Source organism: Nonomuraea sp. B12E4, from assembly GCF_039871825.1.
GTDB lineage: Bacteria > Actinomycetota > Actinomycetes > Streptosporangiales > Streptosporangiaceae > Nonomuraea.
Map to the genome: position 1 here is coordinate 1 of NZ_JBDPME010000040.1, position 57,671 is coordinate 57,671.

Sequence of the window (57,671 nt, forward strand, 5' to 3'; positions counted from 1 at the left end):
GTGAGCACGGATGGTCGCACATCCGCTTCTATCGAGGGCTCCATGCTCTTGTCAGGCGATCGACGACACCTCCACATCCATGGTCATCCGATCGCTATCACCCGGTTTGCCTGCTGAGAAAACTTCACTATGCGCCAACCATGCTCCGCATGCCATGCGAAATTCCAGGCCGGGCCATCCGCATGTCGGCGTTACTTCGTGTGGCGGTGATCGGACCGCGCTCCAGGCGCTAATGATGCCGGGCCTGACCGGCCGGGAATCACCATTCCCGAATGGGTGCCACCAATTTGGCTCCCGCGATTCGGGGAATTCCATGGTGGCCGCACCTGGTGCTGATTCTATTCGGCGTGCGCACGGGCGCGCTCCGCCTGGATTCCCTGGGAGTGGCCCACCGGTGCTCGGGCGGTCCCTGGCTCCTCCGGGCGGCGCACCCCTGTCCTGGCATGGGTGTCGTGCCCGGCGATGCGCGCCGACTGCAGCGGAGAACTGAAGCGTCCCGACGGATCGACACATGCTGGGTATTATGTCTCATTTCACTCTACTGCTATGCCGCCAAATGGGGCGAACTGCTCTGAAAAGTATCAAGAGGAGTCGAACTCTCCAAGATCATGAAAGTTCCGGATTAAGCGATCGCCGCTTTTATATAGGCATAGCATCTATTTGCCTTTATTGAATATAGTGGAACGTGTCTGCGTTTGCCGGATTGGGTATCTTCGAAAATGCATCGCTCATGGCGCGATGACCAGAAATCCAATCCTCATCATTGGAGGGAAATCAATTGATTTCTCGAAGGAGCGACGCGACATCAGATCTGGGTGTCCGCGGTCGCCTGCGGGTATTGGCCATCGCGACAGCGGTGGCCTGCGGCACGGTCGTATCGGGCGGTTCCGCGGCCATGGCCAGTGCCACCAACGCCACGGAGGCCGCTCTCGCCGGATACAAGGCGAACGTGGCAGAACCGACGGTTAAAAAGCCGCGGAAGCCCTGGCTCGACTCCGTCGGCATCACACTCACGGACGACACCGCGCCGACGGTCTTCCGCGTCTCGGCCAACGGCGGTGTGCCGTGGGTCTACGACCCGCGCAATGCGGCCGGATCCCGATGGCAGAGCCTCCGGCAGGTGCCGGGCAGCCAAGGAGGGTTCGTCACCAACATCACCGTGGCTCAGGGCGATCCCGCTGCGAGTCCTGTCGTCGGCGCCACCTTCGCCCTGGCGATCACTGCGCGGACCGGCGCCGGTATTTATCAGACGACATGCGCTGTCGAAGATGCTGGGGGCGACGTCACGTTCACTCCCGTGGGTGGGGTGCTGACCAACTGCAGCGCCTGGGCACTGCTCCCTGCCTGATGCGGCAGATGGCAGGGTGACGAGCAGGTCGGACATCTCCGGGTGCTGGACCGCGCCTGAGAGGTGTTCGGCCCTGCTCGGCGCTCGATCGGCCGCTCGCCGTCGCGGCCTTCACCGCCGGTCACCCCGGGCAGGCGTCGCCGATGGCGTGGTAGTCGCCGCCGGCGGCCCCCCATACGGTTTTTGCGTTCCCCCGCACCCCGCTCCGCCACCCCCGAAGCCGGTCGCCCAGACGCCGCGCGACATGTGCTCAGTGCCTCTCCGTGGCGTTGACCAGCAAACGCTCCGGCACCACAACATGCGCGGAATACCCAGCTCCGGGCGGCGCTCAAAGCGTGAGTCGTGCCGGACGGCGTTCCGGGTGTTGACCGGATTCATGCGGACCAACGTGCCGTCCCGCTCAGATAGTGCGGTCCGTCTCGCCCGGCCCCGCGCAACGCCGCCGGCGTGGGGGACTGTGCCGACACCAGCGCCCCCTCTCCTCCACATACCCGACCGCGCGGTCGTGGCCGACACTTCGCACCCGGCACCGAGTTCGGCGAACGTCTCGCCTTCACACAGATGGACCAGGACAAGCAGGGCCTGCTGGCCGGGGTTCGGCAGCACCAGGTCGCCTGGAGCCCTCTCGCGGTGCCGCCGGATGGTCCCGGCGACGTGGTTCAAGGCCTGACCCGACAGATCGACGGCGGCGCGGTGGGACAGCACCCGGAGTTCCTGGCGATGAGGGCACCGCACGTACGGCCGGAGCGGGCTGAAATGGATTCACGGAAGATGAAGGACAGGTGGTCCTTCAGCCTCTCCCTGGAGGCGGGTGTCGAACCGCCATGCTTCGGCTGCCGCAGGGCCAGCAGGGCTGCTCGCCATGCGGGGATTGTCCTCTCTGGTTCGATCGCGCCGACCTCCCCGATCGAATGGGAACGTTGGCCGGCCGCCACGCGCTAGGCGATCACGAAACACGTGATCGCCGCTGCTGAGGGTGACACCCCGGGCAATCCTCAAACCCGTGTCATGGACGCTTACCGCCGGCCGGCTCGAACCAGGCCGGCAGCGTGATTCCCAGACGGACGGAGAGGCGGTCCGCACCGGACGCGTGCGCCGGTCTGGGCTGGACCTGAAACGCCTGTGGGACCCCGTGCCGGCGCCCCACAGGCGTTCAGGCCGAAGAGATCCGGTCAGCGGGAGCGCCTCTTTTTGCTTGGCCTGTCCTGGAACAGGATTTCGGCGTCGATGTGTGAACCGCTGTACCCCGTGTACGAGTTGTTGCCTCCGCGGTGCCGCGTGTGTCTGTCGTGCCTCGCGGACATGCGGGGTTCTCGGTCTTGCCGCGTGAACTCGTCGGGGCGTCTGCTGGGGCTCCGATCGGTCGTGTTCTGGTCGGACCTGCGCTTTCCACGGCCACCCGGAACCGGGGCTTGTCCCTCGAACTGCCCGAAGGCCACGTCGAAGGGAGTGTCACCGACAGTGATCGTGTTGGTGACGGCGTTGGTCGCGGTGCTGATCACAGACACGTTGTCGTTCACCTGGTTGGCCACGTAGACGCGGGTGCCGTCCCGTGAGACCGCCACCCCGACGGGACTCCCCCCTACCTGGATGGTGTTGATGACGGTGTTGGTGGCTGTGTCGATGACGAACACCGCATTCGACAACGAACAGGTCACATAAGCACGGGTGCCGTCCAGTGAGACCGCCACCCCGACAGGATTCAGCCCCACCAGGATGGTGGCGATGGCGGTGTTCGTGGCGGTGTTGATCACGGACACGCTGTCGGAATTCAGATTCGTCGCGTAGACGAAGGCGCCGGAAGGTGTGATGTCCAGCCCGGCGGGGTTGCTCTGGACTGTGACGGAGTCGATGACGGTGCTTGACGCGACGTTGATCACTGACACTGTGGTGCCCCCCGAATTGGCCACGTAGGCGCGTGTGCCATCCGGCGTGAACACCACCCCGACAGGATTCTGCTCCACCTGGATGGTGTTGATGACGGTGTTGGAGGCGGCGTCGATCACCGACACGTCGTTCGTGAGGTAATTGGTCACGTAAACCCGGGTGCCGTCAGGGGAGACCGCCACCCCGAAGGGGAAGTCCCCAACGCCAACGGTGGCGATGACGGTGCCGGTGGCGGTGTCGATCACCGACACGTTGTCGTCCCCCCCGTTGACCACGTAGGCGCGGGTGCTGTCGGGACTGATCGCGACCCCCTGGGGATTGTCACCGACGGTGATCGTGTTGGTGACGGTGTTGGTGGCGACGTCGATCACCGACACGGTGTCGGAGTCGGAATTGGTCACGTAAGCGAACTGCCGGTCTTGTGCCAGGGCCGGTGTCGGGACGGAGAGGGCCGTCGGCACCGCCAACCCGACTATGGCCACCGCTATCAGCGATGCCCGGATTCGGGACCACCATGCCCAGTCATCGCGTTGACCCAGAAGCCCCGAAGAGCGACTCTCGATCACGCTTCTCAGGCGAAGCCGCAGCAACATCGGAACCTCCATGTCGACGATCGATGCTTCTGTTCTACGTATGCGTGAGGTCGTGCCAAGAGCGACGGCGCACCGGTTTGCCTGTTTCCGCGATGCGAATTGGCGCATTCATGGATCTTTGGCCGGTAAGGCGCTGCTTCTGTGGTCAATCAGGATCGGCCGCCCATGAGATTTGGATATTTTGCCTGAATTGTCCGGTTTTAGTATATGTAATCAACGGATCTCATCGGGCTCAGCGGTCATTCGTATCGTGATCGGATATTGTGCAGCATATTTGGTAGATCTATTTGAGTGGCTCTTTACATGTATCCATGGGAGGTATTTAATGAAGCTGCCATCAACGCCATTGATCGAAGCAATCGCATTGGATCCAGCTCATCCTGGGCAGAGCTTCGATCGATCGAAAATCGCATGAGCGATATGGCGCAGGAGCGTGCTGCGCTCATGCTCGGACCACGCTGGCGCTCACTTCTGGGGGTGAGGCAGAAATCTCCGCATTATCACGTGGTCGTCCATCTACTCATGCGCTGGCTCCGGCGAGACTTCATTGGACTCGCGCTCGGCGTTCATCCGATCGCGCGCATCGGCATTCATTGACTGTCTGATCCACGAGATTCGTGTTGGCGCACCCCATGCGTCGGTCCCGTCCCCGACCGCTTGAGCCACGCCCACTCTCCTTGAGGGAGAACTCCCGTATCCACCTTCCCCTAAGCTCTCCCGTTCGCGAGAAAGAACAGTCAAATGGCACCAGTCATCACGTCGATCAGCGTCGCGCCGCAGAACACAAATCAGGGCAGCTATGGTCAGACCCTCACGGTCAACGGCACCGGTCTCGGTACGACCGTGACAGGCACGATCAGAATCGGAGCCAAGAGCGTCACCCCCGCCACGAACACCGGCACCGTGGCCACGTGCGTGCTGCCTTCCGGCTGCGGCCAGGTCAGCGTCAGCGTCGTCGTCAGCGGCGCCGGCGGTGGCACGAGCAACGGACTGCCGCTGTACTTCATCGGATCCCCGTTCGTCGCCGAGATCACGCCGACCGAAGGCTCGGCCACCGCCCCCTCCGCCGTCACGCTCGCCGGCGAGGCGCTGCTCACGACGAACCAGGTCCAGTTTCAGGGCGTGACAGGCACTCTCGTCCCTCCCACCAGCGACACCCAGGTCACGGCGACCCCCGCGCCGATAGCGGAGCTCGATGCCGCACCGTGGTTCCAGGTGAGGAGTGCCTCGGTGCGTACGGCGGGCGGGACGTTCACCGTCCCCAGCGCCTTGGCCCTCTTCGACACTCCCGCGATCACGGATCTCGATCCCGACACCGGCCCGGCCGGCACTGAGGTCGTCATCACGGGCACCGGATTCGTCGGCTCTTCCATCAGCGTCACCTTCGGCGGAGTCGACGCCGACTTCACCTCCATGTCCGACACGCAAATCCTGGCCACCGCCCCAACCGGTCCCGTTGCCGGCGCCCAGGATGTCGTCGTGAGCACACCAGGTGGGGACAGCGTCGCCGCCACCTTCACCTACGTCTGAGCTTCGGCAAGGACATCCGACCGTCGGGGCGGCGCGATCAGGCGTTGCCCCGACGCCGTCAACGTCGGCGCTCAACCGGACGCCACAGCGCACGCCGATCTCGAGCCGTCGGCGCCGGCGCGCCGACGTGATGGGGAATGGGTCTGGACCGGCCGGCCGCCAGGCTCTGGACCTCCGGCCAACCGAGAGGACGTGACCGTATGGCCCCTGTCGTCCAGAGCGTGACTCCCAATCAGGGCTCGTCAGCGGGTGGCACCAGCGTCACCATCGCCGGGACCGGGTTCACCGGGTCCAGCGCCGCGAGATTCGGTGGAATAGCGGGCGCCGGCTTCGTGCTGGTCTCCAGCACCCAGATCACCGTCATTACCCCGCCGGGTACGGGGACGGTCAATGTGACGGTCACCGGCGCCGGCGGCGCCAGCTCCCAGAACGTCCCGTTCACCTACGTGAACGCACCCGCCCCCGTCATCACCGCCCTGATGCCGAACACGGGACAGGAGACAGGCGGAACCATCGTCACGATCACCGGCAGTGGTTTCACCGGTGCCACCCAGGTGCGGTTCGGCACGCTGTCATCCGTCTTCACCGTGAACTCCGGCAGCAACATCACCGCCACGGCCCCTGCTGCCGGTGCGGGCCCCGTTCTTGTCACGGTCACCACCCCGGCAGGCACAAGCTACCCCGCGCCGTTCTGCTATTCCGCCGTGGCCACTCCCGTCGTCACGGACATAGATCCCGGCCAGGGCCCACTCGCCGGAGGCACCATCGTCACGATCACCGGCAGTGGTTTCACCGGTGCCACCCAGGTGGGGTTCGGCGTGTTGCCATCCGCCTTCACGGTGATCTCGGACAGCCAGGTGAACGCCACGGCGCCCGCGGGTTCCGGCACTGTCCCGGTCACCGTTGTGACACCAGGGGGATCGAGTGCGGGTGACGTCTTCTACGACTACCTCGCCGCCCCGGCGATCGTGAGCCTGAATCCGGGTGCGGGGCCGTCTTTCGGCGGCAACTCCGTCACCATCGCTGGGATCGGTTTCACGTACGCATCGGATGTGTTCTTCGGCGCCTCCCCTGCCCCGTTCTCCATCGTCTCCGACTCCCAGATCGTGGCCACCCCACCCGCGGGCACCGGCACGGTCGTGGTCACGGTCGTGTCAGCCGGTGGCTCCAGCTCTCCCGGCGCGCCCTACACCTACTTGTGAAGCCTCAGAGAGATCATGTAATGAGGCATTGGCTATGCGCATAATCAGACCCATATGTCCGAATTGATAGCGACGGGATCTCACGCGTGCCGAGCTTCGGGCGGTGAGGTCCCGCCATCGCGCTCGCGATCATCCGCTCTCGGTGCCGGCCACGCGACCCCGCAGGTGCCGCACCCCCTGTACGCCCCGAGGTATGTGAGGCCAGATGTCTAAAACTGCAAGATAAAACCACTATGTAGGGATGCGGGGCCCGCCCGGACGCGATGCTTATGGTGGAGGGAAGGAGAAGGAGGAAGCAGCATGGCAGGAGAGCCGATCCCGCACTGGCCGGGACGCATGATCGGCTCGGTGCACGTCCGGTCCACCGGTCCGATCCCGCACGAGCCGGCAGGCCCGCAGGGGCCCGGCGAACACGCCGGTCCCCAGGAGCAGGCCGTCTTCGTACACGGCCTGACCGGTTCGGCCACCAACTGGACCGACCTCATGGGCGAGCTCAAGGACACCGTCACCGGCCACGCCCTCGACCTGCCCGGCGCCGGTTTCTCCCCCGCACCCAAGGACGGCGACTACTCGGTCTCCGGCGGCGCCAGGGCAGTGACGGAGCTGATGGAGCACACGGGCCCGGCCCACCTGTTCGGCAACTCGCTCGGCGGCGCCATCGCCGTCAAAGTGGCCGCCGCCCGCCCGGACCTGGTCCGCTCCCTCACCCTCATCTCCCCGGCCCTGCCCGACCTGCGCCCTAGATATGGCCCCGTCCGCGTGGCCGCCGCCGCGGTGCCCGTGCTCGGCGAATGGGTGGCGAGCAGGCTCCGCCTGGTCCCGGCCGAGCACCGCATCACCGCCTCATACGCGATGGTCTGGGCCAACGCGAGCGGCGTGCACCCACTGCGCCTGAGGGAGGCCATCGAGGAGCTCCGCAGGCGGGACGACCTGCCCTACTCCGGCGAGGCCATGGTCGGTTCGGCCCGCGGCATCGTGGCCGAGTATTTCCGCCGCGGGCGGGACAGCCTGTGGCGCCAGGCGGCCCAGGTGCGGGCGCCGACGCTCATCGTCCACGGCAGGCACGACCGCCTCGTCCGCCCCGCCATGGCGGCCAAGGCAGGGCGTACGTTCCGGCAGGTCAGGCTGGTGCTGCTGCCCACGGCGGGACACGTGGCGATGATGGAGATGCCGCGGGTCGTGGCGGCGGAGGCCCGCCGGCTGATCGGTGAGACCGGCTCTGGGAATGCCCCACTGACCTACTAGGTTTCACTGATAGACAAGACCCCTGGAACGGGAGCGTAGAAAGTGTCGTTGCCACCGCTGGTCGAGCCGGCCGCCGAGCTGACCGTCGACGAAGTGCGCCGCTACTCGCGCCACCTGATCATCCCCGACGTGGGAATGTCGGGGCAGAAGCGGCTGAAGAACGCCAAGGTGCTGTGTGTGGGCGCCGGGGGGCTGGGCTCGCCCGCGCTGATGTACCTCGCGGCGGCGGGCGTCGGCACCCTCGGCATCATCGACTTCGACGTCGTCGATGAGTCCAACCTGCAGCGCCAGATCATCCACGGCCAGTCCGACGTGGGCCGGCCGAAGGCGGAGAGCGCCGCCGCCACCGTGCGCGAGATCAACCCGCTGGTCCAGGTGATCCTCCACAACGAGGCCCTGACCACCGAAAACGTCATGGAGATCTTCTCCGGCTACGACCTCATCGTCGACGGCACCGACAACTTCGCCACGCGTTACATGGTGAACGACGCCGCTGTGCTGCTCGGCAAGCCGTACGTCTGGGGTTCGATCTACCGCTTCGACGGCCAGGCGAGCGTGTTCTGGGCCGAACATGGGCCCTGCTACCGCTGCCTCTACCCGGAGCCCCCGCCTCCCGGCATGGTGCCGTCGTGCGCCGAGGGCGGCGTGCTCGGCGTGCTGTGCGCGTCGATCGGCTCCATCCAGGTCAACGAGGCCATCAAGCTGCTGACCGGCATCGGCGACCCGCTGGTCGGGCGGCTGATGATCTATGACGCCCTGGAGATGAAGTACCGCGACGTCAAGGTCCGCAAGGACCCCGAGTGCGTGCTGTGCGGTAAGAACCCGACGGTCACCGAGCTACTCGAGGACTATGAGGCGTTCTGCGGCGCGATCTCCGACGAGGCCGCGGAGGCCGCCAGCGGCTCCACGATCACCGCGCTCGAGCTCAAGGCCATGCAGGACAACGGCGAGAACATCTTCCTCGTCGACGTCCGTGAGCCCAACGAGTACGAGATCGTCTCCATCCCCGGCGCCAAGCTGATCCCCAAGGGCGAGTTCCTCAACGGCTCGGCCCTGGAGCAGCTTCCGCAGGACAAGCGCATCGTGCTCCACTGCAAGTCCGGCGCGCGCTCGGCCGAGGCACTGGCGATCGTCAAGAGCGCCGGGTTCTCCGACGCCGTGCACGTGGGTGGCGGCGTGCTGAGCTGGATCAAGACCGTCGACCCGAGCCTGCCCAGCTACTAGAGGTTTCCGGGGAAGCTCCCAGGACGCCCCTATTAAGGTCGATGGCGTGAACCCATCCCGTCCTTGGCCCACGCTCGTGGTGGCCTCCGCGCTGACCCTGGTCTGCGCGGTCGCCGCCGGAGTGGCGGGCAGCACGGCGGGCACGGAGCTCACCCGCGGCCCGAGCACCGCGGAGCTGCGCACGGCGGCCAGGCACGAGGTCGCCGAGCGCTGGCGCACCTGGCCCACCGGCCGTATCTTCCCCGCCACATTGCCGTACTCCGCCGAGCAGGGCGGGCGGGAGCAGGCCAGCAGGATCGGCATCTCGCCGCGGACCGCCTGCGACGCCGTGGACGACCCGGCGGCCAAGGCGCTGCGCCGGGCGGGGTGCAAGGGCGTGCTGCGGGCGACGTACATCGACGCGTTGCGCGGCGTGCTCGTCACGATCGGCGTCGTGGCGCTGCCCGACGAGCTCGATGCCGTACGCGCCAAATCCGCCTTCTCCGACTCGGGCAAGCCCGTGCCCGGACTGCGCCCGCTGGCGTTCCGGAACACGGTCTCCGACCGGTTCACCCCCGGCGTGCGCCAGGCGGGATCGGTCCGCCAGGCGGGGCCGTACCTGGTGCTGACCACGGCCGGGCAGGTGGACGGCAGACCCGGGGACGCGGCGGGCGAGACGCGGCCGGCCATCTTCGCCTTCGCCGCCGAGATGTCCGAGCGCGTGCTGCACGATCTGAGCACGCCCAGGGAGCCCGACTGCACGGCCGCGGAGTGGCAGTGCTGAGCCGGCGCCGGGCGGTCGCGGCGGCGCTGTCCACGGTGTCGCTGTCCACGGCGTTGTTCCTCGCGGGGCCGGGGGCGGCGGCGCCCGCGCGGGCCGACGACGTGCGCGTCGGGCAGCAGCCGGTGATCAGGACGCTGCAGCTCACCCAGGCCTGGCGGATCACGAGGGGCTCGGGGGTGACGGTGGCCGTGCTCGACTCGGGCGTCGATCCCCGCCACCGCGACCTGGCCGGATCTGTGCGGGTGGGCCGGGACTTCACCGTGGGCGCGAACCCGCTGGGGACCAGGCCGCGCCGGCTGCACGGCACGTACATGGCCTCGTTGATCGCCGGGCACGGTCACGGCCGCCAGGGAAAGCAGGGGATCATCGGCGTCGCGCCCGAAGCGGACGTACTGTCAGTAAGGGTCATCCTTGAGGACGAGGAGCCGGGTTTCCGGGAGTTCAACTCGGCCGAGCGCTTCGAGGACGTGGTGGCCCGCGGCATTCGCTACGCGGTGGACGAGGGGGCTGACGTCATCAACATGTCGATCTCCAAGGAGCTGGCGACCCGGGAGGAGCGGGCGGCCATCCGCTACGCCATCGCCAAGGGCGTCGTGCTGGTCGCCGCCGCGGGAAATGACGGTGACAGGAAATTCCCCGGCGACTACGCGCCCTACTCCTACCCGGCCGCGTTCCCCGGGGTGGTGTCGGTGGGGGCGACGGACCGGCGGCTGCGCCGGGCCGCGTTCTCCAACTCCAACTCCTCCGTGCTGGTGGCCGCGCCCGGCGTCGACATCATGGGCGCCGGTCCCGGCGGCGCGTACTGGGTGGGCCGGGGCACCTCGCAGGCGACCGCGCTGGTGTCCGGAGTCGTAGCCCTTATTAAAGCTAAATTTCCGCAGATGTCGCCGCCGCTCGTGGTGCGTGCCCTGGCCGCCGGCGCCGTCGACCGCCCCCCGGGCGGCTACGACACCGGCACCGGCTTCGGCGTCGTGAACGCCCCCAGGGCCCTGGCCGAGGCCGGCAAGCTCGCCAGGCACACCGAGGCCGCCACGGGTGCCCAGGTCCAGAACCCCGCCGTGCCCGCGGTCGGCGGCCGGACCGGCTCGATCAAGGTCATCACCAGGGACGAGCGGCTCGTCACGGTCTCCGCGGCCGTCGCCGCCGCGGGGGCCGCCGGCGCGATCGGATCCCTGGCCGTCATATTCATCCTGGTCAGACGCGTACGCAGGGAGCCAGACGCACGAGACGCATGATCCGCCCACTTAGGGGGACGAAATAGACACAATACGAACGCGAGGGAGTGCCGCCGCCCAGAAGGGTGGCGGGAGCCGAGCGACCACGGAAGGCGGCGGCCCCCAGCGACCGAGCCGTCTCACGGGTGATGTGACGGAGCCCGGGGCGACAGCGCCTGAGGCGATTGAGCACGGAACGAGGCGGTGGTGAACGCACGTAGGTCGACCTCAGGGCTACCGCGCGCGGGGGGAGAGGCCACCCCGGGCCGGAGAAATCCGCTCGGCGCCACCACCGGCCGCCGATCACGCGTGCGTTCCTGGCCCGCGGCGGACTCCCGCAAACGCACGGCCGCGACGGAACGCGCCGAGCGGCTCCGGATCGAGCAGGGTGTTCGCTACCGGCGTATCTTCGTGACGCTGCTCACCGTCATCGTGATCGCGTCGGCCGTCGTCGTGCTGCTCGGCACCGTCGGCCTGTTCGCCGAGACCCGCTCCCGCCCGCTGACCCCCGACGAACAAAATCAGTACAAGCAGGAGGAGATCGCCCGGCGCTGGCAGGCCTGGCCGGCCACCGGTGTCTTCCCGGAAGAGGTGAAATACCTCGGGCTCGACCGGGCCCAGCAGTACGCCAGGCGCGTCGGCATCGCACCCGAGACCGGGTGCGGCAAGGCCGTGGACGCCTCCGTGGCCGGGGTGCTGGACGAGTACGGTTGCTTGACCATGCTGCGGGCCACCTACGTCGACCAGACGGCCTCGTTCGTCATCACGGTCGGCGTGGCGGTGCTCAAGGACGAGGCGTCCAGGGTCTCGGCGGGCGAGGAGCTCGGCCAGGACGACCGCGTGGGCGTGCTGCCCGTGGCCTTCCCCGGCACGGTGACCGAACGCTTCGGCCCCGACCAGCGCCAGCGCACCGGCTGGGTGGGCGCGGGTCCCTACCTCGTGTTCTCGACGGCGGGATACGCCGACGGCCGGACCAGGGCCGCGATCCCGCCCGAGGAGATCCTGCACAGCGAGTTGTGGCCGGCCGCGAAGTCGATCGGCAGTCAGATCGCCTATTTCCTGGCGGACCCGCCCAAGGTGCCGCCCTGCACCCAGGGGAACGTGTGCTGACCGTCGTACGCACGCTGGCCGCCGCGCTGCTCGTGCTCGCAGGACCCGCCGCCGACCCGGTACGCGACCAGCAGCAGTGGGTGCTCGACGCGCTCAACGTCGAGCAGGCCTGGAACCTCACCAAGGGCGCGGGCATCACCGTCGCCGTCGTGGACAGCGCGGTGGACGGCCAGGTCAAGGAGCTGCGCGGGCGCGTGACCGGGGGTCCCGACATGACCTCGGGCGTGACCACCCAGGCGGTGGCGCCGGGCCGGCACGGCACCGCCATGGCCGGCCTGATCGCCGGCTCCGGCGTGGACGACGGGTTCGTCGGCGTCGCCCCGGAATCCCGCATCCTGTCGCTGCCGCTGGTCGTGGACGGCGAGCCGCAGACCGCCGGCCCGCCGCCGCAGGCCGAGCGGCCCGCCGCGGAAAGCCCGCTCGCCCGCGCGCTGCGCTACGCCGCCAACCACGGCGCCCAGGTCATCAGCATGTCGATCGGCTCGTACGGCCCGCTCAGGGCCGAGCGCGAGGCCGTCTCCTACGCCCTGGGCAAGGGCGTGGTGCTGGTCGCCGCGGTGGGCAACGACGGCCAGACCACCTACGCCAAGGAGCACTCCACCTCCTACTGGAGCTTCCCGGCGGGCTACCCGGGGGTCATCGGCGTGGCGGCCACCGACAGGCAGGGCCGGCGGGCCGCGTTCAGCAGCGACAACCTGTCCGTGCTGGTCTCCGCGCCCGGCGTGGAGGTGCCCGTGGTCAAGCGCGGAAGCGGCTACGAGCTGTCGGAGGGCACCAGCTCGGCCGCGGCGCTCGTGTCGGGCGTGGCCGCGCTCATCAAGTCCCGCTATCCCAACCTGCCGCCCGAGCAGGTGGCCCAGGCCCTGGCCATGAGCGCCCGGGGCAGGCCGGCCGCCGGCTACGACGACCAGACCGGCTACGGCGTGGTGGACGCCGTAGCCGCGCTGAACGCCGCCGACCGGCTGACCGGCGCGCGACGCACCGTCGAACCGGGGATAGAGCACTTCGGGCAGGGTGAGGACTCGCCCGTGCCGAGCCGTCCCGGGGCCGACCCGCTGCGGTTGTGGCTGTACGGGGGCGGCGTGCTGCTGGCGCTCGTCACCTTCTGCGGCGGGATCCTCATCCTCAACCAACGCAAGGAGTGACGAACACCGCCAGCGCGAAGGGTAAAGATCCGCTATGGTCCCGCCTCATGGGATACGAGCTGCGGGTGGTGCGGGAGTCGCCACTCGCCTTCGCGGAGCTCGCGAGGGCCATCGCACCGGCCGGCTTCGAGCTGCGCGGATCTGACGAGATCGCCGCGGCGCACGGGGGCGGCAGGCACGTGGTGGCCCACTGGCGCGGGCAACTGGTCGGCGAGCCAGGCTCCGACTGGCACCTGGCCCAGCTCCTGCGGCTGTCGGCGGTGCTCGGCGCCCGGCTCGTGGGCGAGGACGGCGAGGTCTACGCGGTACGCGACGGCGTCGTGGAGGTCCTGACGGGCGGCAGCGCCGTGGAGATCGGCAAGTTCGAGGAGATCATCGACGCGGGCCCGTCGGCATGGAGCCCCTGAACCCCTTCGCCGAGCGGGTGCTGGACGTCGTCGAGCGCATTCCGCCCGGCAAGGTCATGGCCTACGGCGACATCGCCGAATACCTCGGTGAGGGCGGCCCCCGCCAGGTGGGCAAGGTGATGTCCACCTGGGGCGGCGGCGTGCCCTGGTGGCGGGTGGTGCACGCCGACGGCACCGGCGCGGCCCCTGACCACGTACAACGCTGCCTGGCGCACTGGCGCGAGGAGGGCACTCCGCTGCGCGGCGAGCGCGTGGACATGCGGCTGGCCCGCTGGGACGGGCGTTCAGGGGATTTTCAGTAAGGCATCTGACCTGCGCATTCCCAGAACGGGCGAATCCGTGACATGTGACTCCTATTACCATGGGCAGAACACTGACGGCGGCCCGAAAGGCGGTGCCTTCCCTATGGCCACCGGCGTCACAGCCCCTAGCCAGGGCGTCGATTCACGCGCCGACCGCCTCAAGGCTGTCCAGGATCTTTGTGATCGTGGCGAGCCTCTGGAAGCGGTCATGCGAGCGGTCGGCCCCGGCGGTCGCGACGCGGCCTTCGACGCCGAGGTGCTCAGCGGCCCCCTGGGGGCGCGCATGGACCTCGCGATCAAGCGCGGCGCCGCCCGGCGGCGCGAGCTGCTCGATCTCGTGCGCCCTTACCTGGCGGCGGTCGACGCGGGCGTCAAACGCGACCTGCCGGTCGCGCGGCGGGTCATCTGCCACCTGATCGAGCACCGCCCCGACGAGGAGCTCGTCGAGGGCGAGACCCTCGCCAAGGTCGCCGCCGCGGCGGCCGAGCCCTCCAAGCGCATCCGCAAGGGCCTGCGCTGGTACGCCGACCTGCCCTTCCGCGACGAGCTGCCGCCCGACCTCTACCGCCTGCGCCGCGCCGACCTGGTGCCGGTGACCCACATCGACGACATCGTCTGGGTCAACGGCAGGCTGCGCGTCACCGGCTTCGCCTACCTGGCCGGGCTCTCCGTCCGCAGCCGCAGGTTCAACTGGGCGACCGTGGTGCTGCGCGGGCCGCGCTGGCTGCCGCCCATCCGCATGCGCACCCGCCGCGTCCTGGCGCCCGAGGCCACCCACGGCGCGCGCGAGCCGGGCTGCAACTACGACTGGTCCGGCTTCACCGCCGAGCTGAGCCCGTGGCCGCTGCGCTGGCGCGGCGGCGTGCGCGGCGCGGTGCATGCCGTGCGCCGCCGGATGCGGCACCGGCCCTCGGTGCCCGACGCGACGACGTGGCGGGCCGAGATCGTGTTCTGGAGCCGCGGGGCGCGGGCCACCGGCCTGCTGCGCGGCTCCTCGGTCGGCCGGCCCGAGCGGCCCGCCGGGCTCAAGCTCAAGCCGGGCTGGTGGGCCAGGCCGGTCTGGACGTCCGACCGGGCGCTGCAGGTCGTGCTCCAGCCCAACAGGGCCGAGCTGGCGGGCGTGTCCGTCGACGGCGAGCGCCTCGAACTCAAGATCTTCCTGCCCGGGCGCTCGGTCACCAAGGGCCACGCCAGGCTGGGCGGCCACCGCATCGCCGCCGACTTCACGCCCGTCGAGGGCGGCACGCAGGTCGTGGTGGGGCTGGCCGTGCCCACGCTGCTGCAGGAGAAGGACGGCCGGCGGCTCTGGGTCGAGCCCAAGGGCGACCCGGCGGCCTCCGTCATGCTCGCCGACCTGGTCGAGACGCGCACGCCCGTCGGAGACCGCGAGATCACCGTGCTCGGCGACCGTCGTGACCGCGTCGTCGTCTCGGCCCACCGCATCCGCCCGGTGATCACCTCGGCGGTGTGGGAAGGTTCCACGCTCATCCTGCGCGGCGACTACCCGGACGACCCCGGGCCGCGCACGCTGAGCCTGCGGCATCGCTCGGGGCTGACCTACGTGATTCCGATGGAGCGCTCCGGGGCGGACTTCACCGTACGCGTCGAGCCCGCGGCCATGGACCGCTTCGGCGACCCCGTGCCGCTGGCCTCCGGCACCTGGAACATGTCGCTGCGCCACCCGTCCGGCGAAATCGTGCCGCTGCGCATGGACCACGCCGCCCTGCCCGGGCTCGACGAGGACCCGCGTACGTTCGCCGACCGGACGTACCGCATGATCTCCACGCGTTTCGACGTGCCGGTGATCATCGTCGATGAGGTCAGGCCGGCCGACGAGCGCGGCGTGGCGGGCACCCACGTCCTGCGCCGCGTCTTCTACCCGGCCCAGCGCACGGAGCCGCTGAACGACGCGACGGTCTACGTGGTCAACGACGGCCGCCTCTACGCCGACAGCGTGCGCGCCATCTACGAGGAGCGGCTGCGGCGCGGCGACGACCGCGAGCACATCTGGATCGTCAAGGACGGCGCGTTCGTGCCGCCGGGCAACGCGACCGTCGTACGCGCCGGCAGCCGCGAGCACCACGCCGCCCTGGCCAGGTCCCGCCACATCGTGACCAACTCGTTCCTGCCCGCCTGGTTCCGGGCGCGCGAGGACCAGGTCGTGGTGCAGGCGTGGCACGGCACCCCGATCAAGCGCATCGGCAACGACCAGCCGCACATGGCCCGCGACCCGAAGCCGCCGATCTGGCACCGCCAGGCGGCGGAGGTGCGCGGCTGGGACCTGCTGCTGTCGCAGTCGCCGTGGGCCACGCCGGTGCTGCGGCGCGCCTTCGGCTACAAGGGCGAGATCCTGGAGAGCGGCCTGCCCCGCAACGACGTCCTCAACTCGCCCGACCGGGACGAGCTGGCGGCGGCGGTGCGCGAGCGCCTGGGCCTGGCGAAGGGCAAGCGGGTCGTCCTGTACGCGCCCACGTATCGGGACTACGACCGCAAGAACGCCATGGTCAAGCTGGACCTGGCCAAGGCCAGGCAGGCGCTGGGGGCCGACCACGAGATCCTGGTCCGCGCCCACCCGATGCAGGCCATGCCCGCCGTCCCCGACATCGCCCACGACGTCACGACTTATCCGGATATCGCCGACCTGCTGTTGGTCGCCGACGTCCTGGTGACGGACTACTCGTCGGTCATGTTCGACTTCGCCTGCACCGGCCGCCCGATCGTGCTGTACGGCTACGACCTGCCGAAATACTCCGCGAAGCGGGGCATCTACCTGGACCTCGCCGCGCAGGCCCCCGGCCCGGTGCTCTCGACGTCGGCGGAGGTGATCGAGGCGTTGCGCTCGATCGACAAGGTGGCGACCGAGCACGCCGACCGCTACGACGCCTTCCGTGCCACGTTCGCCCCGCGCGACGACGGCAAGGCCACGGCCAGGGTGGTCGACCACCTCTTCTCGTGATCGCGGCCCGGCCTCGTCTCACGTCGGATGAGGCCGGGCCGGATGAGGTCGGGTCGGATGAGGTCGGGTCAGATGAGGTCGGGCAGGTCGGGCAGCAGGAAACGGCGGCCCGGGTCGTACTCGGTGGCGAGGAAGGAGTCTCCCTCGCCCGGGGCGTCACCGTCGGGAAGGCGCTCGGCCAGGAGGTAGAGCAGGGCCGCCAGGCTCGTCCCGCACACCACGTGGCCGTTGTCGATCAGCTTGCGGATCATGGACACGGGCACCCATTCGACCCGCTCGGCCTCGTGGGGATCCGCGGGCGGTCCGATCCGGGTGGCCGAGTGGGCCCGGTAGATGTGGTGCAGGCCGTCGGAGATGCCGTTCGTCGGCTGGATGGCGAGCAGCGGGCGCAGCGTCCCCGGACGCCACCCCGTCTCCTCCTCGAACTCCCGGGCGGCCGCCGCCCTGGGCATCTCCCCGTCCTCGACGCGCCCGATCGGGATCTCCCAGCCCCAGCTGTCGGTGATGAAGCGGTGCCGCCAGAGCAGCAGCACCCGATCCCGCCCGTCGGTGACCACGGCCCCGGCGCCGGGCGCCGTGCGTATGAGGCGGTGGTCGAGGTGTCTTCCGTCGGGCAACTCCACATCCGCCACCCGGACGTCCAGCCACTGGTCGGCGTACAGGGTCCTCTCGGAGTGGACCAGCCAGCGCATGCGATCAGCCTCTCGCGGTGGGGGGCGTGTGGTGACGCCACGTTACAAGGGCTGAGGTCACGTGAGCGAGTTCACTCGCCGGTTCGCTTCCGGAGTTCGACGTCCAGCGACAGCGGCGACTGCCGGATCTCGCACGTACGGAAGTCGGTACGCGCGACCAGCCCCTCGAACTCGCTCTTCAGGTACGCCCGCCGCGGCAGGAACGACCGCAGCGTGTACCGGATGAACACCCTGGACAGCGCGCCGACCTCCATCTGCGCCACGTCCGCCGCCACGGCCTCCTTGGACACGTCCTTGCGCAGGTCGTTGATGAGCGCGTAGCCGCCGGGCCGTAGCACCCGGTGCATCTCCTGGACGGCCCCCACGGGGTCGGAGAAGTTCTTGAACGCGGCGCAGCAGACTATGAAGTCGAAGCTCTCGTCGTCGAACGGCATCGCGGACGCGTTCCCGTGCCGGAAGTCGACCGCCACGCCTGCCGCGGCGGCCTTCTCCCTGGCGATCCGGACGAAGGTCTCGCTGATGTCGAGCCCCGTGACCGTGTAGTCGCCGGTCCTGGCCATGGCGATGGACAGATATCCGGGGCCGGGGGCCACTTCGAGGACCTTTCCGCCCGTGGGAGCGAGCCGTCGTACGTCGTCGATCTGCTTCTCGAACCGTGCCGGGTCCTTGGCGGTGTTGGTCGCGTACCAGCGGGCGAGCGCGCCCTCCATGCTGATGCCCCGGTAGCCCTTGTCGGTCTTCGCCATCGCCGAGCCCCCTCCGCAGGTCGTTTATCAACACGATATATCGCGTGCCTCTCATGTCAAGATATATCGCGCTAAAAGGGCTGTCGCGGCCACGCTCATGGCGAACACCGCACCCGGCGTGTCGCGAAGAATCCTGATATTTAGCCGGATAACGTAGGCGGATCTCGTGGGGAGACCGGGCAAGTCGGCACGATCTACCCCTGTGGTCTGGTGGAATCTAGTGCTGTGAGTGGTCAGACCTGGCGGTTGGTGCGCCGTGGCAGCGGCGGCCCAGTTGAGCCCTCTGTGCTGGATGAGCACCAACGTGCCGTGGTCGAGCATCGGAGCGGCCCTCTCCTCGTCCTCGCCGGTCCGGGCACCGGCAAGACCACCACGATCGTGGAGAGCGTGGCCGACCGGATCGAGCGCCGCGGCCTCGACCCCGAGCGCGTCCTCATCCTCACCTTCAGCCGCAAGGCGGCGGGCGAGCTGCGCGAGCGCGTCACCGGCCGGCTGCGCCGCACCACCCGCACCCCGCTGGCCCTGACCTTCCACTCCTACGCCTACGCGCTCCTGCGCCGCGAGTCCGTGCTCGACGGCAGGCCCCCGCCCCGGCTGCTCACCGGGCCGGAGCAACTCCTGGAGATCCGCCGGCTGCTGCACGGCGAGCTGGAGAACGGCGCGCTCGACTGGCCGCTGTCGCTGCGCGAGCCGCTCAAGACCCGCGGGTTCGCCGAGGAGCTGCGCGACTTCCTGTCCAGGGCCAACGAGCGCGGGCTCGACGGCGAGCGCCTGGTCGCGCTCGGCAGGCTGCACGGCAGGAGCGACTGGGTGGCGGCCGGCCGCTTCTCCGAGCGCTACCAGGACCGGTTCGACCTCGCCCCGGAGGAGACCTACGACTACGCCGAGCTGGTCGCGGCGGCCTCCGCGCTGCTGGCCAGGCCGGAGGTGCGGGCCAGGGAGCGGGCCGCGCACGACGCGGTGTTCGTGGACGAATACCAGGACACCGACCCGGCGCAGGAGCTGCTGCTGGCCCACCTCGCCGGCGACGGGCGCGACCTGGTCGCGGTGGGCGACCCCGACCAGTCGATCTACGGCTTCCGGGGCGCCGACGTGCAGGGCATCATGAAGTTCCCGGAGCGCTTCCGCACCCGCGACGGCCGCGAGGCCCCCGTGCTCTCGCTGCGGGTGTGCCGCAGGAGCGGTGAAGCCCTGCTGGAGGCCTCCCGCCGGGTGGCCGCCCGGCTGCCGGTCGCGCCCAGGCCCGACCACGTCTACGGGCACGAGCACGGCCACCGCGACCTGGTGGCGCTGCCGGAGACCGAGGCGGGCGAGGTGCGCGTGCTGCTGGCCGACAGCACCAGCCAGGAGGCGGCCATCGTCGCCGACACGTTGCGCCGCGCCCACCTGATCGACGGGGTGCCGTGGCACCGCATGGCGGTGCTGGTCCGCTCGGCCCGGCGGCAGGTGCCGCTGCTGCGGCGGGCGCTGGTCAACGCCGGTGTGCCGACGATGATCGCGGGCGACGAGGTGCCGATCGCCCAGGAGCCCGGTGTGCGGCCGCTGCTCACGATGCTCAAGGTGGCGCTCGATCCCGCCCACCTCGACGAGGGGGTGGCCGAGGAGCTGCTGACGGGCCCGCTCGGCGGCACGGACATGATCGGCGTACGCCGCCTCCGCCGCGCCCTCAAGATCGCCGAGAACGAGGCCGCCGAGTCCCCGGCCGAGGCCCGCTCGTCCGGGGAGCTGCTCGTCGCGGCCGTGCGGGACCCCCGCGAGCTCACCCGCGTCGAGCCGCACGTCGCCCTGCCCGCCGAACGCGTCGCCAGGCTGCTGCAGGCCGCCAGGGAGGCCGTCCAGGAGGACGAGGGCACCGCGGAGGACCTGCTGTGGGCCGTGTGGCACGGCAGCGGCCTGGCCCAGCGCTGGACCGACCTGAGCCTGGCGGGCGGCCCCAGGGGCGCCCAGGCCGACCGCGACCTCGACGCCGTGGTGGCGCTGTTCGACCACGCGGCCAGGTTCGTGGACCGGATGCCCAAGGCGGGGCCGGAGGTGTTCATCGACGACCTCGCGGCCCAGGAGATCCCCGGCGACACGCTGGCCGACCGGGCCCCCGACGGCGACGCCGTACGCGTGCTGACCGCCCACCGCTCCAAGGGCCTCGAATGGGACGTCGTCGTGGTCGCGGGCGTGCAGGAGGGGGTCTGGCCCGACCTGCGCCTGCGCGGGTCGATGCTGGGCGTGGAGGACCTCGTCGAGGTGGTCGAGGGCGCGGAGCCGAGCGCCGCGTCGCTGACCTCCAAACTGCTGGCCGAGGAGCGCAGGCTGTTCTACGTGGCCGCCACCAGGGCCAGGCGCAGGCTTGTGGTGACCGCGGTGGGCGGCGAGGACACCGACGAGCGCCCGTCCCGGTTCCTGACGGAGCTGATGCCGGGCGCGGTGGAATCGGCCACGGTGGACGACCGGGCCCGCTGGCTGAACATGTCCGCCCTGGTCGCTGACCTCCGCAGCGCGGTGACCGACCCCACCAAGCCCGCGAAGGTCCGGCGCACGGCCGCGCGGCAGCTCGCCCGCCTGGCCGCCGCCGGCGTCCAGGGCGCCCACCCCAACGACTGGTACGCCCTGACCCCCATCTCCGACGACCGCCCGCTGAGCTGGCCCGACGACATCGTGAGCATCTCGCCCTCGGCGGTCGAGAGCTTCACCAAGTGCGGCCTGCGCTGGCTCCTGGAGACCGCCGTCGGCGCCGCGGGCACCAGCACCGCGCAGGGCCTGGGCAACATCATCCACGCCCTGGCCGTGCTGGCCGCCACCGACCTGCCCAGCGAGGACCTGCTGGGCGACCGCCTCGACCGGATCTGGGGCGACCTCGACTTCGGCGGCACCTGGTACAACCGCAAGCAGCGCCAGGTCGCCGAGCAGATGATCGGCAAGTTCCTGCGCTGGCAGAAGGAAAACCCGCGCGAGCTGAAGGCCCTGGAGGAGTCGTTCATCGCCATGGTCTCGGAAGGCGTGCAGATCAAGGGCCGGGTCGACCGGGTGGAGCGCGACGAGGAAGGCCGCGCGGTGATCATCGACCTCAAGACGGGCGGTGCCAAACCCCGGGCCGGGGATCTCGACCGCCATCCGCAACTCGGCGTCTACCAGCTCGCCGCGCTGCTCGGGGCCTTCGCCCGGCACGGCATGACCGAGCCGGGCGGCGCCGCGCTGGTGCAGCTCGGCAAGGCGGCGGGCAAGAACGCCGCCCTGGAGCAGACGCAGGGCGCGCTGGCCGACGACAAGGACCCGGGCTGGGCCAAGGACCTGGTCGACACGGTGGCGATCGGCATGTCGGGCCCGTTCTTCCAGGCCAAGGTCAACGACGGCTGCCGCACCTGCGCGGCCCGGGTGAGCTGCCCGGTCAACGACAACGGGGGCCAGGTGTGCTGACCCCGACCGAGCTCGCCGGCAAGCTCGGCATCCTGCCCCCCACCCGCGAGCAGTCCGAGGTCATCGAGTCCCCGATGGAGCCGATGGTCGTCATGGCGGGCGCCGGCTCGGGCAAAAGCGAGACCATGGCCGGGCGCGTGGTCTGGCTGGTGGCCAACGGCCTGGTCAAGCCGGAAAACGTGCTGGGCCTGACGTTCACCCGCAAGGCCGCCGCCGAGCTGGCCACCCGGGTCAGGGAGCGGCTCAACGGCCTGGCGGAGGCGGGCCTGGCCGATCCGGGCGCGCTGGACAACGAGCCGACGGTGTCCACCTACCACGCCTACGCCGCCCGCCTGGTCACCGACCACGCGCTGCGCGAGGGCCTGGAGCCGACCATGCGCCTGGTCACCCCGGCCGTCTCGTGGCAGCTCGCCTCGCGGGTGGTCGCGATGTACGACGGGCCGATGGACAAGATCGAGTTGGGGCCGCCCTCGGTCACGGCCGCCGTGCTGGAGCTGGCCGGCGAGCTGTCCGAGCACCTGCGCGGCGCCGCCGACGTGCGCCGGGTGGGGGAGTGGCTGCGGGAGCGTCACGACCTGCTGCCGGGCCGGCGGGTGGCCGCCCAGGGCCGGCCGCTCAGCGTCCACGCGGCCAGGGAGCAGTTGCTGCCGCTGGTGGAGGCGTACGAGCGGCTCAAGCGCCGCCGCGAGGTCATCGACTACGGCGACCAGATGTCGCTGGCCGCCAGGATCGCCGCGAACCATAAGGAAGTGGGCGAGATGGAACGCTCGCGCTACTCCGTGGTCCTGCTCGACGAATACCAGGACACCAGCCACGCCCAGCTCGTCCTGCTCCGCTCCCTCTACGGCGGCGGCCACCCGGTCACCGCCGTCGGCGACCCGTGCCAGTCGATCTACGGCTGGCGCGGCGCCTCCGCCGGCAACCTGCGGCGCTTCTCGCGAGATTTCCGGACCAGTGCCGGCGATCCGGCGGAGGTCCGCCAGCTCAGCGTCAGCTTCCGCAACGGTGACCGCGTCCTCGACGTCGCCGCCCGCGTGCAGCTCCCGCTCCGCATGGAGGCCCGCGAGGTCCCCGTCCTGGTCCCCGGCCCCAACCGGGTCGAGCGGGGCCGGGTCACCTGCGCCTTCCACGAGACCGCCGCCGACGAGGCCGAGTGGATCGCCGACGGCATAGCGAAGATCCTCGGCCAGGAGGTCGCCCCCGACGGCATGCCGTTGGGCGAGAAGGAGCGCAAGAAGACGCTCGCCGTCCAGCCCCAGGACGTGGCGATCCTGGCCAGGAAGCGCTCGCAGTTCCCGGCGCTGCGCCGGGCGCTCGAAGCGCGGGACATCCCGGTCGAGGTGGTCGGGCTCGGCGGCCTGCTGACGGTGCCCGAGGTCAACGACATCGTGGCCACCCTGCGCGTCCTGTACGACCCGACGGCCGGCGACGCGCTGGCCCGGTTGCTGGCCGGGCCGCGCTGGCGGATCGGCCCGGCCGACCTGCGGGTGCTCGGGGAGCATGCCAGGGAGCTGGCCCGCGAGCTGAGCGACAGCCACCGCGAGCAGGACCCGCTCGACCAGGTGGTGGCCGACATGGCCGGGGAGCGCGGCAGCCTGGTCGACGCCCTGGACGAGCTGCCCGACCGGGAGGAGTGGCTGGCGACGCTCTCGCCGCTGGCCCGCACCAGGCTCGTCGCGCTCGCCCAGGAGCTGCGCCAGCTTCGCGCCCACACCGCGCAGCCGCTGCCCGACCTGATCACCGAGGTGGAGCGGAGGCTCAGCCTCGACGTCGAGGTGGCCGCACGCAGCGGCACGGCGGGCGCGTTCGCCGCGCGGGCCGACCTCGACGCGTTCCTCGACTCCGCCTCCCGGTTCGCGGGCGACGCGGAGGACCCGACGCTCGGGGCGTTCCTGGCCTACCTGCAGGCGGCGGAGACCGAGGAGTTCGGCCTGGAGGCGGGCCGGGTGGGCGAGAGCAACAGCGTCAAGCTGATGACCGTGCACGCCTCCAAGGGCCTGGAGTGGCCGATCGTGGTCGTGCCGGGCCTGTCACAGCTCGTCAGCTCGAAGGGGACGATCGCGACGGGCAGCATGTTCCCCGCCACCCCGGTCATGAACAGCCGCTGGACCGAAAACCCCCGCAAGCTGCCCTACGTCCTGCGCGGCGACGCCGCCGACCTGCCCCGGCTGGGCGGGCTGAGCAAGGAGGAGCTGGCCGCGTTCGACGAGCACTGCCGCGACCGCGACCTGATGGAGGAGCGCAGGCTGGCCTACGTGGCCGTCACCCGCGCCCACTACCACCTGATCGCCTCCGGATACCGCTGGGGCACCGCCACCAAGCCGCTGGAGCCGTCCGACTTCCTGCTGGAGATCCGCGACACCGCCGACCGGGTCGCGTTCTGGGCCGGGGACCTGGCGGAGGGCGCCACCAACCCGCTGCTCGCCGAGCCCGCCGAGGCGAGCTGGCCGGTCACGCCCGAGGGCCTGCGTTACGAGTCCGTGCTCGACGGCGCCCGCCTGGTCGAGGACGCCCTGGCGGGCACGCTCGCGGCGGGTGGCGGCGACGAGGCCCAGGAGCCGCTGCGTGCACACGAGACAGAACGTCTGCGGGCCTGGGAACGCGACACCGAGCTGCTGCTGCGCGAGCGCGAGATGCACCGCCGCAAGCCCGCCACGCTCGTCGAGCTGCCGTCCAAGCTGACCGTGTCGTCACTGGTCACGCTGGCCACCGACCCGCGCGAGCTGGCCCGCAGGATCCGCCGGCCCGTCCCGGTCAAGCCCGCGCCGCTGGCGCGCCGCGGCACGTCGTTCCACAAGTGGCTCGAGACGCGCTGGGACCAGCAGCGGCTGATCGACGACATCGAGCTGTACGACGAGCTCGAAGAGGCCGACGTCCGGCTGGCGGAGCTGCAGGAGCGGTTCGAGGCGAGCGAGTGGGCCGACCGGCGGCCGGTGGATCTCGAGGTGCCGTTCGAGACCATGATCGCCGATCGGCTGGTGCGCGGCCGGATGGACGCCGTGTTCGAGCTGCCCGAGGGCGGCTACGAGGTGGTCGACTGGAAGACCGGGACCCCGCCCAGGGGCAGGGCCGCCAAGGCCGCCACCGTGCAACTGGCGGCCTACCGGCTGGCCTGGTCGCACCTGGCGGACGTGCCGCTGGAGAAGGTCCGGGCGGCCTTCCACTATGTGCGCTCGAATCGGACCGTGCGCCCGGTGGACCTGCTCGACGCCGACGGCCTGGTGGCGCTCATCGAAGGGGTCAGGCTCCTAGATAGTGGAACGCCGGCTTCGGATGCATGAGGAAGTCGTGGTGGGAGATGTTCCAGGCGTAGGCGCCGGCCATCTCGAAGACCACGGTGTCCCCGACACGGGCAGTCGTCACGATATTTCGGGCGAAAACGTCTTTCGGGGTGCACAACTGGCCGACGAACGTGATCGGCTCGTCGGCCAGAGCCTGGCCCCGGCCGGTGGGCAGGACGGTGCAGGGCTGGTCGTGGCCCTTGGTCACGGGCGTCCGCAGGTGATGGGTGCCGCCGAGGAGGACCGCGTACGCCTGCCCGCGCACCCGCTTCACGTCCACGACCTCGGTGACGTAATAGCCGCAGTAGGCGGTCAGCGCCCGGCCCGGCTCGATCCTCAGCCGCCGCCCGCCCCGCAGCGCCGCCAGCCCGGCCCCGTACGCCGCCCAGTCGAACCTCGACTCCGGCACGGCGTACGAGACCGCCATGCCGCCCCCCAGATTGACCTCCTCGTGGTCGTTGTCCAGCAACGCGCCCGCCAGCCCGACCAGGTGGCCCGCGTCCAGCCCGCTGGCCAGGTGGGTGTGCAGCCCGCGCAGCCGCACCCGGTCGGTGAACAGCGGCAGACACTCCGCCACGCCGTCCTCGTCCATGCCGAACGGCCCGCTCATCGTCAGCGCCGCGCCCTCGACGGGCAGATCCGGGTTCAGCCGGAGCAGCACGTCGGCCGGCAGGCCGGTGGCGACCAGGCGGCGCAGCTCGTTCGGGGACTCGACGTGGATGCGGTGGTGCGGCAGGCGCAGCTCGGCGTCGGTCTTGCCGGGCCCGCCCAGCGCCACCGGCGTGCCCGGGAACAAGCTCGTGACGTGCGCGTGCTCGCCCTGCGACGACACCTCCCACCCGTCCACGTGCGCGGCCAGCACCCGTAGCACCTCGGGGTCCGGGTTGGCCTTGACGGCGTAGTACAGCTCGGTCGCCCCCATCGCCCGCCGCACGGCCGCGGCGTGCTCGTCCAGCGCGGGCAGGTCGTAGAGGTAGGCGGGCACCCCGGGCAGGCGCGAGGCGGCGTCCTGGACACGCGGGCTGATCATGCGAGCGGGTTCGCGATCGGCACGTAACCGGCGGCGCGGTCGGCCGCCCTGGCCCAGCGCACGCCCAGGTTGGCCTTGGCCGGCAGCGGCGCCCCGGCCAGCAGGTCCAGCAGCCACGGCGGCCGGCCCAGCGCGTCGGCCTGCCGGGAGATCAGGCCGCGGGCGATCCGCCACAGCTCGCGCAGCAGCTCGTCGTCGGGGCCGGCGAGGGTGGCGGCGATCTCGGTGAGATGGTTGACCAGCAGGCAGTAGACCACCCTGGCCCAGCCGCGCTCGGCGTCGTGGGTGAGGGCCCGGGCCACGTCGGGGTGCAGGCCGTCGAGGTCGTGACGGTCCGCGACGAGCTTGGTGCCCTCCAGGTCGCGGAAGACGGCCCGCGCGGGCAGCCCGGCCGCGTCCAGGCCGACCAGGACGTTCTGCAGATGGCATTCCAGGACGACGCCGTGCTCGAAATACAGCTCCAGGACCGGCAGGGCCACCACGGTGACGTACGCCGACCACCAGGCCAGCGGCTCCGCGGCCGGGGCGTCCAAGGCGAGCGCGGCGGCCAGGACCGGGGTGACGCCGGGCCCGCAGACGGACCAGGGGCTCCGCCTCACGATCACCCCGAGGCCCTCGTGCAGCCTGCGGCCGAGGGCGGCCGTGCGGTAGCCGGGCTCGGGCAGCCAGCGGGTGGCGGGGTGACCGCCCGCCACCTTCTCGAAGATCGGCTCCAGCCGTGCGGTGAGCTCCACCGCCCCGGCCAGCTCGTACCAGGCGTTCTTCCGCAGGCAGTTCGTGATCCGTACGTCCAGGGAGAACTTCAGGCACGCCTCCGCCGCCGGCACGTAGACCGTCCGTACGGACGAGGTCGGCACCGCGACCGGCCCCGGCCCCAGATCGACCAGTTCGGCCCCGAAGGCGGGCCGCAGCAGTTCGAGCTGCCAGGGATGCGCGGGCAGCACCCGATACCCGGCGGGCGCGTCCCCCAGCGCGTCCAGCGCCGACACGTCCCCGCCCGCCGCGACCACGTCGTCCCGCACGCCGAGCAGCCGGACGGGGAATTCGGCGTGCGCCTCGGGCGCGTACCGCAGCCAGCCCTCTCCGCCGCGCGCCTTGGGGCTGGGATGGAACGGATGCCCGAACACGAGCGCCTGCTCGGAGGCCAGCCACGGATCGTCCGGTGGGTCCTGACCGGCGCGGGCTGCCAGGATCGCGGCCACCGCGTCCCTGCTGGCCGCCACCTGCCCGGCGAACTCCGCGTTGTGCCCCGCGGGTTCCCTCAGGCCGGGTTCCCCCAGATCGGACTCGACCAGCCCGATCAGCTCCTCGGTCGTCAGCGGGCGCCAGGCGCCGTCTTCGAGCCGCTCCGGCGGGCCGTCGAAACGCAGTGCCGCGCCGCCGCGCGTACGCGCTCGCAACAGCACCCCCGCCACCCGCAGCAGCAGGTACGGCGGCGCCGGCCAGACCAGCCCGCGCGGCCCGGCCACCTCCCGCACGCAGCAGCGCAGCAGGGCCGCCAGCGTCGCCTCCTCGGCCACGGCGGCGGGCGTGTCGATGGCCAGTCCAGGCATTCAAGCCCTCCTCAGGTAGTTGGGCCCGCTGGTGCCGTAGAACTTGTTGACGTCGCGCGCGCCGGTGCGTTCCTTGGCCACGAGGGTCCCCGCGGTGATCATCGACTTGCCGGTCAGCCTGGCGGCGTCGAGCGTCCTGGCCCGCAGCAGCCGGGCCATGGGGTCGTCGCCGTACTCGTCGAGTGCCTCGGCGAGCGTGTCCCGCAGCAGCGCCGCCGCCCTGGCCGGTGGCAGAGCCCCGAACACGACCGAGGCCGCGGCCAGGTGCAGCGTGATCGTGACGAACACGTCGGCCAGCGCGTGCGGGTCGTCGTTCAGCATCCGCGGGTCGGCGAAGTCCGGCACCGCGACCCCGGCGGCGGCCAGTCGCGACGGGGAGGCCAGCAGCCCGTCGTTGTCCTTGACCAGCAGCCGCATGCGGTCCCCGGCGAAGACCAGGGCGAGGTTCTGCTGGTGCGCCTCCAGCGCCACGCCGTAACGCACGAAGAGCCGTACGTTCCAGCGCAGCAGCAGCCGCAGGTAGCCGGGCAGCACGTCGCCCAGCTCGTCGAGCACCCCGGGGGCGTTGAGCGCGGCGACCGGCACGATCCGCCCCGCGGGCAGCCGCCGGACCATCCAGCCCAGGAACTCGTGCCCGGCCTGCGCGTAGGTCTGCTCGTCGGCGAGCAGCACGTCCGGATCGGCCAGCTCGCGCAGCAGCAACTCGGCCCTGGCCCCGTCGGCCAGCGTCCCCGGTTTGATCGAGCGCCGGTTGCGGGCTCCCAGCGTGCTGATCGGCAGCGGCAGCTTCAGATGGAGGCGGGGCGCGACCTCGACGGTGCGCATGGACAGGGTGGGCCGCACGGCGACCGCGGCCTCTGCCGGCACCCGTACCCCGTCGATCTTCTCGACCTCGGCCACGGCCAGCGGATGCACGGGGAACAGCACCTCGTCGTCCCCGACCGCCCAATCGGCCGGCACGTCGGGCGCCACGCCGGCCGGAAGCGTGGCGGAGCCGGGTGCGAGCGCCCGCCGGGGCACCGCCGCCCAGCGCAACCGGAACGTGGGCGCGAACTCGGGCGCGTAGGCCAGCAAGTCCTCCTCCGACAGTCCGATCCGCGCCCGGGAGGTCGGGTAGACCGGATGGTCCAGGAACGCGGCCAGCGTCTCGAAGGAGGGCCCCCGGCCGAGCACCTCGCCCGCCCGCGAGTCGTGCAGCTCCAGGGCCGTCAGCGCCGCCAGGCACTCCTCGAAGAAGGCGGCCACCCCGGCGGCGTCGGCCGGGTCCGCCACCTCGGCCAGCGTCTCCAGCACCTGCTCCAGCCCGAGCAGCTCGCCCTGCGCGACCACGAAGTCCTGGAACAGCGTCCCCGGCGCGAGCCGTACCCACCGACCGTCCGCCAGCGGCAGTCCCACGCCGTCCCTGGTCCTGGTGATCCGCGCGGCCAGCCCGCCGTAGTCCTCGCGCATCAGGGCGTCCAGCACCCGGGCCGCCAGATAGGTCTCCCGGCCGCTCATTCGACCACCCAGGGCCGGGTGGCGCGGTAGTCCTCGATGGCCGCGTCCACCCGTCCCCGGTCGGGCCCCACGGCCCGTACGACGCCCAGGTAGTCCCGGTTCGTGTGGGTGATCGAGACCACGTCGCCCACGCCGCGCAGCGGCCGGTGCCACAGCCGCACGTCACCGTCGACGACGGTCTCGTGCCCCGGCGCCGCCTTGACCGTGCCCGGCCGGTCCGCGACGAGGCTGACCGCGCTCCCGTGCCCGGACGGTGCCGGGACGGGGGGTATGGAATCTCCGAGATGCGCCCGCAGGATCCACTCGAACAGCGGCACCCCGAGCAGTTCCTGCAGCAGGAAGTCGCAGTGATCCCCGATCACCCGGTAGTTCACCTCGACGACGCGGGGGCCGCCGGCGGTGACCACGTACTCGGTGTGGCAGGCCCCGAACCCCACCCCCAGCGCCCGCAGGGCCCCCAGCACGTGCTCGTGCGGCCCGCCGGGCGCCCAGTCCAGCCGCTCCTCGACGAAGTACGGCAGTGGCCCCAGGGTCGTCTCGAACCCCCCGAGCACCCGCACCCCACCCGCGTCCCCCAGGGTCTCCAGCGTGCGCAGCGCCCCTTCGAGATACTCCTCCACGACCAGCGCCTCGCCCGGCCGCCGCCGCCTGACCTCGGCCACGGCGCCCGCGAGATCCCGCTCGACCAGCATGACGTCCTCGCTGGCCACCCCTTCGCGGGGTTTCAGCACCACCGGGTACGGCACCCGCGCCGGCACCGGATCGCCAGGCCCGAGCCGTACCGTGAAGACCTGTTCCACCCCCGCCAGAAGGAGCCCGCGACGCATCAGGAACTTGTTCTTGGCGGCCGCGCAGGCCCGCCAGTCCTTGCCCGGCAACCCGAAGTACGAGGCCGCCAGTGCGGTCTCCACCTGTAGGTGGTCGGAGTTGGAGAAGATCGCGTCCGGCCGGCCGAGCCCTTCGATCGTGTCGATCAGGGCCCGCGGGTCGCGCACGTCGCACCCCACCGCGTGCGGATGCCGCTCCGGGCGATCGGTCAGGATGGTCACCTCGCACCCCAGCGCGCGAGCCGCCGGCAGGAAGCCGTCCGTCACGGAGTCGGTCGGCTTGAGCGCCGTCAGGTAGAGCCGCACAGCGAAGGCACCCCCCGGAGAAACAATCAGGTAAGGCTAACCTAACTCGTTGATCTTAGCCTCAGAGAGATCACCATGGGGCCCGGATACCGTAATCGGCGGCTAACTGCGAGGTCATAGGATGTCATCGGACTTGAGGAGGGGGCGACCAGTGGAGACCGCCGCTGAAGAGCAACTCATCGGCCCACTGCTGCTGGCGCGCGGCACGATCGACAGATCCTCGGCGCTGCGCACCGACAGCGGGTGGCTGGAGCAGGCATGGTCCGATCCCACGACCAGGGTGTTGGTGATCGACGACGGCCACACGCTGGTGCGCCGGGTGGGCGATGAGGTGCAGGCGGTGCTGTTCACCCCGTCAGACGCGCCGCCGGGCCCCCGCTACCTGCTGGGCGTCGAGGCCGGCGTGGTCTACTTCGCGGTCGCCGCGCCGCTGCCCGACACCCCCAAGGGCGACCTCAACGGCCGAGTGACGGTCCCGATGAGCCTGCGCGACACGCCCGAGGGCGAGCCGGTCGCGGCCGGGCTCCGTCAGGTCGGCGGCCTGCTCGGCGACCGCGACGCGGGGCTGCTGGTCTACGCCGTGGCGCTGGAGGCCTGGCACACGACGCACGAATACTGCCCGCGCTGCGGCAGCCGCACCGAGATCGTGGCCGGCGGCCACGTCCGCGTCTGCCCGCGTGACAACAGTCAGCACTTCCCCCGCGTCGACCCCGCGGTGATCATGCTGATCCGCGACGAGGACGACCGCTGCCTGCTGGCCCGCGGCCCGCACTGGCCGGAGGGGCGGCTGTCGATCCTGGCCGGGTTCGTGGAGCCGGGGGAGTCGCTCGAATACGCCGTGGTGCGCGAGGTTGCGGAGGAGGTCGGCGTCACCGCCGTCAACCCCCGCTATCTCGGCAGCCAGCCCTGGCCGTTTCCGCGCAGCCTGATGCTCGGCTTCTTCGCCGAGGCCACCACGACCACGCTGACGCCCGACGCCGAGGAGATCGCCGAGGCGCGGTGGTATTCCCGGGAGGAGCTCGCCGCGGCGCTGGAGTCGGGCGACCTGCGCCTGCCGCCGCCGGTGTCGATAGCCCGCCGCCTCATCGAGACGTGGTATGGCGGCGAGCTCACCGGCGACTGGTGATCAGGCGGCTTCGAGCAGTTCCTTGACCTCGCGGGCGGACGGGTTCGTACGCACGATCCGCCCGCTGGGGGTCTCGATCACCACGGTCGGCACCACCTGGTTGCCGTTGTTGACGCTCATCACGAATTCGGCGGCCGCGGGGTCCTGCTCGATGTCGATCACATCGAAGCTGATGCCCTCGCGGGTCAGCTGCGACTTGAGCCGCTTGCAGGGACCGCACCACGTGGTGCTGTAGACCGTGAGCGCCATGTTGGAAAATCCCTCCGAGATCAGGCGAACATGCGCCACGTGCAACAACGGCGGCCCCGTGGTTAATCCCTCAAGCCAGGCGCTGGGCGATCCAGGACTGCACCTTCTCGGCCACGCCGGGCTCGCGGTAGAGAGGGTTGCTGTGGTTGGTGCCCGGCTGGGTGAACACCGTCACGGGGACGCCCACCTGGCCCAGCATCTTCTTGAGGAGCAGGCTCTGCGCCGGCGGCACGAACTCGTCCTTCGAGTGCACCGTCAGCATCGGCGCGTCGTTGCGGCTGGCGTGCCAGGCCACCTCCATGCTGGCCCACACCCGCGAGCACTTGCCCTTGGGCGAGCAGCCGCCGGCCAGCTTGATGGCGGCGGCGCGGAGCTTGCGCTTGTCGCGGTCGGAGGAGGTGGCGCCCTCGGTGTACGCCTGCAGCGGCGAAATGATCGGCGACAGCCCCACGACGCCCTTCAGGCCGTTGATCCCGTCGCCGTAGGTGGCCACGGACGCGGCGATGTGCCCCCCGGCGGAGAACCCGACCACCACGTAGTTGTCCGGGTCGAACGCCCACCTGGCGGCGTTCTTGCGGGCCATGGCGATGGCGGCCAGGGCGTCGGTGCGCTGCGCGGGCCAGGCCGCGTCGCCGGACAGGCGGTAGTTGAGGTTGAAGACCGTGTAGCCGAGGTTGGCGTAGCCGCGGGTGATCTCCTTCATGTACTTCTTGTCGCCGCCGGACCACCAGCCGCCGTGGATCAGGAAGACCCCCGGCCGCTCCTGCCCGTCGGGGGTCCACCAGACGTCCATGGCCTGGCGCTTGTTGGTGCCGTACGAGACGGTCTCCATGGAGAACCCGCCGAGCCCGTTGGGGTCGAGCAGATTGTGCACATAGGGAGCCGGTGTGGGCTCCTTGGCCGCCGTCGCCGCAACCGGTGTGAGCACGACGGCGGCGAGCGCCAGCACGCTCGCGGAAACCGCTGTTCGCACGGCTTTCCTTTCCCCCAAGCACGATGGTCGGGCCCCATTGTGGGGGAAGAGACCAGTTCTTCGCATCTCGAACGCCATGAAGATACGCCGGTCCCTGTGTTGCGAGAATAAAGTGCTGGGACGCCAGCGGCTGGGAGGATGTAGCGGTGAACAGTGTGGACGACGTCCTGACCGGGCTCGACCCCGAGCAGCGGGCCGTGGCCGAGTCCGTGCGCGGGCCGGTGTGCGTGCTGGCCGGCGCGGGGACGGGCAAGACCAGGGCGATCACCCACCGCATCGCGTACGCGGTCCGCAGCGGCGTCGTCGACCCGACGAGCGTGCTGGCTGTGACCTTCACCACCCGGGCGGCGGGGGAGCTGCGCCAGCGGCTGCGGGCGCTCGGCGCTCCCGGGGTGCAGGCCCGCACGTTCCACGCGGCGGCGCTGCGCCAGCTCACCTATTTCTGGCCGCGGGTCATCGGCGGGGAGGCGCCGTCGGTCATCGAGTCGAAGCTGCCGGTCCTCGGGGAGGCCAGCCGCCGGCTCCGGAAAAATCACGATCGGTCCGAGTTGCGGGACATCGCGGCCGAGGTGGAATGGGCCAAGGTCACCCAGATCGGCCCGGACGACTACGTGGAGGCGGCCGCGAAATACCACCGCACGCCCCCCGTGGCCCCGGAGGAGGTGGCCCGCCTCTACGACGCGTACGAGCAGCTCCGGCGTGAGCGCCACCTGGTCGACTTCGAGACCATCCTTGAGCTGACCGCGGCCGTGATGACCGAGCACCAGGAGGTGGCGGCGCAGATCCGGCAGCAATACCGCTATTTCGTGGTCGACGAATACCAGGACGTCAACCCGCTGCAGAAGCTCCTGCTCGACACCTGGCTCGGCGGCCGCGACGACATCTGCGTGGTCGGCGATCCCAACCAGACGATCTACTCCTTCACCGGCGCCAGCCCCCGCTACCTGACGAGCTTCGGTGTGGAGCACCCGCAGGCCGCCGTCATCAAGCTCGTCCGCGACTACCGCTCGACCCCCCAGGTGGTCGACCTGGCCAACCTCGTCATCGCCAAGGGCAAGTCCCCGCACCGCCTGGAGCTGGTGGCCCAGCGCCCGGAAGGGCCGAAGCCGGTCTTCACCGACTACGACGACGAGCCCGCCGAGGCCGCCGGGGTGGCCCGCACGATCAGGAAGCTCCTGGACAAGGGCGTCCCGTCCCGCGAGATAGCGATCCTGTTCCGGGTCAACTCCCAGTCGGAGTCCTATGAGGAGGCCCTGTCCAAGGCCGAGATCCCTTACGTGCTGCGCGGCGCCGAGCGCTTCTTCGACCGCCCGGAGGTGCGCCAGGCGGTCGTCCTGCTGCGCGGCGCCGCCCGCTCGTCCGCCGGCGAGCCGCTGGCCTCGGAGGCCCACCACATCCTCGCCGGCCTCGGCCTGACCCCCACCCCACCCGGAGGCGGGGGCAAGGCCAGGGAGAAGTGGGAGTCGCTCAAGGCCCTGGCGGACCTGGCGGAGGACATGGCCGCGGAGGGCGCCGACCTGCCGGCGTACGTGGCCGAGCTCGAACGCCGGGCCACCGAGCAGCACGCCCCGCCGGTGGAGGGCGTCACCCTCGCTTCCCTCCACGCGGCCAAGGGCCTGGAATGGGACGCCGTCTTCCTGGTGGGCCTGACCGACGGCATGCTTCCCATCATCTACGCCGAGACCCCGGACCAGATCGAGGAAGAGCGCCGTCTCCTCTACGTGGGCGTCACCAGGGCGCGGGAGCACCTCTCCCTGTCCTGGGCGCTGGCCCGCGCCCCGGGCGGCCGCAAGTCCCGCCGCCCCTCCCGCTTCCTGGACGGCCTGACCGGCCGGACCTCCGCCCCGCCCCGCCTGGCCCCGGCGGCCCGCGAGCGCCGCCCGGTGGCGGCCCCGGTGAGCTGCCGCGTGTGCGCGAAGACCCTGGTGGCCGCCGCCGAACAGAAGCTCGGCCGCTGCACCACCTGCCCCGCCGACTACGACGAGGCCCTGCTGGAGCGCCTCAGGGCCTGGCGCACGGCGACCGCGAAGGAAGCCAAGATCCCCCCGTATGTCGTCTTCACGGACGTGACCCTGCAGGCGATCGCTGAGCGCGCCCCGGCGACGGAGCAGGAGCTCCTGTCGATCCCCGGCATCGGCCGCATCAAGACCGACCGCTACGGCGAGGCCGTCCTCACCCTCTGCCAGGGCGGCGAGATCTGACGCACGCGCGCACGCGCCGGCACCGCCTCCCCGAACCTCGGGAAGGTCGAACAGCCTCACACCGCCCGGCCACGGCAGCCGCAGAGCACGCGTGCCCAGTCCGGCGGCAAGCAGAACCGCCTGCGAGCAACCGGCACCCACCACGTCGAGCAGGCCGGTCGTCCCCGAGACTCTCGCGCGTCCTCACCATCACCATCCCCAGCGCCGCCTTCGCCACCCTCCGGCGAGCCGAGTGACCCATCTCCGCCTCGTCGCTCAACCCTCGCTCTCGTCGCCAACGATGCTTCTGTGGCGATGTGACCTTTCACCCGCATGGCGGACAGTTGCACCGGCTGGGGAAACGTCGACAACCCGCGACATCGCCCCGATGATCGGCCGCGCCATCGGCGACCCCGGCCAGGCCCGCGGGTCCACCGCACTCCTGGAGGAACTGGCCGACCCACTCCTGTGACCAGCGCCACCCGGGAACCCCGCGGCGCCCGCAACCAACGGCTCTGGCGACAACCCCATTTCGGTGGAGCAACCACCCGTCTTGGTGGGTGTGCGCAAAGCACGTCACACTTGTCCCAGATACCGGACCATACGAGGGGGACAGACACGTGAACGAGGCGCTGAAGGAGTTGCTGGACCTGCTCGACCTGGAGCAGATCGAGCTCGACATCTTCCGTGGCAGGAGCCCGGAAGAGCGCATCCAACGCGTCTTCGGCGGCCAGGTGGCGGCCCAGGCCCTCGTCGCGGCCGGCCGTACGGTGCCCGGCGACCGCAACGTCCACTCCCTGCACGCCTACTTCATCCGCCCGGGCGACCCCTCCGTCCCGATCGTCTACAACGTGGAGCGCCTGCGTGACGGCCGCTCGTTCACCACCCGCCGCATCGTCGCGGTCCAGCACGGCAAGGCGATCTTCACGATGTCCGCGTCGTTCCACGTCGAGGAGGAGGGTGTGGCGCACCAGGCCTCCGTGATGCCCGTCGTGCCGGACCCCGAGACGCTCCCCACGTTCCAGGACAGGATGTACGAGCTCGTCGGTGACAACCCGGACCTGCGGGAGTGGCTGTCACGTCCGCGCCCGGTGGAGGCCCGGTACGCCTCGCCCCTCACCTGGGAGGCGTACCAGAACCCGGAGCTGCGCAGCGCGGAGACGAACGTGTGGTTCCGCTACGACGCCGAACTGCCCGACGACCCGCTGCTGCACGTGGTGCTGGCCGCGTACGCGTCGGACTTCACGCTGGTCGACACGATTCTGCTGGCGCACGGCATGGCCTGGGGCGCCTCGAACATCATGGGCGCCTCCCTGGACCACGCCATGTGGTTCCACCGCCCGTTCAGGGCCGACGACTGGCTGCTGTACGCGCATGAGTCCCCCTGGTCCGGCGGGGCGCGAGGGCTCGCGCGGGGCGAGATGTTCACCGCCTCCGGCGACCTCGTGGTCTCCGTGGTCCAAGAGGCCATGATCCGCGTAACGAAGTAGCCACACCAGCCCCACCCCAACGGCGCCCCCGCAGACCAATCAGCAACCCCAACCCCGCACCCGCAGGCCCCGCCTTCGTAGACTCCGCATCGAGACGCCGAAGGCAGGCCCAACGCTCGGCCCGATGCCCCAGACCCATGCCGCCCCACCCGGCCCGAATCCGGTCCACCGAAGGCTCGGATCCGGCCCTCAGATCGATTTGAAGAACCCTGCCTGCTATAACAAAGTCGCAGGTAGAAAATGTGTTGCCCCTTCCAGAGTTCCCGGTTAGGGTCATGGTCAAGCAAGTCGGACACTCCTGTTCCGACGGTCCAAAGAGTGGAGGTGAGTCCCGGTGATCAGCATCAAGATGACGGCCGCCCAGTGGCTCGCTTCCGCATGCCGTGACTCGGTGAGGCTCGTCGATGGCCCGGCCAAGCCGCGGCAGGAGAAGTCTGCCCGCAGCCAGGCCGCCGCCTATGCACGAGCCCACTTCGGCCCGCAAGGCGCTCCTGTCTTCGGAGGACGTATCGAACTGCCGGCCAACCAGCTCACCAAGGGTGGACTGTGCGGTCCGCAACCCTGGAGGGATGCACCGGTCATAACCTGACCGGCAACAGCCCCCAGGCCGCGGATCCGCAGACAGGATCCGCGGCCTCTTTGTTTGTCCGTGATCCCCGACCACCTCCGAGGTGTCCGACCAAGATCAAAAGATCGATCAAAAGGAGAAAACAGATGGGGGCGAAGACGATCATGGACCTGATCGACGAAGCCAAGATCCCCTGTCGTACCGACCCTGACCTGTGGTTCGCCGAGTCGCCGGAGGACGTCGAGTTCGCCAAGGCACTCTGCGGCGGCTGCCCGATCCAGGAGGCCTGCCTGGCCCGCGCGCTTGAGCGCGAGGAGCCGTGGGGCGTCTGGGGCGGCGAACTGATCCTCAGGGGAACCATCGTTCCCCGCAAGCGTCCGCGCGGGCGTCCCCGCAAGCACCCGGTCGCTGCCTGATCATCCGCACCTACGAGCAAGAAAGCGAAGGCCAATGAGCAACCACCCGACGAGGAGCCTCACGATGCCTACTCTCATCCATGACCTGGTTAATGACCGAATACAAACCCTCCATCGAGAGGCGGAGGAGCAACGCCTCCTCCTGCGCGTCTCACGCGTGGCAAGGGCGCGGCGCCAGGTCAGGCGGGCAACCGATCGCCTCCACCGGGCCCTGATCCACCAGATCTAACCCGGATCCCCGCCACCACCGCAAAAACAACGCAGAGCCGGGCGCACCCAAGCGCCCGGCTCTCCCTTTCCCCCAACACGAACGCCTCCTGCACGCCTGCCCCCTTCCCCCGGCAGAACGAGATCCGCTCAGCCAACGCTTGGTCCTGAGTCGCTCCGCCCGGCGGTGCTGGGCCCTACGTCGCTCCGCTCGGCCACCTGCTCAGCCAGTAGCGCAGCAGCCAGTAGCGCAGCAGTCAGTAGCGGCGGGCCTGCTCAGGCAGCAGCGCGGCATGCATTGGCGGGCCTGCTCAAGCGGCAGCGCGGCACGCAGTGGCGGGCCTGCTCAGGCGGCGGTAGGCCCAACACCCCGCCGAGCCGCCGAAACACCCGCTTCCTGCTCGGCCCCCCAGACCCGCGTCGCCATCCAGAGGACCCCCGCTGCCGCCAGGACCAGCCCGATCAGGTACACCGGCACCGGCACCACGTTCCGCAACGACCCGGGAACCATCCCCACGGCGTAGAGCACGACACCCGCCACGGGCATGACCTTGCTCCGAACCGCAGCGGCGCTGAACGTCAGCACCCCCACCAGCAGAACGACCGACGTGACCAGGAACGCCCGCCCGGTCTCCCCGGCAAGCAGCCCGCTGACGGTGCCCCCACCCAGGTAGGGAAAGACGAAGTGCAGGATGTACTCGATCGCGAAGGCCCCGGCCAGCCCGGCCGAGTTGAGCACGTACCCGATGAGTCCGAGGCTGCCTGCCGTGCCCCGGATGAGCAGGTAGATACCGGTGATCGCGAGCAACCCCGTCAGCGCCCCCAACGGCGCGATGGCGTGCGTGAGGGCGTTCTCCGGCAGAAAGCCGGCGCGACGGGCGGAGTTGACCACGAGCAACGCGGCACAGACGAACCCGGCCGCCGCCGTGACCCGAAAGACGCGCATGTCATGAGCCCCTTCTCTCGACGATTGAGAGTGAGATAACGCTCGTTATGATGCGCGTTATCACCCGATAAAGTGAGGCCGTGCCGAGAGACGTAAGCATCCCGAAAGAACTCGGCGCGCTGCGCCACAACCTCCTCGACGCGGCCCTTCAGGTTCTCCGCGAACAGGGCGCACTCCACCTGACCCTCCGCCGGGTCGCCGACACGGCCGGCACCTCCACCATGGGCATCTACACCTGTTTCGGCAGCCGAGTCGGCCTCCTGGAGGCCGTCTACGAGCACGGCGTCCACATCCTCCATGACTCGATGACCAAGTCACTGGCCGCCCACCCGGACCCTCTCGCCCAGATCATGGCGGTGGCCCACGGCTACCGAGCGTTCGCCCTCTCCGACCCCGCTCTCTACGCCCTGATGTTCGAACGCCCTCTACCCGACTTCGACCCTTCCCCCCAACTCCGCAACGCCGCCCTCGGCCTGACCTTCGACCTTCTCACCCAGGCCGCCGCAGCAGCCGCACAGGCCAACCTGATCCACTCAACCGACCCACCACGCGCCGCCTACCTGATCTGGACCACGATCCACGGCCTGGTCAGCGTCGAACTCACCTGCTCCCTCCGCACCCCCCTCCCCGGCTGGTTCCTGAACTCCCCCGAAGAAGGCGAACGCGTCCTAACTGACGGCGTCCACGCCCTCCTCTCCGGCCTCACCTCAGCGCCCACTGATCGTGGGTGGCTTTGGTGATGTTCCGGCCCAGCGGGACGACGACGCGGCGGTGAGGCCCTGCTTGCGGGCCGCCCACGTGTCGTTGTCGTGGTCGCCTGCGTCCCGGCACCGGGCCGCAAGGTCGCCGGAGGCCAGAGAGCCCAGGTGCTCGCCGACCAGGCGCAACACCTTCTCATCTCCGTCGGTGAGGTGCTTGAGGCGGTCGCGTATCGCCACGCCGGGCGGGCCGAGGGCAACGAACGGGTCGTCGATGGTGCGGAGTTGCTCTTTCTTCGGCTCACTCACCGGCTGCCGCCTCAAGGGCCTTCTCGGCGCGGTGCTTCGCCGAGCGGCGGCCGTACAGGCGGGCGCAGAACGAGGTCAGGACCTCCACCATGTCGCGCACGAGGTCGTCATCGACTTCGCCGTCATCGAGGACGACCAGGCGGCGGCCGGTCGCGGACAGGGCCGCTTGGACGAGTTCGACGTTGATCCGGCCGAGGCGGTCCTTGTGCTCCACCACCACGGTGGTCACCGTCGGGTCGGCCAGCAGCCGACGCGCCTGCGTGCGGGCGCCGTTCATCCCGGAGGCGATCTCGGACTCTGTCCGCACGACCTTGTGACCGGCCTTCGCGGCCCACGCCGACAAGCGTGCGGTCTGCCGCTCCAGATCGTCCTTCTGGTCGGGAGAGGAGACGCGGGCATATAGGCCCACGCCTCCGATCACCGAGGGTGAGGTGTTCGCGTCGATGTTCACCAGGATCGTGCGCGGTCCCACTCGTTCCGCAGGGACCGGCAGCGTGCCCTCGCGGAACCAGCGGTACGCAGTACGCGGGGCGATCCCCTGCGCGCGTGCCCATTCCGTCAGGTTCATACGCGCCGTACAGCACTCGTGACATGTAAGAACACTCATGGATACTTATAGACACTTATTCGAGAACAGGTAAGTACCCCATCAAAGCCGGCCCGCAGAACGCCGGCCAGCGATCACCTCGGCTCTGCGACGTTGCCTCCACTCCGCATCGACCCGTCAGCGGCCGACTCGCTCTCCTGCAGCGGCAATCGATTCATCCGGCATCGAGAACGTTCGATAGGTCAGCCGCCCTGGGCGCGAACGTGGCGTCGCCGGACTCGACGGCCGCCGCAGCCCGAGCACTTCCTCGGCCCGAGCCGAGCCCGGCCCGAGCCGAACCTGAGCACGACTCCGGTCTCGAACGAGGTCCCGAGCTCGAACCGAACACAGCGCTGCTCACCGGCCCTCCCCGACGCCCTGTGCGGGGCGGCGGAGGGGATGGAACTTTAAGGAGGGCCGGCGAGCAGCCCTGTGAGATCACTCGGCCGTGCACGCCTGGTCCGTGCCCACGACCCCGCTGGATGGGAACCCACTCGGCACGAACCCCGGCCGCGACGACCCAGCGCGCTCAATCAGCACGAGCTCAATCGGCACGTGCTCACAGGGGGCGGCGCTCAACGAGCAGGGCCTCAATGCACAGGCGCTCAACGAGCAGGGCCCCAATGCACAGGCGCTCAACGGGCAGGCCGCTCAACGAGCGCGCCGATCAGGGGCAGATCGATCAGGGGGCGAGGCAGTGGAAAGCGGGAAGCTCGGTGGGAATTCCCGGTGCCGACGGGTCTATGAGGTGGGGGACCTCACCGACGCTCGCGGTCAGGCACTCGGCGATGACGGCTGGATCGACGACGGCGTGTGCGGCGGGAGCAGCGGCGAGAAGGCCTCCAGCAGCCAGTACGGCGGCGAGGAAGCTCGCGGATCGATGCATGGGGATCCTCTCAGGAGAGTAACGACTTGCACTCGTATAATTACACAGAGTAGTCGCCAGGTAATGCGCGTTCCCAGATTTGCCATCGTCAAGGAGTCCCGCATCGGGCTTCGGCACGCCTACGCCTGGCCTCGACGGTCCCGAATGTCACATTCCGCGAGAAACAGGCCCGAAGGAGTCGGCTGCCGTCAGCTGATGGCCAGAGGTTCGCCGTTGGTGTCGTCGGCGAAACCCGGAACCCAGCGGATCACCTCATCCCGGAAGCGGGCCGTTGTCCCTAACTGGCAGAGCACGCCGATGCCCGCCGCATGCACCCGGTGGATGAGCACGTACGACGCCGGCAGGTTGAGCTGGCGCACCACATTGGTGGGGCGGAGATCTGCGACGCTGGCCACCTGGGCCTGGAGCCACTCCCGGCTGAACGTGAACTCCTCCACCGCCGTCGGCTCCACATAAGGGGCGAGAAAGGCGCGCAGGGCGTCGGGGTCGATCTCGATGTCGTCGCGGATGAAGCCCTCCCTGCGCAGGCCCGTCATGACGGTCTCCATGTCGCCCTCGTTGAAGATGCGCATCAGTTGCCCGAACGCCTTGGGGTAACCGTCGGGCAGGCGGTTGACGGCGCCGAAGTCGAGGACGCCGAGCTTGCCGTCGGGCAACATGCGGAAGTTGCCGGGATGCGGGTCGGCGTGGAGCATCCCGACCCGTGCGGGCGAGGAGAACAGGAACCGTACGAAGAGGAGCCCGGCTCGGTCGCGCTGCTCTTCGGTGCCTTCGGCGATGATGCGTGACAACGGGGTGCCGTCCATCCACTCCGACACCAGCACCATCTCGTTGGCGGCGACCACGTCAGGGACGTGGAAGTCGGGGTCGCCGTCGAACTCGAGGGCGAAAGCATGCTGCGCCTCGGCCTCACGCAGGTAGTCGAGCTCCTCGGCGATCCGCTCGCGCAGCTCGGACAGCACCGCCTTCATGTCCAGACCCGGCAGCAGCGCGCCGAACAGCTTGCCCAGCCGCGCGAGCTGGGCGAAGTCGCCGAGCAGCGCCTTGCCCGCCCCCGGATACTGGATCTTGACGGCCACTTCCCGGCCGTCGTGCCACACGGCCCGGTGCACCTGGCCGATCGAGGCGGCGGCCGTCGGCTGGTCGTCGAACGACAGGAAGTTTTCCCGCCAGTCGTCACCCAGTTGCTCCATGAGCACCTTGTGCACCGTGGAGACAGGCAGCGGGGGAGCGGCGTCCTGCAGTTTGGTGAGCGTGGCGCGGTAGGGTCCGACGATCTCCTGCGGCAGCGCCGCCTCGAAGATCGACAACGCCTGCCCGACCTTCATCGCGCCGCCCTTGAGTTCGCCGAGCACCTTGAAGATCTGCTGTGCGGTGCGCTCCTGGACCTCCTGCGTCACGATCTCGGCGGACTTGCCGCCGATGCGCTTGCCCAGCCCCAGCGCGGCGCGGCCGGCGAAACCGAGCGGAAGGGTGGCCAGCTTCACCGAGCGTGTGACAGCCCGGCGCGGAAGATCGCTCACACTGATACGCGGTACCTCCACGGAGATGCCGCTTCCCCCCCTCGTGGTAGTCCCTGAGCACGTCAGTCGTGGTTAGGTGCACTAACCATTGTTAGCGAATATGGATTGTTTCGCATACAACGACATTGGGGGTGAACGCTCCAGGATCTCCTTTTCCAGCGCCAATCAGGGGTTACGTCCATTGTGCCGTTGGTCACAATCGACTCTTTGCCGTCCAGGTGAGCCAGCGCATGACCGACCGCCTCGGCCGCGACGAGGGCCGACAGGGTCGCGTCGCAGGCGATCTCGCCGGGCGGGTAGCCGCCCAGCCTGGCCGTGACCATCGGCCAGGCGGGATCGTAGTCCCGTCGGGTCAGGTCGAGGCAGTGCAGGCACGCCGTCTTGCCCGGCAGGACCAGCGGACCGACGATCCCATGGCCCTCGAAGGCGGACGCGAGCAGGTGGGGGATCCCCAACACGGTCAACTCGTTGACCAGCACCCCGTCCAGCGGGCCGACGGGCGCGAGGATGACGAGATCGATCGTCTCCGACCTGTCACCCAGATACGACTCACCCGCCGTCACCGTCACCGACGGTCGCCTCATCAACTCCTCCGTCTCGCTCCCGAGACCGGGATCGAACCCAGGGGCAGACGCCGAATCACGGCCGACCTTGGCACGGGAGGTTGAGCCGGGAGCGGTCCTGGGATTGCCGTGACCCCCCGAACGAGCTTTCCGCCCCCGCTCCCGCCCAGCCTTCAAGCCCTGCTCCATGCCCGGCTCCGTGGGATATGACATCGGATCTCCCCGCCGAACTGCACCGGAAGGACCCGCCGGCTGGCCTGCACCGGAAGGATCCGCCTGCCTGGGTGGACCGGGAGCACGTGCGACGGACACCGGCACGGTGGTCCGGGCGCCCGAGCCCGGAGAAGCCGGCCGCACGGTGGTCGTGACGGAAGCGGATCGAGTGGTGGCGGTCGAGGGGACGGCCCGTCCGGTGGAGACGGGTTGTCCGATGGGGTCAGGTCGTGTGCTGGTAGTTGAGGGATCGGGTTGATCAGTGGGGGCGGGTTGTCCGGAAGGGGTTGAAGAAGTCGTTCGTCGGATTAGGGCAGGTTGTCCAGCGGCGGGGGAGAGGTCGGGTCGCGCGTGAGCGGTCGAGAGATCGGGTTGTGCGGGGGTGGTTGAAGAGGCAGATCGTGTGGTGGACGGCGACGAGGGTGTCTGTGCCGTCCGTGTGCTCGGGGATTGTTGGGTGGCTGTGCTGGTGAGTTGCCCTGTTGGGTTGGGGGTGGGAGCGGCGGGTCGGGAAGGTTCGGCGGATTGGAGACATTTAGCGAAATTGCTGGGGTCGGTTGGTTCGCTCGGTTCGCTGGTGGCCGCGCCGTTGTACGCGAGCCTTCTGGCGGCTGCCGCAGTGCCCGCCTCCCTGGTCAGGCCCATCTCTGCCCAGGTCAGCCCGCCAGGTGTGATGTCGCAGGGGCGAACCTGCCCCGGGTCGATGACCCGGATGTTGCCCACCCCGCAGGCCGCGAGCAGGGTCACGACCTGGGCTCCCACCCGTCCTGCCCCATAAACCCGCACCCGCAGCTTCCTGCGGCGGGCCATGAGCGCGATCCCGCCTTCCGGGGCGGTCGAGGTGAGGTCGAGGGCGTCGAGGTCCGGTCTCAGGCGATCCCGTTCGGCCAAGGGAAGATCGCTGAGGGGCGCGTTGCTGGCGGCGGCGTCGTTGAGGGCGCCTTGCGCGGCGAGTTGATCGAGCAGAGCGCGGGCGCGAGTCTCGTCGAGACCCGCGTCGCTCGCTTCCTGCAGGACGCGGTCCAGGTCGCGGGTCCCGTCCAAGCGCTCGATCCACTGGCGCACGGAACGGGTCAGGCCGCTCAACATGACGGCCCTCAGGGGATGCACGCCGTATTGCAGGGTGTGTTCATCGCGGATGATGTGCCGGAGAGCGGGCTTCACACGTGGCCTCATGGCGGGAAGGTTTCCACGTCAGAGCAAGATCCCGAGTGGGTTCCGGTGTCGCTGTGGATAACTCTGCTCTCGTGGCGCGCTGTTGTGGACGAACAACGGGACAAATCGATACGACCGAGCGCCGGCCGAGCCAAGACCCGAGCACGAAAGCCGAGCGGCGAGGCCAAGCCGTGGGGCCCAGGGGTGAGGCAGACCATGGGGCGCAGCAGTGAAGCCAAGCGATTAGGGCGGGCGACAAGCCGAGCCATGGGGTTCCGGCGGTTACGCTCCCCGCATGAGCGATCTCCTGGTTGACCGCGAAGACGACGGGGTCGTACTCGTCACCCTCAACCGCCCTGACCTGCGCAACGCCATGACCGACGCCATGACCGCACAATGGCGGCAGGCCATGTCCGACCTGGCCGCCGACCGCGACGCCCGCTGTGTGGTCGTCACCGGGGCGGGCACCGCGTTCTCCTCAGGCGGTGACCTGACGTGGATCGGTGAGCGCGGCGCGGAGGCGGTGCCTCAACTGCGTGACCGCATGCTGGCCTTTTACCGAACCTGGCTGGCGATCACCGAGCTCGAGATCCCGACGATCGCCGCCGTCAACGGCCCGGCCGTGGGCGCGGGTCTGTGCCTGGCGCTGGCCTGCGACCTCGTGTACGCCGCCGACGACGCCAAGCTGCTGGCCCCGTTCACGTCGCTGGGCCTGCACCCGGGCATGGCGGCGACCTACCTGCTGCCCAGGAGGGCGGGGGCGGGCCTCGCCCGGGAGATGCTCCTGACGGGCCGAGCCATCACGGGAACGGAAGCCGCAGTTAAAGGTCTGGTAAATCAATCTTTCCCGAAAAATGATCTCATGTCGGAAGTACGGGACATCGCTGGGAGGGTCGCCCACAACGCCCCCATTGCCACAAGGCTCACCAAAGTAGCTCTGAACCAGGATCATCAGGACCTGGAAGCCGCCCTGAGATGGGAATCCTTGGCCCAGCCCGTGACCATGGCGTCATCTGACATGATGGAGGGGCTGGCTGCCCATCGGGAAAGGCCCATGCCCAAATTCACCGGGTCTTAATCATCTGACCAGCAGAAACAACGTCCACCCTCTGTGGAATTTCGTCAGTCTCGGCTAACGTGCATATGTGCCCCCCGAGACAGTCGAGGTTCGTCGCAGTTCTCGTCGCCGGCGTACGGTCTCCGCCTACCGCGACGGCGACAAAACGATCGTGCTCCTGCCCGCCTGGCTAAGTGGTGAAGACGCGGATGAATGGGTGAGCCGGATGCTGGATCGGCTGGCAGCCAAGGAACGCCGGCGACGCCCAACCGACGAGGCCCTGCTGGAGCGGGCCAGGGAGCTCTCGGCGAGATATCTCGACGGTGAGCCGGAGCCCGTGAGCGTCCGCTGGGTCGACAACCAGCAGCACCGCTGGGGCTCGTGCACTCCGGAGAACGGCACGATCAGGATCTCCACCCGGCTCAAGGGCCTGCCCGAATGGGTCATCAACTATGTGATCATCCACGAGCTCGTGCACCTGCTGGTGCCCAGTCACGGGGCCAAGTTCTGGGCGCTGGTAGAACAGTATCCCAAGGCGGAGCGGGCTCGGGGGTTTCTCGAAGGCTTCTCCGCGGCGGCCCACACGGCACCGGAGGAGTGTTGACGCGCATCGCCGCGGTTCTGGTACGACAGCACATGGCGCAGGCCGCACCCCCGGGCGTGGACCCCGGAGAGTTCCTTGAGGCGGTGGCAGAAGACACGTACGAGGTGGTCGCCGGCCTCGAACTCGTCACCCCGGTCCTGATCACCAGCGTCCCCGGCCTGGACGACATCGTCTGGCCCGGCACCGAGGTCATCACGATCGAGGACGACGAACCCCTGAAGGTCACCCTGGCCCGCCTGAAGGCTGACCAGGCCGCCGTCATCGCCGCCGACGCCCCCGACCTGCCCGGCCTGCTGGTGGGCAAGCTGTTCAGGGAGCTGGGCAGGGCCGAGATCACCATCTGCCCGGCCGAGAACGGCGGCGCCGTGGCCATGGCCTGCGCGCTCCCCGCCCCCGCGTGGGCCGACCCCGACCTGGACGACAGGGACGTGGTGGCCACGCTGCGCGCTCAGGCCCCGGGCCCCAGAAGGGTGGCCACCACCCCGGGCTGGCACCGCCTGCGCACCCACGTGGACGTCCAGAGCCTGGATCCCGGCCTGGAAGGCTGGGACAACACCAGAGCCCTGCTCACAGCAGGGTGACCTGAGGCGAAACACCGCGGGCACGGCTCAGTGAGCCGCCGCAGGCGCGGCAACGCCCGGCCAAAGGCTCACGGCACGGTGAGTTCGGCCAGCACGGCCCGATGGTCCGTCCCCGGCACGTCACGCACGCTGACCTCCTGCACCCCCACCCGCCGATCCACCAGCACATGATCAATGGTGATGATCGGCGGCACCCGCTTGTTGGCCGGCCACGTCGGTATGAGCCCGGCCCCCACCTGATCGGCCGCGTCCTTGTACCCGCGCGCCAGCAGCCCGCGCATGGACGCGTGATCCAGGGAGGCGTTGAAGTCGCCCGCGATGATCCGTACCCGATCGGGCGAAGCCGAGGGGAACGCCGCCATTGCCTCGTTCCAGTTGGCCGCCCGCGGGCCCAGCGGCGGATAGGGATGCGCGTCGATGAACTCGATCGGATCCCCGCCGGGCAGCTGGATCGTCGCCCCGGGCATGTGGTGCCCGACCGGCGGCATCACGTTCGCGATCTCCTGCAGCGGGTGCCGGGAGTAGAGCCCGCTCCCGGCGGCGCTCCACTCATCCTGCAGTACGCGGTGTGGCATCAGCTCCTTGAGCCCGGCCGCGTCCAGGTCGGCCACGGCCCGCGGGGTCAGCTCCTGGGTGCTCAGCACGTCCGGGTCGAACTCGTGCACGAGCTTCATGATCGTCGCGGTGTCGGCCTTGCCGAACAGCATGTTGATCGTCATGACCCGGAACGGCCTGCCGGTCGCGGCCTCCGCGCCGCCGAGCGCCCTGGGCAGCACGCTGAACCCGAGCGCGGCCGTGGCCAGCAGCGCGACGACGGTGGCCGCGCGCCGCCGCCCGACCGCGGCGATCAGCAGAGGGACCAGTGACCCGGCCGCCGCGTACGGGGTCGCGGTCATGAGCTGCGTCGGCAGCGACCCCCGCTCCAGCCCGGCCACCCGGGCCACCGCCCAGGCCGCGAACGGGGTCACGGCCAGCCACGTCAACGTGGTGGCGGGAAACTTGCGGCGCTTTCGAACGGGTGTCACGATCGTCCCACCGACGGCGGTCTCCTCCACGCAACCCCCCCATCGTGGAACGAAGCAAAAGGACTTTAGCCGTACGCGTGTGAGCCCGCAATAAGCGCGGTCCGGCCACGTGAGGCCAGGCGCCGCGTCGCGCCGTCGGAGGGTTCGGGAATGTCGTCGACCGGGAACCAGCGCAGGTCCAGCGACTCGTCGCTGATCACCGCCTCGGCCCCCGGGGGAGCCACGGCCGCGTATTCGACGTCGAGATGCCAGCTCTGCGGCGGATGGCACCACACGGCGTGCTTGTCCACCGCGAGCGGTCCGGGCAACAGCTCAAGGCCCGAAATTCCTGACTCCTCCCATGCCTCCCGCAGAGCAACCTCCGCGAGCGACATGTCGGAAATCTCGCAGTGGCCCCCCATCGGGAGCCACATCTTCGCCTTCGGATGCAGCGTGAGCAGCACCCGCGAGCCGTCGTGTGACAACACCGCCGTCGTCGCCGTCAGATGACCCGGCACGCACTGCCGCAACATCGCGTCCTCGTGCGACCGCAAATGGTGCAGGAACTCCGCCCGCAACGCCTCTTCTTCGGACGTGGGCGCGGTCCAGGCGGACAGAACCGCCACCGCGTCGCGGTGCAGGCTCAACTCTCGTCGCCCTCGTCGGGCTTGGCCTCGAGCTGCGAGATGTCCCAGGCGGCCTCACCACGCACGAAGGCGTCGGGGTCGTCGAGATCGTCGGCCGTCGGCATGAGGTCGGGGTGACCCCACAGCGCGTCGCGCCCGTCGATCCCGCGCGCACCCTCCAGCGACCGCCACAGCGCCGCGGCCTCGCGCAACCGCCTCGGCCGCAACTCCAGCCCCACCAGCGTGCCGAACGTCACCTCGGCCGGCCCGCCCGTGGCCCGGCGCCGGCGTACGGTCTCCGCCAGCGCCACGGCGGAGGGCAGCTTGCCATCGGCGGCCTGGTCGACCACCGTGGCCACCCACCCCTCGACCAGCGCGAGCATCGTCTCCAGGCGTGCCAGGGCGGCCTTCTGCCGCTCGGTCTCCTCGGGTTTGAGCAGGTTGCCCCCGCTCAGCACCTCCTGGATCGCCTCCGGATTGTTGATGTCGAGCCCGCGGATCTGCTCTTCGAGCGCGGAGGTGTCGACCGTGATGCCCTTGGCGTATTCCTCGACCGCCCCCAGCAGGTGCGAGCGCAGCCACGGCACGTGCTGGAACAGCCGGTGGTGCGCGGCCTCCCGCAGCGCCAGGTAGAGCCTGATCTCGTCGGACGGGATCTCCAGACCCTGGCTGAACGAGGCGATGCCGCCGGGCAGCAGCGCGGCCGTGTCGGACAACGGCAGGCCGATGTCGGTGGTGCCGACCACCTCGCGCGCCAGCGAGCCGATGGCCTGGCCGATCTGCTGGCCCACCATCATGCCGCCCATCTGCTTGAGCATGCCCATCAGCGGGCCGGCCATCTGCTGCGCCTCAGGAGGCAGGCCGGAGCCACCGAGGGCGCCGCCCATGGTCTCGACCATGCGCGCCGCGATGGGTTCGCAAAGCTTTCGCCAAACCGGGACCGTGTTCTCGATCCACTCGGACCGGCTCCAGGCCTGCGGACTGGACACGCCGCTGGGCAGCGCTGTCGCCTCGTTGAGCCACAGGTCGGCCAGGCTGAGCGCCTCGACGATCTGGCGGCGCTCGCCTTCCATGACACTCGGGTCACCCTGAGCGACCACGGCGTGCCGGGCGATGTTCTTCGCCATGTCCCAGTTGACAGGGCCCGAACCCTGAGGCGCCGACAGCATGTCGGCGAACTGGCGCATCGCCTGAGCCATCTGCTCAGGGTCGCCGAACATGGCGAACGGGTTTTCGTTAGGGTCGTTTTCGCGACCTGGCAGGTCAGTCACCGCTCTACCTCGTGCAGGATGGAGGAGTCCACATCCGCCACGTTAGTCGTCCTACGGCGGATCAGTGCAAAGTGAGGACCTGGTGCCTACCTCGAAACGCCCGCGCCAACCCGTCGTAGCCGTCACGGGGGCGGCCTCAGGAATCGGCCGCGAGCTGGTCGCAAGGCTCGTGTCCGCCGCGGATTTCCGCAGAGTGGTGGCCATTGACGATCAGCGCGGTGACGTTCGGGAAGCCACGTGGAGAGTCATCGACGTACGAGATCCGCTCTTGGCGAACCGCATCTCCGACATCGACGTCCTGGTCCACCTGGCGGGCGACTACGCGGTCGACTCCGACCCGGGGGAGCGCCGGGCGTACAACCTGCGGGCCGCCCAGACCGTGCTGACGGCCAGCGCCGCGGCCCGCGTACGGCGTGTCGTGCTGGTCACCAGCGCGATGGTGTACGGCGCCGCGCCCGACAACGACGTTCCGCTGCCCGAGGACGCCCCGGTGGCGGCCGAGCCCGACACGGGGGTCGTCGGCGACTTCCTGGAGATCGAGTCCCTCGTACGCAGGTCGCTGCGCAGCCACCCGGGCCTGGAGGTCACCGTGCTGCGCCCGGCCGCGGTCGTCGGCCCCGGTGTCGACACGGTGATCACCCGGCACTTCGAGTCCCCCCGGCTCCTGACGGTCAAGGGCTGCAACCCGCACTGGCAGTTCTGCCACGTCGAGGACCTGGTCTCGGCCCTGGACCTGGCCGCGCGCGGCGTCGTCACCGGCGTGGTGGCGGTCGGCTCCGACGGGTGGATGGAGCAGGAGCAGGTCGAGGAGATGTCGGGTCTGCGCAGGTTCGAGCTGCCCGCGGGGCTGACGTTCGGCACGGCGCAGCGGCTTCACCGGCTCGGCATCACCCCCGCTCCCGCCACCGACCTGCACTACGTCGTCTACCCGTGGGTCGTCGACTGCACGGCGCTGCGTGAGGCCGGCTGGAAGCCCGCGTGGACCAACGAGGCCGCGTTCGAGCAGTTGCTGGAGCTGCGCGAGAACAGGACGACCGTGGTCGGCCGGCGGCTGCCCGTCAAGGAGGCCACGCTCACCGCCGCGGGCGCCACCGTGGCCGTCATCGGCACCGCCGCGATCGTCCGCCAGGTGCGCAAGAAACGCCGCCAGTAAGCCCGCCGCGAAACTCCCAGCAGGACTGCAGCCATGCCCTTGACCAGGCACGACGGCACGCGACAAGGTAGCGAACGGGTTTGATATTGGTAGGCTCTTTGCGTGGACGTCATCCGGTTGCTCGGCATTCGTGACACCCCGCTCTCCGTGGACGAGGTGCTGGCCGCCGTGGGCGACCACGCCGCCGGCGGCACCGTGTTCTTCGTGGGCACCGTGCGCGAGCAGGACCATGGCAAGCAGGTCACCAAGCTCTCCTACTCGGCCCATCCCTCGGCGGAGGCCGAGCTGCGGCAGGTGGCGGAAAAGGTGGCCGCCGACTTTCCCGTGACGGCGCTGGCCGCCGTCCACCGCGTGGGCGACCTGGAGCTGGGTGACGCCGCCGTCATCGTCGCGGTCGCCGCGCCGCACCGGGGCGAGGCCTTCCAGGCCGCGCGCAGGCTGATCGACGACCTCAAGGCGCGGGTGCCGATCTGGAAACACCAGCTTTTCGCCGATGGTGAGACCGAGTGGGTCGGTGCCGGCGAATAAGCTCATCACCATGTCACGACGCGCTCTGACCCTCCTGCTGGCGGGGTTTCTCGTGCTCGCGCTCGGCGTCGTGGGCGCGTTCAGGCCGGTTCCGTACGTCGTGCTGAGCCCGGGGCCGACGGAGAACACGATCGGCGAGGTCGACAAGAAGCCCGTGATCTCGATCAAGGGGCGCCAGACCTTTCCCACCGCCGGCGCGCTGAGCCTGGTCACGGTGGCCTACCAGGGCGGGCCCGCCGCCCAGATCGACCTGCTGACGGCGTTGCGCGGCTGGATCGATCCGACCGTCGCGGTGGTCCCGCAGGAGGCGATCTTCGCGCCCGACCGCGACCCCAAGGAGGTCGAGGAGGAAAACTCGGTCGAGATGACCAACTCCCAGGACTCCGCCACGGCCGCCGCGCTCCAGGAGCTCAAGATCCCGTACAACATGGTCGTGTCGGTGGTGGGCGTGGAGAAGGGCAAGCCGGCCGAGGGCAAGCTGCAGAAGGGCGACGTGATCGCCGCCGTCGACGGCAAGCCGGCGAACAACGTCGACGTCGTGAGCGACGCGGTCAAGGCCCATAAAGTGGGCGAAAACGTGGTCTTCACCATCACCAGGGGAAAGGAGAAGCACGACGTCACGCTGCAGACGGTGACCGGCTCAGAAGGGCAGTCACTCGTCGGCGTGACCATGTCGGCGGCCTACAAGTTCCCGTTCGACGTGGACATCAACGTCGGTGACGTGGGCGGGCCCAGCGCGGGACTCATGTTCTCCCTGGGCATTCTCGACAAGCTCACGCCCGGCGAGCTCACCGGCGGCAAGAAGATCGCCGGCACGGGCACGATCGACCCGGCCGGACAGGTCGGACCGATCGGCGGGATCGCCCAGAAGATGGTCGGTGCCAAGGACGCGGGCGCGACGGTCTTCCTGACACCCGCCGACAACTGCGCCGAGGCCATGAAAGCGGTGCCCGACGGGCTCCGCCTGGTCAAGGCCGACACGCTGCACAACGCCGTGCTGGCGCTCGACGCGCTGCGCACGGGGAAGGGAAGTGTGCCACCGTGCACCGCCGGATGAAACTTCTGGCGCCCGCCGTACGTTAGCCGTAGCGCTGGCACAGCAGTGTAGGTTGCCAGACACGGACCGTTTCTTCATTACGACGAGGGGTTGGCCTTGAGCTTCCGGACCCCAGGAGCCGGCAGGGCGATGCGCTTGCCCCGCCGACCTCGACTGCTTTTGCCTGTGGCGATCGCCCTGGTGGCGATCGTGGCGTTGTTCTTTCTGTTCTCCGGCATTTATACGGACTTTCTCTGGTTCGACGCGGCCGATTACACGGCGGTCTTCACCGGTGTGGTGCTGACCCAGATCGTGCTGTTCGTGGCCGGAGCTCTGCTGATGGTCGCCATCGCCGGTGGCAACATGCTGCTGGCGTTCCGGTTGCGGCCGATGTTCGGGCCGGCGACGTTCGGCGGGGGCAGTGGTGCCGACCGCTATCGCATGGCGCTCGACCCCCACCGCAAGTTGATCTTCATTGTCGGCATGGGACTGCTCGCGCTTTTCTCCGGCTCCTCGTTCTCGGGGCAGTGGGGGACATGGCTGCAGTTCGTCAACGGGGCTTCGTTCGGCAAACAGGATGAGCTGTTCAAACTGGATATCTCATTCTTCATGTTCGACTATCCGTTCATCCGGATGGTGCTGAACTTCCTGTTCACCGCCGTGATCATCTCGATCGTGCTGGCGGCGATCACGCACTACCTCTACGGCGGGTTCCGGCTGCAGTCGCCCGGCGTGCACGCCTCCAGGGCGGCACGGACGCACCTGTCGCTGCTGCTGGGCATCTTCGTGCTGCTCAAGGCGGTGGCCTACTGGATCGACCGCTACGGCCTGGTCTTCTCCGACCGGGGCTTCGTGCACGGCGCGTCCTACACCGACGTCAACGCCGTGCTGCCGGCCAAGACCATCCTCGCGATCATCGCGCTGATCTGCGCCGCGCTCTTCTTCGCCGGCGTGGTGCGACCCGGCGGCATGCTGCCCGGAGTCTCCTTCGGCCTGCTGGTGCTCTCGGCCATCCTGATCGGCGGCGTCTACCCGGCGCTGGTCGAGCAGTTCCAGGTCAAGCCCAACCAGCAGGGCAAGGAGGCGGCCTTCATCCAGCGCAACATCAACGCCACACGAGATGCCTACAACGTCGCCAACACCGAGGTCGAAACCTACAACGCGCAGGCCGACCCGACCAAGGTGCGCACCGACGGCGACACCTCCGTGTCCGGCGTGCGGCTGCTCGACCCGGCGCTGGTGTCGTCGACGTACGAGCAGACGCAGCGCATCAGGGGCTTCTACAGCTTCGCCGAGCCGCTGGACGTCGACCGCTATCCCGACGCCAACGGCAAGATGGTCGACCACATCGTCGGCGTGCGCGAGCTGACCTCGCCGCCCGAGGGCCAGGACAACTGGATCAACCGGGCCCTGATCTACACCCACGGTTACGGCTTCGTCGCCGCGCCCGGCAACCAGGTCGACTCCAGCGGCCTGCCCGCCTACGACGCCAAGGACATGCCGGTCATCGGCCCGCTGGTCAACAGCACCAAGCTCAAGGACCCACGCGTCTACTTCGGCGAGGACCCGGCCTCGGCCGAATACGTCATCGCCGGCGGCAACCCGAACAACCCGCAGGAGCTCGACTACCCGGAGACGGGCGGCACCGGCCAGAAGAACACCACCTACACCGGCGGCGGCGTCCCGGTCGGCTCGTTCTTCAACAGGCTGCTCTACGCCGCCAAGTACGGCGAGGTGAACATCCTGCTGTCGGGCGACATCAACGACAACTCCAAGATCCTGTACGTGCGCAACCCGCGCGACCGGGTCGCGAAGGTCGCCCCGTTCCTCACGCTCGACGGCAATCCTTACCCGGCGATCGTCGACGGCCGCATCACCTGGATCGTGGACGGTTACACCACGTCCAACGACTACCCGTACTCGCAGAGCGAGAGCCTGGGCGACATGACGCGTGACACGTCCTCGGACCGTCGCGTGATCGCCCAGCAGCCGAGCGACAAGATCAACTACATCCGCAACTCCGTCAAGGCCACGGTCGACGCCAATGACGGGACGGTCAAGCTCTACGCCTGGGACTCCAACGACCCGGTGCTCAAGACGTGGAGCAACGCCTTCCCCGGCATCATCCGCCCGGCTTCGGAGATGAGCCCCGACCTGCGCAGTCACGTGCGCTATCCGGAAGACCTGTTCAAGGTGCAGCGCTACACGCTGTCGCGCTACCACATCACCAACCCGGCCGCCTTTTACAGCGGCCAGGACTTCTGGAACGTCCCCAACGACCCGACCCAGGGCACCAGGAACATCAAGCAGCCGCCCTACTACCTGACGACCACGATGCCGGGCGGCGAGCCGACGTTCTCGCTGACGACCACGTTCGTGCCGCGGCAGGGGCCCAACCTGGCGGCGTTCATGGCGGTCGACTCGTCGGGCGGGTCCGGATACGGGCGACTACGCATCCTGCGCATGCCCTCCAGCACTCCCATCCCCGGCCCCGGCCAGGCTCAGAACGCCTTCCAGAGCCGCTTCGCCGGTGAGCTCAACCTGCTGGGCGTCGGTGCCTCGTCGGTGCGCTACGGCAACCTGCTGACCCTCCCGTACGCGGGTGGGCTGGTCTACATCGAACCGGTGTACATCCAGGTGGCCGCGGGCGGCGGGCAGGAGCCGTACCCGATCCTGCAGCGGGTGCTGGTGTCGTTCGGCAGCAAGATCGGGGTGGCACGCACGCTGGAAGAGGCCCTGGCCGAGGTCTTCGGGGGTGAGCAGCAACAGGCGCCCACCGAGGAGGGGCAGACCACCACGCCGACCCAGACCAACGCGGCGTTGAGCACGGCGATCTCGAACGCCCAGAAGGCCTACGAGGACGCCCAGAAGGCTCTACAGGCCAGCCCGCCGGACTGGGACGCCTACGGTGACGCACAGAAGCGGCTGGAGGACGCGCTGAAGTCCCTCGAAGGGGCCAACGCGCAGCAGCCGGCCGCGCCGACGGCGACCCCCTCGGCGACCCCCTCGGCCACGCCCTCCGCGTCACCACCGGCCACGCCCAGCGCCTCCCCGAGTCCGACGGCCTCGCCGACCGGGCCGGACTCGCAAGCGGGAGGCACTTAGCGGTTTCGTTTGCGCTCACCCTGCTCCGCCGATAGTCTTTGGACACACCGACGCGGGGTGGAGCAGTTCGGTAGCTCGCTGGGCTCATAACCCAGAGGTCGCAGGTTCAAATCCTGTCCCCGCTACCAGGCCGGAGGCCCGGGATTCGGAAACGGATCCCGGGCCTTTGATCATCCAGGATGGTCAAAGGAGTGTCTGGCGGCCTGTATAGTTGATTAAGACACACCGACGCGGGGTGGAGCAGTTCGGTAGCTCGCTGGGCTCATAACCCAGAGGTCGCAGGTTCAAATCCTGTCCCCGCTACCACAACCAGGATCCCTGGCCGCCGGATCATCCGGCGGCCAGGGATTCTGTCGTTACCGGCCACGCCGCCGACACAGTCCCCGGCCGCGATGCAGGGCGCCCTTCCGGCCGTAACCTGGAGTAATGCAGGGCATCTCCCGCGGACGACTGCGCGTTTATCTGGGCGCGGCGCCCGGGGTGGGCAAGACGTTCGCCATGCTCGGCGAGGCACACCGCGCTCGCGAGCGCGGCAAGGACGTGGTCGTGGGCTTCGTCGAGACCCACGGCCGAGCCCTCACCACGCAGTTGCTCGAAGGGCTGGAGGTCGTCCCGCGGAAGACCCTGTCCTACCGGGGCACGACGTTCACCGAGCTTGATCCCGACGCGGTGATCGAGCGCGCCCCGGCGCTCGCGCTGATCGACGAGCTCGCCCACACCAACGTGCCCGGCTCCCGCAACGCCAAGCGCTGGGAGGACATCGAGGAGATCCTCGACGCCGGCATCGACGTCGTCTCCACGCTCAACATCCAGCACCTCGAGTCGCTGAACGACGTGGTCGAGCAGATCACCGGGGTGCCGCAGCGGGAGACCGTGCCGGATGAGGTGGTGCGGCGGGCCGACCGGATCGAGCTGGTCGACATGTCGGCGGAGGCGCTGCGCCGGCGGATGGCGCACGGCAACGTCTACCCGCTGGAACGGGTCGACGCCGCGCTGGCCAACTACTTCCGCGTCGGAAACCTGACCGCTCTGCGGGAGCTCGCCCTGCTCTGGGTGGCGGACAAGGTGGACCAGCAGCTCGACCAGTACCGCGCGCAGCACTCCATCGTGGGCACCTGGGAGACCCGCGAACGGGTGGTGGTCGCCCTGACGGGAGGCCCGGAGGGCGACACGCTCATCCGGCGCGCCGCGCGCATCGCGGTCAGGAGCAAGGGCGCGGACCTGATGGCCGTACACGTCACCAGGGCCGACGGCCTGACCTCGGGCGACGACCCGGCCAACCTGGTCCGCCAGCGTTCCCTGGTCGAGGACCTGGGCGGGACCTACCATCAGGTGATCGGCGACGACGTCCCGAGGGCGCTGCTGGAGTTCTCCCATGGCGTGAACGCGACTCAGCTCGTACTGGGTGCCTCGCGGAGAGGACGGTTCGCGCAGCTGCTCTCGCGGGGCGTGGGAGTGACGGCGGCGTCCATGTCAGGATCGATCGACGTGCACATGGTCACCCACGAGGCGATCAGGAAGGGCCGGCAACGGCCGCGTACCCAGGCCGCGCTGACCCGCAGGCGGCGGCTGACCGGGTGGGGGCTGGCGCTGCTCGGCATCCCGCTGCTCACGGTCGCGCTCCGGCCGATGGACCTGTTGCTGCCGAGCAACATCCTGCTCTTCCTGCTGCTGGTCGTGGGGGCCGCTCTGACCGGCGGCATGTGGCCCGCGCTGACGGCGGCGGTGTTCGGCTTCGGGCTGCTCAACTGGTATTTCACGCCCCCGCTGCACACGCTGACGATCGCCAGTCCGGAGAACGTGCTCGCGCTGGCCATCTTCGTGCTGGTGGCGGCCATGGTCAGCGCGGTCGTCGACCTGGCGGCCAGGCGCAGCAGGGAGGCCGCCCACGCGCGGGCCGACGCCGAGGTGCTGTCCACGTTGGCGGGTCACGTGTTGCGGGGCGAGGCGGCACTGCCGTCGCTGCTGCGGCGCATGCGTGAGACGTTCGGGCTGACCTCGGTGACCCTGCTCGAACGCGCCGGCGGGGACGCGGCCGAGGGCAGGGGCGAGTGCTTCCCCGACGTCTGGAAGATCGTCTCCACCTCGGGTGGGGTGCCGTGTACGAGCCCCGGCGTGGCGGACATCGACGTCGTGATCGACGACTCGCTCGTCCTCGCCGCCGACGGGCGGGTGCTGGAGGCCAGCGATCGGCGGGTGCTGGAGGCGTTCGCGGCGCAGGCGGCGGTCGCGCTGCGGCAGCAGCGGCTGCGGGAGGAGGCCGATCGGGCCAGGCCGCTGGCCGAGGCCGACCGGATGCGTACGGCGCTGCTCGCCGCCGTCAGCCACGACCTGCGCACCCCGCTCGCCTCC

Annotated in this window: 47 protein-coding genes, 2 tRNA genes and 1 pseudogene (1 of these 50 running past the window's edge); 32 read left to right on the top strand and 18 right to left on the bottom strand. The window is 69.8% G+C overall.

Going from position 1 to position 57,671, the window contains the following annotated elements; all coding sequences use genetic code 11:
* Positions 1–763 precede the first annotated feature (763 nt).
* Positions 764–1,348, top strand: a complete 585-nt coding sequence (locus ABGB18_RS44760) for a hypothetical protein (RefSeq protein WP_347701799.1) — start codon at positions 764–766, stop codon at positions 1,346–1,348.
* Between the two features lie 561 nt (positions 1,349–1,909).
* Positions 1,910–2,290 (top strand): hypothetical protein, encoded by a 381-nt coding sequence (locus tag ABGB18_RS44765; RefSeq protein ID WP_347701800.1) that lies wholly within the window; start codon positions 1,910–1,912, stop codon positions 2,288–2,290.
* 230 nt (positions 2,291–2,520) lie between these two features.
* Here ABGB18_RS44765 and ABGB18_RS44770 read toward each other — a convergent pair whose 3' ends face one another.
* The gene (locus ABGB18_RS44770; RefSeq protein ID WP_347701801.1) at positions 2,521–3,828 is read right to left on the bottom strand and encodes a YncE family protein; all 1,308 of its coding nucleotides are present in this window, start codon (positions 3,826–3,828) and stop codon (positions 2,521–2,523) included.
* Positions 3,829–4,119: 291 nt separating this feature from the next.
* On the opposite strand from ABGB18_RS44770, the gene ABGB18_RS44775 reads away from it, so the two are divergent.
* From ABGB18_RS44775 to ABGB18_RS44830, 12 genes are all read left to right on the top strand, one after another.
* Positions 4,120–4,425 carry a hypothetical protein gene (locus ABGB18_RS44775; RefSeq protein ID WP_347701802.1) on the top strand — a complete coding sequence of 102 codons (306 nt, stop codon included), beginning with the start codon at positions 4,120–4,122 and terminating at the stop codon, positions 4,423–4,425.
* Positions 4,426–4,569: 144 nt separating this feature from the next.
* Positions 4,570–5,358: an IPT/TIG domain-containing protein gene (locus ABGB18_RS44780; RefSeq protein ID WP_347701803.1), complete on the top strand. Its 789-nt coding sequence runs from the start codon at positions 4,570–4,572 to the stop codon at positions 5,356–5,358.
* 200 nt (positions 5,359–5,558) lie between these two features.
* Complete coding sequence (locus tag ABGB18_RS44785; RefSeq protein ID WP_347701804.1) at positions 5,559–6,560, top strand: IPT/TIG domain-containing protein; 1,002 nt, start codon at positions 5,559–5,561, stop codon at positions 6,558–6,560.
* Positions 6,561–6,860: 300 nt separating this feature from the next.
* Entirely contained in the window at positions 6,861–7,805 is a 945-nt protein-coding gene (locus ABGB18_RS44790) for an alpha/beta hydrolase (RefSeq protein ID WP_347701805.1), read from the top strand.
* A 42-nt stretch (positions 7,806–7,847) separates the two neighbouring features.
* Positions 7,848–9,029 (top strand): adenylyltransferase/sulfurtransferase MoeZ, encoded by a 1,182-nt coding sequence (moeZ, locus tag ABGB18_RS44795; RefSeq protein ID WP_347701806.1) that lies wholly within the window; start codon positions 7,848–7,850, stop codon positions 9,027–9,029.
* Positions 9,030–9,075: 46 nt separating this feature from the next.
* On the top strand, positions 9,076–9,792 hold the full coding sequence (locus tag ABGB18_RS44800) for a hypothetical protein (protein WP_347701807.1): 717 nt from the start codon (positions 9,076–9,078) through the stop codon (positions 9,790–9,792).
* Positions 9,780–11,027 carry a S8 family serine peptidase gene (locus ABGB18_RS44805; RefSeq protein WP_347701808.1) on the top strand — a complete coding sequence of 416 codons (1,248 nt, stop codon included), beginning with the start codon at positions 9,780–9,782 and terminating at the stop codon, positions 11,025–11,027. Before ABGB18_RS44800 ends, ABGB18_RS44805 begins: the two co-directional genes overlap by 13 nt.
* 288 nt (positions 11,028–11,315) lie before the next feature.
* Positions 11,316–12,116 (top strand): hypothetical protein, encoded by an 801-nt coding sequence (locus ABGB18_RS44810; RefSeq protein WP_347701809.1) that lies wholly within the window; start codon positions 11,316–11,318, stop codon positions 12,114–12,116.
* Complete coding sequence (locus tag ABGB18_RS44815; protein WP_347701810.1) at positions 12,110–13,261, top strand: S8 family serine peptidase; 1,152 nt, start codon at positions 12,110–12,112, stop codon at positions 13,259–13,261. The genes ABGB18_RS44810 and ABGB18_RS44815 overlap by 7 nt, the downstream gene beginning before the upstream one ends.
* Positions 13,262–13,308: 47 nt before the next feature.
* Complete coding sequence (locus ABGB18_RS44820; protein WP_347701811.1) at positions 13,309–13,668, top strand: hypothetical protein; 360 nt, start codon at positions 13,309–13,311, stop codon at positions 13,666–13,668.
* Complete coding sequence (locus tag ABGB18_RS44825; protein ID WP_347701812.1) at positions 13,656–13,970, top strand: MGMT family protein; 315 nt, start codon at positions 13,656–13,658, stop codon at positions 13,968–13,970. The genes ABGB18_RS44820 and ABGB18_RS44825 overlap by 13 nt, the downstream gene beginning before the upstream one ends.
* Positions 13,971–14,178: 208 nt before the next feature.
* Entirely contained in the window at positions 14,179–16,926 is a 2,748-nt protein-coding gene (locus ABGB18_RS44830; RefSeq protein WP_347701813.1) for a CDP-glycerol glycerophosphotransferase family protein, read from the top strand.
* A 68-nt stretch (positions 16,927–16,994) separates the two neighbouring features.
* Here the strand turns inward: ABGB18_RS44830 and ABGB18_RS44835 are convergent, their stop codons facing one another.
* Together ABGB18_RS44835 and ABGB18_RS44840 are read right to left on the bottom strand one after the other, a co-directional pair.
* Complete coding sequence (locus tag ABGB18_RS44835; protein WP_347701814.1) at positions 16,995–17,618, bottom strand: NUDIX domain-containing protein; 624 nt, start codon at positions 17,616–17,618, stop codon at positions 16,995–16,997.
* A 71-nt stretch (positions 17,619–17,689) separates the two neighbouring features.
* Entirely contained in the window at positions 17,690–18,364 is a 675-nt protein-coding gene (locus tag ABGB18_RS44840) for a class I SAM-dependent methyltransferase (RefSeq protein ID WP_347701815.1), read from the bottom strand.
* Between the two features lie 285 nt (positions 18,365–18,649).
* On the opposite strand from ABGB18_RS44840, the gene ABGB18_RS44845 reads away from it, so the two are divergent.
* Together ABGB18_RS44845 and ABGB18_RS44850 are read left to right on the top strand one after the other, a co-directional pair.
* Positions 18,650–21,772 carry an ATP-dependent DNA helicase gene (locus tag ABGB18_RS44845; protein WP_347701816.1) on the top strand — a complete coding sequence of 1,041 codons (3,123 nt, stop codon included), beginning with the start codon at positions 18,650–18,652 and terminating at the stop codon, positions 21,770–21,772.
* Positions 21,766–25,053, top strand: coding sequence for a UvrD-helicase domain-containing protein (locus ABGB18_RS44850; RefSeq protein WP_347701817.1), 3,288 nt, complete (start codon positions 21,766–21,768; stop codon positions 25,051–25,053). Before ABGB18_RS44845 ends, ABGB18_RS44850 begins: the two co-directional genes overlap by 7 nt.
* Here ABGB18_RS44850 and ABGB18_RS44855 read toward each other — a convergent pair.
* The 4 genes from ABGB18_RS44855 to ABGB18_RS44870 are packed head-to-tail and all read right to left on the bottom strand — an operon-like array spanning position 25,013 to position 30,266.
* A complete protein-coding gene (locus ABGB18_RS44855; protein WP_347701818.1) occupies positions 25,013–26,083 on the bottom strand; it encodes a type III PLP-dependent enzyme in 1,071 nt (356 codons plus the stop codon). The genes ABGB18_RS44850 and ABGB18_RS44855 overlap by 41 nt on opposite strands.
* Positions 26,080–27,636, bottom strand: a complete 1,557-nt coding sequence (locus ABGB18_RS44860) for an IucA/IucC family protein (protein ID WP_347701819.1) — start codon at positions 27,634–27,636, stop codon at positions 26,080–26,082. The genes ABGB18_RS44855 and ABGB18_RS44860 overlap by 4 nt, the downstream gene beginning before the upstream one ends.
* Complete coding sequence (locus ABGB18_RS44865; RefSeq protein WP_347701820.1) at positions 27,637–29,133, bottom strand: IucA/IucC family protein; 1,497 nt, start codon at positions 29,131–29,133, stop codon at positions 27,637–27,639.
* Positions 29,130–30,266 (bottom strand): siderophore biosynthesis protein, encoded by a 1,137-nt coding sequence (locus ABGB18_RS44870; protein WP_347701821.1) that lies wholly within the window; start codon positions 30,264–30,266, stop codon positions 29,130–29,132. The genes ABGB18_RS44865 and ABGB18_RS44870 overlap by 4 nt, the downstream gene beginning before the upstream one ends.
* A 151-nt stretch (positions 30,267–30,417) precedes the next feature.
* Here ABGB18_RS44870 and nudC point away from each other — a divergent pair, with 151 nt between their 5' ends.
* Positions 30,418–31,392 (top strand): NAD(+) diphosphatase, encoded by a 975-nt coding sequence (nudC, locus tag ABGB18_RS44875; RefSeq protein WP_347701822.1) that lies wholly within the window; start codon positions 30,418–30,420, stop codon positions 31,390–31,392.
* On the opposite strand, the gene ABGB18_RS44880 is transcribed toward nudC, so the two are convergent.
* Both ABGB18_RS44880 and ABGB18_RS44885 read right to left on the bottom strand, forming a co-directional pair.
* Positions 31,393–31,641: a mycoredoxin gene (locus ABGB18_RS44880; RefSeq protein WP_347701823.1), complete on the bottom strand. Its 249-nt coding sequence runs from the start codon at positions 31,639–31,641 to the stop codon at positions 31,393–31,395. It abuts the gene before it with no gap.
* Between the two features lie 70 nt (positions 31,642–31,711).
* Positions 31,712–32,614 (bottom strand): alpha/beta hydrolase, encoded by a 903-nt coding sequence (locus tag ABGB18_RS44885; RefSeq protein WP_347701824.1) that lies wholly within the window; start codon positions 32,612–32,614, stop codon positions 31,712–31,714.
* 155 nt (positions 32,615–32,769) lie between these two features.
* On the opposite strand from ABGB18_RS44885, the gene ABGB18_RS44890 reads away from it, so the two are divergent.
* Entirely contained in the window at positions 32,770–34,815 is a 2,046-nt protein-coding gene (locus ABGB18_RS44890) for an ATP-dependent DNA helicase UvrD2 (RefSeq protein WP_347701845.1), read from the top strand.
* Positions 34,816–34,869: 54 nt separating this feature from the next.
* Here ABGB18_RS44890 and ABGB18_RS44895 read toward each other — a convergent pair.
* A pseudogene (locus tag ABGB18_RS44895) lies at positions 34,870–34,959 on the bottom strand (class I SAM-dependent methyltransferase); the annotation flags it as partial.
* Positions 34,960–35,414: 455 nt separating this feature from the next.
* Here ABGB18_RS44895 and tesB point away from each other — a divergent pair.
* The 3 genes from tesB (at position 35,415) to ABGB18_RS44910 (ending at position 37,268) form a co-directional block, all read left to right on the top strand.
* On the top strand, positions 35,415–36,284 hold the full coding sequence (gene tesB, locus ABGB18_RS44900) for an acyl-CoA thioesterase II (protein ID WP_347701825.1): 870 nt from the start codon (positions 35,415–35,417) through the stop codon (positions 36,282–36,284).
* Positions 36,285–36,618: 334 nt separating this feature from the next.
* Positions 36,619–36,873 carry a hypothetical protein gene (locus ABGB18_RS44905; RefSeq protein WP_347701826.1) on the top strand — a complete coding sequence of 85 codons (255 nt, stop codon included), beginning with the start codon at positions 36,619–36,621 and terminating at the stop codon, positions 36,871–36,873.
* A 125-nt stretch (positions 36,874–36,998) separates the two neighbouring features.
* Positions 36,999–37,268, top strand: coding sequence for a WhiB family transcriptional regulator (locus ABGB18_RS44910; RefSeq protein ID WP_347701827.1), 270 nt, complete (start codon positions 36,999–37,001; stop codon positions 37,266–37,268).
* A gap of 553 nt (positions 37,269–37,821) precedes the next feature.
* On the opposite strand, the gene ABGB18_RS44915 is transcribed toward ABGB18_RS44910, so the two are convergent.
* Complete coding sequence (locus tag ABGB18_RS44915) at positions 37,822–38,421, bottom strand: hypothetical protein (RefSeq protein ID WP_347701828.1); 600 nt, start codon at positions 38,419–38,421, stop codon at positions 37,822–37,824.
* Positions 38,422–38,501: 80 nt separating this feature from the next.
* Between ABGB18_RS44915 and ABGB18_RS44920 the strand changes: the two genes are divergently transcribed.
* On the top strand, positions 38,502–39,161 hold the full coding sequence (locus ABGB18_RS44920) for a TetR/AcrR family transcriptional regulator (protein WP_347701829.1): 660 nt from the start codon (positions 38,502–38,504) through the stop codon (positions 39,159–39,161).
* Here ABGB18_RS44920 and ABGB18_RS44925 read toward each other — a convergent pair.
* The 4 genes from ABGB18_RS44925 to ABGB18_RS44940 all read right to left on the bottom strand — a co-directional run bounded on the left by ABGB18_RS44925 (position 39,129) and on the right by ABGB18_RS44940 (position 42,992).
* Positions 39,129–39,428 carry a hypothetical protein gene (locus ABGB18_RS44925; RefSeq protein ID WP_347701830.1) on the bottom strand — a complete coding sequence of 100 codons (300 nt, stop codon included), beginning with the start codon at positions 39,426–39,428 and terminating at the stop codon, positions 39,129–39,131. The genes ABGB18_RS44920 and ABGB18_RS44925 overlap by 33 nt on opposite strands.
* On the bottom strand, positions 39,421–39,996 hold the full coding sequence (locus tag ABGB18_RS44930) for an IS607 family transposase (protein ID WP_347701831.1): 576 nt from the start codon (positions 39,994–39,996) through the stop codon (positions 39,421–39,423). The genes ABGB18_RS44925 and ABGB18_RS44930 overlap by 8 nt, the downstream gene beginning before the upstream one ends.
* A 1,092-nt stretch (positions 39,997–41,088) precedes the next feature.
* The gene (locus ABGB18_RS44935; protein ID WP_347701832.1) at positions 41,089–42,423 is read right to left on the bottom strand and encodes an AarF/UbiB family protein; all 1,335 of its coding nucleotides are present in this window, start codon (positions 42,421–42,423) and stop codon (positions 41,089–41,091) included.
* A gap of 62 nt (positions 42,424–42,485) precedes the next feature.
* Positions 42,486–42,992 carry a hypothetical protein gene (locus ABGB18_RS44940; protein WP_347701833.1) on the bottom strand — a complete coding sequence of 169 codons (507 nt, stop codon included), beginning with the start codon at positions 42,990–42,992 and terminating at the stop codon, positions 42,486–42,488.
* Between the two features lie 1,657 nt (positions 42,993–44,649).
* Between ABGB18_RS44940 and ABGB18_RS44945 the strand changes: the two genes are divergently transcribed.
* From ABGB18_RS44945 to ABGB18_RS44955, 3 genes are all read left to right on the top strand, one after another.
* Positions 44,650–45,432 (top strand): enoyl-CoA hydratase/isomerase family protein, encoded by a 783-nt coding sequence (locus ABGB18_RS44945; RefSeq protein ID WP_347701834.1) that lies wholly within the window; start codon positions 44,650–44,652, stop codon positions 45,430–45,432.
* Positions 45,433–45,499: 67 nt separating this feature from the next.
* The gene (locus ABGB18_RS44950; protein ID WP_176993226.1) at positions 45,500–46,015 is read left to right on the top strand and encodes a M48 family metallopeptidase; all 516 of its coding nucleotides are present in this window, start codon (positions 45,500–45,502) and stop codon (positions 46,013–46,015) included.
* Positions 46,012–46,596, top strand: a complete 585-nt coding sequence (locus tag ABGB18_RS44955) for a hypothetical protein (protein ID WP_347701835.1) — start codon at positions 46,012–46,014, stop codon at positions 46,594–46,596. Before ABGB18_RS44950 ends, ABGB18_RS44955 begins: the two co-directional genes overlap by 4 nt.
* A gap of 68 nt (positions 46,597–46,664) precedes the next feature.
* Here the strand turns inward: ABGB18_RS44955 and ABGB18_RS44960 are convergent, their stop codons facing one another.
* The 3 genes from ABGB18_RS44960 to ABGB18_RS44970 all read right to left on the bottom strand — a co-directional run bounded on the left by ABGB18_RS44960 (position 46,665) and on the right by ABGB18_RS44970 (position 49,446).
* Positions 46,665–47,621, bottom strand: coding sequence for an endonuclease/exonuclease/phosphatase family protein (locus ABGB18_RS44960; RefSeq protein ID WP_347701836.1), 957 nt, complete (start codon positions 47,619–47,621; stop codon positions 46,665–46,667).
* Positions 47,622–47,686: 65 nt separating this feature from the next.
* Complete coding sequence (locus ABGB18_RS44965; protein WP_347701837.1) at positions 47,687–48,247, bottom strand: NUDIX domain-containing protein; 561 nt, start codon at positions 48,245–48,247, stop codon at positions 47,687–47,689.
* Positions 48,244–49,446: a zinc-dependent metalloprotease gene (locus ABGB18_RS44970; RefSeq protein WP_347701838.1), complete on the bottom strand. Its 1,203-nt coding sequence runs from the start codon at positions 49,444–49,446 to the stop codon at positions 48,244–48,246. The genes ABGB18_RS44965 and ABGB18_RS44970 overlap by 4 nt, the downstream gene beginning before the upstream one ends.
* Positions 49,447–49,576: 130 nt before the next feature.
* Here ABGB18_RS44970 and ABGB18_RS44975 point away from each other — a divergent pair, with 130 nt between their 5' ends.
* The 7 genes from ABGB18_RS44975 to ABGB18_RS45005 all read left to right on the top strand — a co-directional run.
* Positions 49,577–50,650 carry an NAD-dependent epimerase/dehydratase family protein gene (locus ABGB18_RS44975; protein ID WP_347701846.1) on the top strand — a complete coding sequence of 358 codons (1,074 nt, stop codon included), beginning with the start codon at positions 49,577–49,579 and terminating at the stop codon, positions 50,648–50,650.
* 102 nt (positions 50,651–50,752) lie between these two features.
* Complete coding sequence (locus ABGB18_RS44980; protein ID WP_347701839.1) at positions 50,753–51,178, top strand: molybdenum cofactor biosynthesis protein MoaE; 426 nt, start codon at positions 50,753–50,755, stop codon at positions 51,176–51,178.
* Between the two features lie 10 nt (positions 51,179–51,188).
* Positions 51,189–52,235, top strand: coding sequence for a PDZ domain-containing protein (locus ABGB18_RS44985; protein ID WP_347701840.1), 1,047 nt, complete (start codon positions 51,189–51,191; stop codon positions 52,233–52,235).
* Positions 52,236–52,364: 129 nt separating this feature from the next.
* Positions 52,365–55,319, top strand: a complete 2,955-nt coding sequence (locus ABGB18_RS44990) for a UPF0182 family protein (protein ID WP_347701841.1) — start codon at positions 52,365–52,367, stop codon at positions 55,317–55,319.
* 51 nt (positions 55,320–55,370) lie between these two features.
* A tRNA-Met gene (locus tag ABGB18_RS44995) sits at positions 55,371–55,447 on the top strand.
* A 101-nt stretch (positions 55,448–55,548) separates the two neighbouring features.
* Positions 55,549–55,625 (top strand) — tRNA-Met (locus tag ABGB18_RS45000).
* 120 nt (positions 55,626–55,745) lie between these two features.
* Positions 55,746–57,671, top strand: partial view of a sensor histidine kinase KdpD gene (locus ABGB18_RS45005; protein ID WP_347701842.1) — the 5' portion only. It continues 609 nt past the right edge of the window; the window shows 1,926 of its 2,535 coding nt (coding positions 1–1,926); the start codon lies at positions 55,746–55,748; its stop codon lies off the right edge, out of view.

Excerpts from the sequence above, each read along its gene's own strand:
- ABGB18_RS44880 (WP_347701823.1), bottom strand. The coding sequence starts at position 31,641 with ATGGCGCTCACGGTCTACAGCACCACGTGGTGCGGTCCCTGCAAGCGG.
- ABGB18_RS44915 (WP_347701828.1), bottom strand. The coding sequence starts at position 38,421 with ATGCGCGTCTTTCGGGTCACGGCGGCGGCCGGGTTCGTCTGTGCCGCG.
- ABGB18_RS44990 (WP_347701841.1), top strand. The coding sequence starts at position 52,365 with ATGCGCTTGCCCCGCCGACCTCGACTGCTTTTGCCTGTGGCGATCGCC.
- ABGB18_RS44830 (WP_347701813.1), top strand. The coding sequence starts at position 14,179 with ATGCGAGCGGTCGGCCCCGGCGGTCGCGACGCGGCCTTCGACGCCGAG.
- ABGB18_RS44765 (WP_347701800.1), top strand. The coding sequence starts at position 1,910 with ATGGACCAGGACAAGCAGGGCCTGCTGGCCGGGGTTCGGCAGCACCAG.
- ABGB18_RS44930 (WP_347701831.1), bottom strand. The coding sequence starts at position 39,996 with ATGAACCTGACGGAATGGGCACGCGCGCAGGGGATCGCCCCGCGTACT.
- ABGB18_RS44790 (WP_347701805.1), top strand. The coding sequence starts at position 6,861 with ATGGCAGGAGAGCCGATCCCGCACTGGCCGGGACGCATGATCGGCTCG.
- ABGB18_RS44910 (WP_347701827.1), top strand. The coding sequence starts at position 36,999 with ATGGGGGCGAAGACGATCATGGACCTGATCGACGAAGCCAAGATCCCC.
- ABGB18_RS44985 (WP_347701840.1), top strand. The coding sequence starts at position 51,189 with ATGTCACGACGCGCTCTGACCCTCCTGCTGGCGGGGTTTCTCGTGCTC.
- ABGB18_RS44855 (WP_347701818.1), bottom strand. The coding sequence starts at position 26,083 with ATGATCAGCCCGCGTGTCCAGGACGCCGCCTCGCGCCTGCCCGGGGTG.
- ABGB18_RS44865 (WP_347701820.1), bottom strand. The coding sequence starts at position 29,133 with ATGAGCGGCCGGGAGACCTATCTGGCGGCCCGGGTGCTGGACGCCCTG.
- ABGB18_RS44970 (WP_347701838.1), bottom strand. The coding sequence starts at position 49,446 with ATGTTCGGCGACCCTGAGCAGATGGCTCAGGCGATGCGCCAGTTCGCC.
- ABGB18_RS44835 (WP_347701814.1), bottom strand. The coding sequence starts at position 17,618 with ATGCGCTGGCTGGTCCACTCCGAGAGGACCCTGTACGCCGACCAGTGG.
- ABGB18_RS44785 (WP_347701804.1), top strand. The coding sequence starts at position 5,559 with ATGGCCCCTGTCGTCCAGAGCGTGACTCCCAATCAGGGCTCGTCAGCG.
- ABGB18_RS44770 (WP_347701801.1), bottom strand. The coding sequence starts at position 3,828 with ATGTTGCTGCGGCTTCGCCTGAGAAGCGTGATCGAGAGTCGCTCTTCG.
- ABGB18_RS44825 (WP_347701812.1), top strand. The coding sequence starts at position 13,656 with ATGGAGCCCCTGAACCCCTTCGCCGAGCGGGTGCTGGACGTCGTCGAG.
- ABGB18_RS44840 (WP_347701815.1), bottom strand. The coding sequence starts at position 18,364 with ATGGCGAAGACCGACAAGGGCTACCGGGGCATCAGCATGGAGGGCGCG.
- ABGB18_RS44780 (WP_347701803.1), top strand. The coding sequence starts at position 4,570 with ATGGCACCAGTCATCACGTCGATCAGCGTCGCGCCGCAGAACACAAAT.
- ABGB18_RS44860 (WP_347701819.1), bottom strand. The coding sequence starts at position 27,636 with ATGCCTGGACTGGCCATCGACACGCCCGCCGCCGTGGCCGAGGAGGCG.
- ABGB18_RS44945 (WP_347701834.1), top strand. The coding sequence starts at position 44,650 with ATGAGCGATCTCCTGGTTGACCGCGAAGACGACGGGGTCGTACTCGTC.
- ABGB18_RS44820 (WP_347701811.1), top strand. The coding sequence starts at position 13,309 with ATGGGATACGAGCTGCGGGTGGTGCGGGAGTCGCCACTCGCCTTCGCG.